Origin of the sequence: Flavobacterium sp. LC2016-23 (assembly GCF_009674775.1) — a bacterium.
Lineage (GTDB): Bacteria > Bacteroidota > Bacteroidia > Flavobacteriales > Flavobacteriaceae > Flavobacterium.
On record NZ_WKKE01000011.1, the window covers coordinates 115,343 to 171,511 of the forward strand.

Here is a 56,169-nt window from a genome sequence, read left to right on the forward strand (position 1 = left end):
CGTCAGGGATAATAAAAAGGAACCACTAAAAGCTAATAAAAGTTTTAGATTGGTTTTGCTCTTTGGTTTTAAAAACAAAGCTACAAGATAACCTAAAAGTACAGAAAATAAAGGTAATAAATAGTTCATTTGTATTTTGTTTAATCGGTGATTCGTTTCATCGTTCGATTGTTTTTTTGTCTAAGCGAATAAACGGTTAAACAACAAAACAATTTTATTTAAAAATCATGATTAATCGTTCGCTTTCGGTTTTATGGAATTTTTTGAGTTTGTAATCCCCAAAAATATCCAGCAGGAAAATACCGGCTTCGGCCATTAGGTCTTCAAAATCTTTTAGTGTCAGGGCTTTTACTTTTTCGGTGAAATGAAACTGCCTTCCCTGATCTTCAAAATCTATTTCTTTAATAATATGGCCGTCTTCCACATATCTTTTGATTTTAAAATCGATACCATCAACGGTTTTTACTTCCTCCGGCACCAGCGTTTCAATCACCTGATTTACGTTCATAAAGTCAATTACGGCAAAACCATATTCGGACAAGCTGTCTTTGATGGCTTTCAGGGTGGTAAGATTGTCTTCGTCGCTTTCGAAATAACCAAAACTGGTAAACAAATTGAATATCGCATCAAATTTTTCTTCGAACGGTTCACGCATATCGTGTACCTTAAAATGAAGTGTTTCGTTACTGTTTTTACTCGCTTCAGCAATGCTGTTCTCCGATAAATCGGCGCCCAGGACATTAAACCCCAATTGATTTAAATAAATCGAATGGCGTCCTTTTCCGCAGGCAAGATCCAGTACTTTTGCTTTTTCGGGCAAGTTCAGATAATGGGTCAGGTTATCCATAAAAATCTGGGCTTCCCTGTAGTTTCTGTCCTTATAAAGAATGTGATAATAGGGAGTGTCAAACCATGAAGTAAACCAATTTTCGGTGTTACGTTCCTGATTCGGTGTTGAGGAGTTCGATGCGTCAGACATTTATTCTATTTCAATTAATTCAAAGTCCCGCAAATTTAGTGTATTTTTGCCGAAAAATAACTATTTCGCAACGATACCTCATGAATCGTTGTGTTTAAGGGAACGTTTTTATTGCAGATTCGGTTTTGATCGGAAATCTGTTTTAATTCAAATAAGAAAATGGAAGAAAATTTTAGAATGATAGCCAAATGTTTTTTTGGTTTTGAAGAAATATTAGAGAATGAATTGCGCGCGCTGGGTGCTCAGGATGTAGAAAAAGGAGTGCGAATGGTAAGCTTTAAAGGCGATAAAGGGTTTATGTACAAAGCCAATTTATCGTTGCGTACGGCGCTTAAAGTTTTAAAACCGATTTATTCTTTCAGAGCCAACAACGAGCAGGCGCTTTACAAAGGAATTTCAGGCGTAAACTGGTCTAAATTGCTAAACGCCAATCAGACTTTCGTAATTGATGCTACCGTGCATTCGACTTATTTTAACCATTCCGAGTTTGTTTCCCAGAAATGTAAAGATGCAATTGTAGATCAGTTCAGGGAAAGAACAGGACAGCGTCCGAGTATTGATAAAGCGTTTCCGGATTTAAGGATTAACATTCATATTGATAAAGACCAGGTTTCGGTTGCTTTGGATACTTCCGGAAATTCACTGCATCAGCGTGGTTATAGGACAGCGACCAATATTGCCCCGATTAACGAAGTTCTGGCCGCAGGAATTTTATTGTTATCAGGCTGGGAAGGGCAGAGCCATTTTCTGGATCCAATGTGCGGATCAGGTACTTTTCTCGCAGAAGCAGCTATGATTGCCTGCAATATCCCGGCAAATATTAACCGTAAGGAATTTGCATTTGAGAAATGGAAAGACTGGGACAATGATTTGTTTGATCAGATTGTAAACAGCCTGATGAAAAAGACAAAGGAATTTCATTATACCATAAAAGGTTTTGATAAAGCACCAAGTGCCGTAAACAAAGCCAAAGATAATATAAAGAATGCCAATCTGGAGGATTATGTTACGGTTTCTGAAAACAACTTTTTTGAAAGCGAAAAAGCGGTAGAAGGAAAGCTGCACATGGTTTTCAATCCGCCTTATGATGAACGTCTGGACATTCACATGGAAGAGTTTTACAAAAATATTGGAGATACTTTAAAGAAAAGCTATCCGGGAACGAATGCCTGGTTTATCACGGCAAATCTTGAAGCCTTGAAATTCGTAGGTTTGAAACCTTCCAGAAAAATCAAACTTTTCAACGCAAGTTTAGAAGCCCGTCTGGTTAAATATGAGATGTACGAGGGAAGTAAGAGAACGAAGTTTCAGGTTTCTGAGTAAAGATTCTAAGTAGCTAAGATTCTAAGTTGCTTAGAAATTGGCTAAAAATAAATTATAATTTTAGGTTCAGGAAGCTAAGTTTCAAAAGGGAAAACCTCAGTAACTTAGAACCTCAGAACCTTAGCAACTTAAAAAAAAAATGACAAAACTACAAGTAAGAGGTTTTTTATATCAGTTAGGATGTTTCGCTATTTTATTTATAGCAGGAAGATATTTGGTAGCTACCTACACAGGATTAACGGGACTTTGGATTCCGATGACGGCTTTTATTGCTGCCACTTTGATTTCGCCTAAGTTTCAGGCCGTGAAAACCAAAGACGGTGAAAAACTATTTATGAAATGGATTTTTATAAAAGGGATCAGGGAAATAGGTTCTTAAGAGGTGCTAAGGTGCTGAGAGGCTAAGGCTCTAAGGTTAAAAAAACTTTTAAACAATTATAAAAATAAAAGCCACAAATTCAAAATGAACATGCCCCAAAAAGTTAGACACTATTTGGGGCATTTTTTTATGGAAAGAAAAGCAAAGTATGACTATGCATTTAAGTTAGAATGTGTAGAATTGGTTTTAAAGAAACATTATTCAGATGGATATGTTTCAAAATTAAAACAGACTGCAAGATGGAATATTCGTAAGTGGGTCAGTTTTTATAAGGCATATGGTAAAATTGGTTTATTGCCACGAATCAATCAAAACTATTCAGCCGAATTTAAACTAAAAGTACTTAATAGCATACAAAAAGAATCTCTTTCCTTGATGCAGTCTGGCATAAGATTTAATATTCCCAATATGTCCATAATTTTAAAATGGAAAAAAGATTTTGCTAACTTTGGGCTAGCAGCATTACAACCAAAACAAAGAGGCAGACCCATATCGATGAGTGATAATAAAGGCAAAAAACGCAAATCAGACAAACTCCTTACAAGAGAGCAAGAACTGCTTAAAGAAAACGAAAGACTTCGCTGTGAGAATGAATTGCTAAAAAAGCTTCAAGCCTTAATTCAAGCCAGGAAAAATCCAAAGCCATAAACGAATTAAGGCATAAATTTGGTTTGGAATTACTTCTGGACCTAGCAAATATGGCGCGCAGCAGTTTTTATTATCATCAAAAACAAAGTAAATCACCTGATAAATATAAAGAAACTAAAGAACTGATTAAAGCCATTTATCAAAAGCATAAAGGACGCTATGGCTATAGAAGGATAACCGATGAACTGCAAAACAGTGGGGTGCTTATCAATCATAAAACAGTTCTCAGATTAATGAATCTATTAGGGCTGAAAAGTGTTATTAGAGTAAAAAAATATAAATCTTACAAAGGTGAAAATGGTAAAATAGCTCCAAATATACTGGAACGAAATTTTAGGGCACAAGCTCCAAATCAAAAATGGGCAACCGATATAACAGAGTTTAACGTAGGGGGAAAAAAATTATATTTATCACCAATAATTGACTTGTTTAATCAAGAAATAATCAGCTATGAAGTTACGGAGAGACCAGTGTTCAATCAAGTGGTTATGATGCTGAGAAAAGCCTTTAGAAAAATACCAAACAATACAAATTTGATACTTCATTCTGACCAAGGCTGGCAATACCAAATGAAACATTACCAACATTTATTGGAACAAAAAGGAATCAAACAAAGTATGTCAAGAAAAGGAAACTGTTTGGATAATGCAATTATTGAAAACTTCTTTGGAATATTAAAATCTGAAATGTTTTATACTCAAAAATTCAAATCAATAGAACAATTAAAAAAAGAAATTAATAGATATATAATCTATTACAATAACGAAAGAATTAAATCAAATTTAAACAAAATGAGCCCGATAAAATATCGAGCTCATTATTATCAAACTTAATTATAAATTTGTCTAAACTTTTGGGTGCAGTCTAAAAAATGAATTTGTGGCTTTTATTTTGTTTTTTACCCAATAAGAAACCTCAGAACCTTAGCACCTTAGAGCCTCAGCAGCTTTAAAAAAAAACTACTTCTTTGGAGATACATTTTTTAGTTCAGGAACAATCACTTTTTTCTTGTAAAGCGGAATAAAGTAGGAAACAGTATAATTAAAGCCTACTCCGAAATTTCCGTCATAAGTTCTGTTGAAACCGGGAATATAAAGGTTTTCGAAATTTCCGGGTTCTTTATTGCTTACTAAAAGCTTTAACTGAACTCCGAAACCTACGAAGACGTTATTGAAAACCTTTGCCTTCAGGCCCATGACAACTTCAAGCCAGGCTGCTGTAAGACCATTGTATTTTTCTCCTGAAACAACAGGAGTCTGCTGTCCCCAGTACGGATTTGCATTATAAATTTTATAGGTATTCAATTGCTGGCTAAAAGTACTAAAACCGCCTCGTAAACCTATAGTAATAAGGTTTTCCATGTCCAGCCAGTTCTGGTAGGTATTGTAATCAAAACCTCCTTTTATGTAGGTTCCTGTTGCTGTTGAGTTTAATCGGTCATCATCTGTGGTTTTATCTTCGAAACCAAGTTCTGCAGCCAGATAGTACTTTTTCGTTAAACGAAAATCTCCCACAAATTCTACTCCTTTATAATCTTTGTCATAAAAACCGCGTGTCAGTTTGTACAAATCAACACCAACGCGAAGTCCGTACCGGTTTGTTTTGGGAAGTATCGTATCTGTGATGGCTTCCTGAGCCATTGGTTTTTGAATTTCTGCTTTTTGTTTTTCCGGAACAGTTTCTTTTGTTTTTGTCGTTTCCTGAGCGTGAACCAAAAACATTGAAAACAATAGAGGAATACTAAAAAAATACTTTAACATGTGTTTCATTTTCGTATTCAATGTTAGGGTTTATGATAAAAATATCCTGCATCCATACTCCGTCTCCGGTAGGATCTGTTCTTTGAAAAGCACTTAGGTTAAAGATGGTTTTAAAGCCACAGGCTCTGGAAACATAAGAATTTTGACGGGAATAAACGAAATTTATTTCATCAGAATTCACCAACGATGCATTAGAACTGCCATAATTGTTGATAAATGTATACGTTGTGGTATCGGCATCCGTTCTAAGAGGAATAGCAATCGAATCGCCGCTGGTTAAATATTTCGTATCATCTGTAGCGGTCTTATTAAAAACAATACTCTGTGCCTGATCCTTTCCGGTTACCCTAAGATTATTCACCCTTTTTCGTAAGGTTGAATTGTTTATATCGTAAAAAGTGATTACTAATCGTGGCGTTGTTGGGGTATCCGGATCACAAATATCATCTTTCTCACAACTGGACAGGCCAAATGCAAAAATTAATAAAAAAGAGATTATTTTTTTCATGTCAAATTTTTGTTATCGAAGTTCTAAAAGTACAACATTTTCAACATGATGCGTTTGCGGAAACATATCTACCGGACGAACGCGTGTTACTTTGTATTTTTCATCCATCAACGCAAGATCACGTGCCTGTGTAGCCGAATTACAACTTACGTAAACTACTTTTTGAGGAGCAATTTTTAAAATCTGATCAATAACCGCCGCATGCATACCATCTCTGGGCGGATCTGTAATAATTACGTCAGGTTTGCCGTGCTGAGCGATGAAGCTTTCATTAAATACAACTTTCATGTCTCCAACAAAAAACTCACAATTGGTAATATTATTGCGTTCCGCATTGGCTTTAGCATCTAAAATTGCTTCAGGAACACTTTCTACACCAATTACTTTTTTTGCTTTTTTAGAAACGAACTGTGCAATGGTTCCTGTTCCTGTATACAGGTCATAAACGGTCTCATTACCGGAAAGGCCTGCGAAATCACGTGTTATTTTATAAAGTTCATAAGCCTGATCAGAATTAGTTTGGTAAAAAGACTTTGCATTAATGCTGAATTTCAAACCTTCCATTTCTTCCAGGATGTAATCCCTTCCTTTATATAGTTTTATATTCTGATCGTAAATGGTATCGTTTTGTTTTGAATTTACGACATATTGTAACGAGGTAATCTGAGGAAATTTTTCGTACAGATGATCTAAAAGAAGCTCACGATTCTTTTTGTCATTTTCGAAAAACTGAATCAAAACCATTATTTCGCCTGTGGAAGCCGTACGAATCATAAAAGTTCGAAGTAAACCGGACTGTTCTCTCGGGTTAAAAAAGGCTAAGTTATGTTCATTTGCAAAATCCCTGATTTCGTTTCTGATTGCATTGGAAGGATCTTCCTGCAAATGACATTTGGTGATGTCCAGAATTTTATCCCACATTTTTGGAATATGAAAACCCAGGGCATTTCTGTTTCCTAAATCTTCTGTACTGTCAATTTCCTTTTCAGTTAACCATCGGCTGTTTGAAAATGAAAATTCCATTTTATTTCTGTAGAAAAACTGTTTGTCTGAACCCAAAATAGTTTCGAATTCAGGAAGTTCAACTTTTCCAATACGCTGCAAGTGGTTTTTTACTTCGTTTTGTTTGTAATACAGCTGCTGGCTGTATTTCATGTTTTGCCATTTACATCCTCCACAAACTCCAAAATGCTCGCAAATAGGTTCAATTCGGTGTTCTGAAAATTCATGAAATTTTACGGCTTTGCCTTCATAATAGGCTTTTCTCTTTTTAAAAGTTTGTACATCAACCACATCACCAGGTACTACATTCGGAATAAAGATAACTTTTCCGTCAGGAGCCTTTGCTACTGATACTCCTTTTGCTCCGGCATCAAGAACCTGAATTTGATGAAAGACAACTTTGTCTGTAATTTTTCTTCCCATAGCGCAAAAATAAGGGTTTGTAAACTTTTATAAATTTAATTTCTAAAATATTTTACCATTTTTTTTAATTTGCTAGTTTAATTGAGTTTAAAAAGTAACTTTGTTTTAGCAAAATCCCAAATGCTACATTTTTAACCTATCGTTTTGTTATTTTTTTATGAAGTTGTATCACAATCTTTCACAAATTGGCTTTTTAAAAAAAAGTTATGCCTTCAAATTTTTGTTTGTTGCTTTCATAGGTATACATATCCCGCTCATTGGAATTTTATTTTTTGTACTTTATTTTGATAGTGATATTTCGCCATCCTCGATTTTAGTTTTTTCCTTGATAATGACACTTTTAGCTACTTTAATTACTTTGGTGGTTTTAAAGCAGTTAATAGAGCCAATTGCAATTGCTTCAAAATCGTTAGACGATTACAGGAATAACAGAAGATTGTCCGTTTTACCCACCGAATACACAGATGAGGCAGGTTTGTTGATGTGCAATATCCAGGAGTCTATTTATGAAGCGGAAAGTTATATCAATGAAAAACAGGATCTGATTTATATGCTTTCACACGATTTAAAGAACTTTGCAGGAAATCCTCAGGGACTGGCCAATTTAATTATCAGTGAAAATCCATCAGACTCGGTCAAAAACCTGGCATCCTTAATTTGTGAATCAACGAATTTGCAATTCCGCTACATCGAAAATTTTATAAAATTACTGAATGAGCAGGATCAGATTGCTAAAATCAATCAGGAAGTAAGAACTATTGTATTTCCTAATATTTTGCCGTTTATCAACGAGCAGGTAGAACAACGCCTTCTGGATAAAAATATAAAACTGTCTCTGAGTTTAGAATTAAATGAAGCCAAACTAAGAATCGATGAAGGTTTATTGGTTCAGGTTTTGGTAAACCTGATTAGTAATGCGATCAAATTTTCTTATTTTGACAGTGAAATCAAGGTTCGAATTTATTTCGAAAAGGAAAAATTGATCATTACCGTTGCCGACAAAGGAATTGGTTTTAACAAAGACCAGATCGACGAATTATTTAAAAAATTCACTACCATGAGCCGATTAGGAACGGCAAAAGAAGCTTCAACCGGAATAGGCCTGTATTTGTGCAAGAAAATTATAGAAAGAAACAGAGGCGAATTAAGTGCTGCCAGCGAAGGAAAAAACAAAGGGGCAGAATTTAAGATCGTTTTTGAACTTTAATCAGGATCGTTTCTTGATAATTTCATAATTGATAATAGTAAAAAAATAAAAGCAGGAATCAGCTGTAATTTTCCCCAGTATAATTCCGAAAAAATAATTTCCGCACAAAATCGGCATCCAGTACATACAAAACGGACGAACGACCAAAAAATCTAAAAAGGCCGGATACCCGAATTCCAAAACCAAATTTTTGACTAGCGAAAGAACCTCTTTAAAGGTGGTTGCCTTGTTTTCAGTTTTATGCTGTAACGCCATCTTTCTGTAAGAAGAAATCAGGATAACCCCATAAAAAGCCAGATATTCTGCAAAAGTAATCAGATAAGCTGTTGTTAATCCGCTATAAATTTTACTGAAAAGTGAAGTCAGAAGTGCCGCTGTCGTACTCGCCAGTTCAGCATATTTATACCGGTTAAACCATTCTTTGAAATTTGATTTTGTAAGCATTTTTTTTGGAAGGGACTAAGGTTTTTTTTAAGGTTCAGAGGTACTAAGGTACAAAGTGGCAACGGTTTTTAGTAGGGAAAGTTTATAAAAGACTTTGTCTCTGCAGCTTTGTTCCTTTCTTTAGGTTCAGAGGAACAAAGCTACAAAGCTGCAAAGGTTTTTTTTTTAAGGTTCAGAGGTACTAAGGAACAAAGTGTCAAAGGTTTTTTTTAAGGCTCGGAGTTACAAAGCATAGAAAGACTTTGTCGCTCTGCACCTTTGTTCCTTTGAACCTTTTTATAAGTTCCAGAGATGCAAAGTAGCAAAGTGTCAAAGGTTTTTTTAAGGCTAAGAGTTACAAAGCTTAGAAAAACTCTGTCACTCCGCACCTTTGTCCCTTTGAACCTTTTTATAAGATCCAAAGACGCAAAGTTACAAAGTGTCAAAGATTAGAAAACCTTTGTCCCTCTGTAACTTTGTCCCTTTGAACCTTTTTAAAACCTACCAAAGATGGTGTACCGAGGATTTTATGTATTTTTCGTAAATAGCATTCATCGCTGCAATTTTATCCGGAGTCAATTGAGGTAAATCGTAGACGGATAAATTAGACAGCACATGACTGGTTTTTGATGCACCCGGAATAATACAGCTTATGTCTTCAAAACTTAAAATCCACTGTAAAGCGTAGGGAGCCAGATTGGAAGCTTCCGGAAATAAGGATTTTAATTCCTGTACCGCTTTAAGTCCTAATTCGTAATCAATTCCTGAAAAGGTCTCGCCTTTATCGAAAGCATCTCCGTTACGATTAAAGTTTCGGTGGTCCTGAGGATCAAAAGTAGTTTTTGCATCAAATAAACCGGTTAAAAGTCCGCTTGCTAAAGGAACTCTGGCAATTATTCCAATGTCTTTCTTTCTGGCTTCCGAGAAAAACAATTGCGAAGGACGCTGACGAAACAAATTGAATATAATCTGAACCGTGCTTACATTCGAAAATTCGATTGCTTTTAGGCCTTCTTCGACTTTTTCAACGCTCACACCTAAATTCAAAATCTTGCCCTGCTCTTTTAAACGGTCAAACATTTCGAAAATTTCGGGTCTGTAGAAAACCTCAGTAGGAGGGCAGTGCAGCTGAATCAGGTCAATTGTTTCCAGCCCCATTCTTTTCAGGCTGTCTTCTACAAATTTCTGAAGGACTTTAGGCTGGTATCCTTCATTGACATGCGGATTAATATGGCGTCCACATTTCGTAGCCACATAAATACGCTCGGAACGCGAACGAACCACTCTTCCGACGGCAGTTTCGCTTAGTCCATTTTCATAAACATCGGCGGTATCAATAAAATTAACGCCATGATCAATAGCAGTATGAAGAAGTTCGTCAGCAGTTTTGTTATCAAAAGGAGAGCCCCATTTCCCTCCCACCTGCCAGGTGCCAAGGGAGATTTCCGAGATATTAAAATTGGTTTTGCCTAGTTTACGGTAGTTCATTTTTTTTTTTTTTTTTTTGAGGTTCTAAGTTGCTAAGGTTCTGAGATGCTAAGTTTTTTTTTTTGAGGGTATAGGTTATTAAGATTCTGAGTTGCTAACATTTGTAATTATTGAAAAAAAACTTAGAACCTTAGCCACTCAGAACCTTAGTACCTTATTCTTAATCAAACAAATCAGAAGAAAGATAACGATCGCCGCGATCGCATACAATCGCTACAACTACTCCGGATTCGAGTTGTTCTGCAATTTTTAAGGCAACGGCAACGGAACCTCCGCTGCTCATTCCGGCAAAAACACCTTCTTCAAGGGCTAGACGTTTGGTCATTTCGCGGGCTTCTTCTTCACTGATGTCTATAATAGTATCCACTTTTGAAGCATCGAAGATTTTAGGTAAATATTCTACCGGCCATTTTCTGATTCCGGGAATCTGGGAGCCGTCGCTTGGCTGTGCACCTACGATCTGAATGTTTGGATTTTTTTCTTTTAAATAGGTCGAAGTGCCGATAATCGTTCCGGTTGTTCCCATGGCTGAAACAAAGTGCGTTACGGTTCCTTCGGTATCGTTCCAGATTTCAGGTCCTGTCGTTTTATAATGTGCTTTCCAGTTGTCCTCATTGGCAAACTGATTTAACATCAGGTAACCTCCTTCAGCGACTTTTTTGTCGGCATAGTCACGCGAGCCGATAATTCCTTCGCTGGCAGGCGTTAAAATAACGGTAGCGCCATAAGCACGCATGGTCTGGGTTCGTTCTTTTGTAGAATCTTCGGGTAAAACCAATTCTATTTCTATCTGAAACAACTGGGCAATCATGGCAAGCGCAATTCCGGTATTACCACTGGTAGCTTCTATGAGTTTATCTCCTTTTTTGATATCGCCTCTTTCGAGGGCCGATGCAATCATATTGTAAGCTGCTCTGTCTTTTACACTTCCTCCGGGATTATTTCCCTCCAGTTTCAGTAAAAGTTTTACGTTTTTGTTTTTTACCAAATGGACTGTTTCCACCAGGGGAGTATTTCCAATTAGGTTTAGCAGTTTCTGTGGGCCCATATTATTTTTTCTCTTTTATTTTAACTTCTGTAGTAGTGGTATTGAGTACAATAGAATCGTCCGGAATCGATTTGGTAATCCAGGCATTTCCGCCAACAATACTATTTTTGCCAATCACGGTCTCTCCACCCAAAATGGTAGCATTCGCATAAATACAGACATTTTTCTCGACTGTAGGATGTCGTTTTGCATTTTTCATATCCTTACTCACGCTCAAAGCCCCTAAGGTAACTCCCTGATAAATTTTCACATGTTTTTCGATTACAGCCGTTTCACCAATTACAATTCCGGTCGCGTGATCAATAAAAAACGGAGACGCTATTCTGGCACCTGCGTGAATGTCAGTTCCTGTAATTCGGTGGGCATATTCGCTCATCAATCTCGAAAAAAGCAATAAATCCAGCAGGTATAATTCGTGGCTTAGTCTGTAAATAGCAATAGCATAAAAACCCGGATAGCCTAAATAAACTTCATCAATACTGTTGGAGGCCGGATCATTTTCCAGAATATATTCGGCATCCTGATTTAGTTTTTCCAAAACAGAAGGCAGTTTTTCAAGGAACCGGTCCCAAATAGATTCGCATAAATTTTCGGGCTTTTTGCACGCCAGAACGGCAATTTCCTTAAATCGTATTTCGAGTTCATCAATGCTTTCATCTAAAGCGGCATTCGAATCAAAAAGGGTATAAAAAAGCTTTTCGGTAAAATCTTCAGTTTTAGTTTTGATTCCGTAGTTGATGTTTGAATGGCTTTTTAAAGCTTTTATATTTTGTATGATAAGATCTTTTGACACAATTGTAGAATTGAATGAATGTTTTGAAGCGTTAAAAGTAAGGTGTTTTTTGTAAATAAAGATACGATTTACTTAAAGAAATTTTGTTTTGTGAATTGTATTTGTGATAAATAAAAGAATTGTTAACAGAAATAATTTATATGATTCATAAGAAGTTAAATGCTTAAATTAGCGGGTAAAATACATTTAAAATGAAAAATAATCCGACTTTTAAAAGCGCTATTTCTAACCTGTCTTTTCCTGCAAAAGAAAAAGTTTCAGGAAAATCGATCCAGAATCCTATTTTAGGACTTATTATCGAAGAGCATCCTTCTTTTTGTGATAGTGATTATATTGGGATTAAAGAATTAAACGCCTATCGTCAGAAATACATTTCAAACTATTTATCTACAGAAATCGGGGCACTTTCAGATCTCGAAAAAGGGGTTATTGAGTCTTTGAAGGAAGATAAATCTATCGTTAGTACGCTGGAAGACGAAGGAGAGACCAGAAGTTTTGGGCAAAAGATAGCCGATCAGGTGGCTGACTTTGGCGGAAGCTGGACTTTTATAATTTCATTTTTGCTTTTTATAGTAATCTGGATTAGTGCGAATGTCCTGATTTTGGTTAATAAAGGTTTTGATCCGTATCCGTTTATTTTACTGAATTTAATACTGTCCTGCATTGCAGCCTTGCAGGCCCCGGTCATTATGATGAGTCAGAACCGCCAGGAAGAAAAAGACCGTACGCGTGCTAAGAAAGATTATATGATTAACTTAAAATCCGAATTGGAAATCAGGATGATTCACGATAAAATAGATCATTTGATTATGCACCAGCAACAGGAATTAATCGAAATTCAGAAAGTACAGATCGAAATGATGAACGATATCCTGAACCAGATTAAAAAATAATTTAGACGAACAGCTAATCCGTGTCAGAGAAAAAATCTGCACTATCTGCAAAATCTGCGTGAAAAAAAGTCAAAGATTTAAAAAAAAATCCAGCACAATCCGTGGCAAAAAAAACAGAATTGGTCGAAAATTAAAAGTGTTTGTACCAATAGCCACCAACCATAAAAAGGGCATTAACAACTCCCGAAATCCAAAGTAATTTGGTGTAATTTTTAGATTTACCGGAAAAGTATAAACCCACAAAACCCAGAAAAATTAGCGTAGAATAAAGTGCCGGATACATTTGAAAAGCAGCTGAAAACTCCCCTTGAAAAAGTAAGAATAAAGCACGCTGGAAACCACATCCGAGACACTCGATTCCAAACAAAGTTTTGAATAAACAGGGCAGCATAAATTTCTCTAAATTCACGGGTTATAATTTTTACAATTTTACGAAAAAAAGGAACAACATTTCTGGAAGTTAAGAAGTACTATTTTAAAGTTTCTTACTTTTGAATCCTTAGACTTAAAAATATGAAAGCTTTTAAAATTTTAATAATGGTACTTGCTATTGCAGTGGCGCTTTATGAGCAGGTATCGGCAGAAAAAAATATTTATATTATGGTAATTGCAATCGCAGTTTTCATGTATGGAATGATGCAGTTGAGTGCAAAAACACCGAGTAAAAATCAAGATAAAGAAGAAGAGGATGTTAAGTAAAGGTGATAAGGTTTCGGTTTTGGATGAAGCCATAAACGGCGTAGTGGTTTCTGTTAAAAACAAGGAGGTTTTAATAGAAACGGAGGACGGATTTATGATGACATTTTTTGTCAATGAATTAATTAAAATTCAGGATTCCAGTAATTTAATGAATTCTATCAAAAGAATTAATATAGATGAAATTTCAAAGGAAAAAACAGAGCCCAAGCCAAGAAGTTTTGTAAAAGAAAAAAAGGATAAGCGTGAAATTGCAGCTCCTGAGTTTGATTTGCATATCGAAAAACTGGTTCCGAATAAACGCGGAATGTCGAATTATGATATTTTGACATTACAAACCGAAACGGCAAAAAGACACATTGAATTTGCGATCCGAAATCGTATTCCAAAGATTGTTTTTATTCACGGAGTCGGGGAAGGAATTCTGAAAGCCGAACTTGATTTTTTACTGGGGCGTTATGACGGAATTGATTTTCAGGATGCCAATTATCAAAAATATGGCTTAGGAGCAACAGAAGTTTATTTCAGGCAAAATAATAAATAAAGCATTTTTGATATCTCCATTAGCTTAGATTAAAGCATAAAAAAATATCCGTTTTCAAAACTAATTTCAATTATAAATTAGAATGAAAACGGATATTTTTTTGTAGGAATAAAACGCTTTTTAATTTCTGAAAACCTGAAATTAAAGCGGTTTAATTTGTCGTTGTGGTATAGATGTCACCCAATATGTAACTGGTCCCTAAATTAACTGTATTTGTTGTTTTTTGCAGTGTAGTATTTCTAAGTCTTATGGTATGTTTAAATGTATTCGCAACATCGGTTGTGGTGGTTACTTCAATAATTCCGCTGGTATTGGCTACACCTGCAACTCCTGCCCAGGTCTCTTTTAATACTGCTGTTGTTGGTGGTGTTGCTGTACAGAAATAACTATCATTAAGAGCGCTTCCTGTATAAACCTTAAATAAAAGTTTGTTCACAGTCGTACCTATTAATCCTGTTCGTGGAGCATTTGCCGGAGTGACAACATTCTGAATTAACGTAGGGTCAATATTGTCAATGGTCATTGCTGAATTATCGTTGTATGTGAAAACTTGTCCTGCAGTACCACATTGCTTAACTGGTTTAGTGAAAGTCAGGTTCAGTTTGTCAGCCGCCGCTATGGTGGTTTTAAAATCACCAAAAATTACCTGAGGCTGCGTAACATCTAAACTTGGTATCGAATACGTAAGGTTTTTAATGATGATGTTATGGGTATATCCAGTAATCGTGATGGCGCCGGTAGTTTCGTCTGTTGTCTTTTGTGCGGTAGTTGTAATTTCAATCGTTCCGGACTTAGCATACCATTCGTTAATGATATGAGGTGTTGTTGGCGGAATCAGGCTGCAAATATTAGTTTTGGCCACAGCTCCGTCATAACTTCTGTAAACAAGTCTGAAATTACCACTATTATTAATGCTGAATTCTCTGGGATCATCAACTGGTGTTGGTTCGTTAAGCAGCGTACCCGGTGCCAGTTGCAACAGCAATGATTCCTGGCTTTTTAGTTTGAAAATTAGTTCATTGGTTGTAAGGTCACAAGCGTCAGAGGTAACATCTTTAAAGTCTACGGTCTCAACAGTTATATCACCATCATCACATCCATTTAATAAAAGGGCGAATAACAGGAGGTATGCATATTTTCTCATCATAATTTTATTTGGGTCAAAAATAGTGAAAAATTTGGCAATTGATATTTAAGAATTCACAATTGATATTTCATAACTTTGCCGTAATGAAAAAAGTATATCTCGATAACGCCTCTACCACTGCCATGCGTCCTGAAGTGATTCAGGAAATTACAAAAGTGATGACAGAGGATTTTGGTAATCCTTCTTCTACCCACAGTTTTGGACGAAACGGAAAGACTATTCTGGAACTTTCCAGAAAAAGTATTGCGAAACATTTAAATTGCACGGCGCAGGAAATTATTTTTACTTCCGGTGGAACAGAAGCTGATAACTGGATTCTTCGTTCAGCAGTAGAAGACCTGAAAATAGAACGCATTATTACGGCTAAAACAGAACATCATGCTGTTTTGTATACCGTCCTGGCTTTACAATCCGATTATAATATTCAGGTAGATTATGTGAATATACACCCTGACGGAACAATTGATTTGACACATCTGTCGAATTTGCTGGCTCAGGAGAAAAAAACAATTGTGAGTTTAATGCATGTCAATAACGAAACCGGAACCATTCTCGATCTGGACAGGGTAGCGGTTATTTGCAGACAGTATAACGCCTTATTTCACTCTGATACGGTACAATCTGTCGGGAAAACAGAAATTGACCTGCAAAAGACCTCCGTTGACTTTATTGTAGCCAGTGCGCATAAGTTTCACGGGCCAAAAGGAGTTGGTTTTGCTTTTATTCGAAAAAATACAGGTTTGCAGCCGCTTATATTTGGTGGAGAACAGGAAAAAGGACTTCGTGCAGGAACGGAAGCGGTGCATCAGATTGCCGGAATGGCAAAAGCCCTGTCGCTTTCATACGATAATCTGGATCAGGAAAGAAACTACATTTCGGATTTGAAAACCTATCTTATCGATCAGCTTGAAATTCATTTTCCGGGTTTTAGAATAAATGGTAAAAAAGAAGATTTCTATAACATCATCAATATCATTCTTCCTTTTTCTTCGGATAAGACGTCAATGCTTTTATTTAGCCTGGATATGAAAGGGATAGCGGTTTCCAGAGGAAGTGCCTGCCAGTCCGGAAGTATAAAACCTTCACATGTTCTGAAAGAAATGCTTTCCGAGGAAGATTTAAAATTACCGAATCTTCGAATTTCATTTAGCCATTACAATACCAAAGAAGACATTGACTGGCTAGTGGAAAGTTTGAAAACGGTTTAGGTTTTTTAAGGTGCAAAGGTTCAGAGTGGCAAAGGTTCAGAGTTGCAAAGGTGCTAAGTTTGAAATTCCAATTTATGCAAATTCCAAATTCCAATGGGTTAACTTCAAACCTGAAACCTGAAACTTGAAACTTCAAACCTGAAACAAAAAACTTACTTCCGAATCACTTTCACCTGGGAATCATTCGTTAATTTGATAATAGTCGATGGTTTTCCGGCGACTTTATCCTGATTTAGTTTTACGACGTAATCAACACCTTTTACAATTTCAGGATTGATATCCTTGAAAGCCATAGGAGTGGGCTGGCCTGAAATATTTGCTGAAGTGGAAACCAGTGGCTTTTTCATTCGTTCTAATAATTTGAAGCAAAAAGGTTCTTTTACCAAACGTATACCAAGTGAATTATCGGCTGCAATGATATTCGGAGCCACATTTCTGGGTTCGTCCAAAATTAATGTAGTGGGTTTTTCGGATAAATCCAAAAGCTGCCAGGCAACTTCAGGAATGTTTTTAAAGACGTTGTACATCATTTTTTCACCATTCATCAATACAATCATGCTTTGTGTTTCCGCACGTTGTTTGAGTTTGTATATTTTGGCAACCGCTTCCGGGTTTGTCGCATCACAACCAATTCCCCAAACGGTATCTGTAGGGTAAAGAATGATTCCGCCTTCCTTAATCACTTCGTAAGCGTTGATGATTTCCTGATTGATATCCTGACTCATAATAGCAAAATTTTATTTTAATAACAACTTAATGGTTTGGTGTTTTTAAGAGGTTAGTGTATTGATAATAGCAGTAATTTTTTCTAAATCAAGGGTAGAAAGCCCAACATATAAGGGCAGGCAAACTACTCTTGAAGCGATAGATTCTGATACCGGCATTTCGGCACCATGGGTGTAAGGTATGGTGTTTAAAGAAGGATAAAAATAACGCCTTGGCTGTATGTTTTCCTTTGCCAGTGCTTCCTGAACTTTTAACAAAATCGCTTCAGATTCAAAAATTACCGGGTAATAGCTGTAATTCCATTCCGTATTTTCCCTGATTTTTATGCTTTTAAGGTTTTTGAAATTCAAATTGGCATTGTAAAAATCAGTTACCTTTTTTCTTTCTGTAATAATATGCTCCATATACGGGAAAAGAGCCAGTCCCATAGCCGACTGCAGTTCTGAGATTTTAGCATTGATGCCAAGCCCGTGAAAAGCCAAGGGGCCGTTATGTCCGAAATTATGACTGTAAAATAAAGTATTTTGTGTTTCTTCATCCTTACAAAACATGGCACCGCCTTCTCCGGTATGAAATAATTTCGTGGCATGAAAGCTGCAGGTGCTTACATCTCCAAATTGAAATATCGATTCGTTATTATAAGTTACCCCAAAACAATGTGCGGCATCATAAATCACTTTCAGATTGTATTTTTCAGCGATAGCGGCGATAGCTTCAATAGCACATGGATTTCCAAAAACGTGAGTTGCCAGAATTGCCGTAGTTTTGGAAGTAATGGCCGCTTCAATTTTGGTTTCGTCTATCGTCAGGTAATCCGGATGGATATCGACAAAAACGGGAGTGCAATTTTCCCACACAATAGCAGCCGAAGTGGCCACATACGAAAAAGGGGTTGTGATGATTTCTCCGCCTTTACCAAATAGTTTTAAGGCAATTTGTAAAGGTATGGTACCGTTATTAGTAATGGTAATATGAGGAACATTCAGATAATTTTTAAGTTTATCTTCTAATTCTATGGTTAGTTCACCGCGATTTGTGAGCCAAACTTTATCCCACGCCCGTTTTACATAAGAATTGTATTCTTCTTGTGGAGGCAGAAAAGTTTTGGTTACTGGAATCATTTAATTATGTATTTAGTAAGTTTAATTAACCTTTTAAGGGTAAACTATTGTTATATTTGCGAGGTAAAAATAACAAAAGAATGGTGATTTATCAGCATAAGCGGAAATTATAAAAAACACAAGCATTATCGGGTAGGCCTGATGCTTTGAAAAACAAGTTTTTAGGAATGGTTTTCGCGGGATAAATAAATAACTTCCCTTTTGGGTTTTTATAAAAATCAGAAATAGAATAAAAACAAAATAAATTTAGGAATACTATGGAAATCAACACTTTTTTGCAAAATTTTGCAGATCTTTTAGATGATACGGATGCAACATTAATAAAACAAGAAACTGTTTTTAGAGATTTGGAAGAATGGGATTCGCTGACAGCTTTGTCACTGATTGCTATGGCTGATGAAGAATATTCAGTAAAACTTACCGGAGATGATATTAAATCTTCAAATTCATTAAATGATATCTTCGAAATAATAAAAAATAAAGGGTAATTGAAATGGCTACTTTTTCAGTAAATAATATTGCAATAAAAGGTATATCGTGTTGCGTTCCAAAAAATCTGGAGCGCAATATTGATTTAGATATATTGACAGAGGAAGAAATTCAGAGATTTATTGATGCAACCGGAGTGGAAGAAAGACGTATTGCAACCAAAGAAATCTGTACTTCTGATTTGTGCGCTGAAGCTGCTGAAAAATTAATCAAAGACCTGAACTGGCAAAAAGAGGAAATAGAGATTTTGGTTTTTGTTTCACAGACGGCCGATTATATTTTACCCGTTTCTGCAGCCATACTTCAGGACAGATTAGGATTGTCGACCAACTGTATCGCTTTTGATGTTCCTTTAGGATGTTCAGGATATGTGTACGGAATGTCGATAATAGCCGGTATGATGAAAGCAACCGGTTTAAAAAAGGGATTGCTTCTGGCCGGAGATACGAGCAGTAAACTACTTTCTAAATCAGATAAAAGCACTGTTCCGCTTTTCGGAGACGGAGGAAGTGCTACTGCATTTGAATTTGATGAAAATGCAGCGGATTTACTTTTTGACTTAGGTACTGATGGTTCCGGTTACAAAACCATAATTGTAAACGACGGAGGATCAAGAAACAGAATTAATGCGGATTCATTAACGTATCATACGATTTCACCCGGAATCGAAAGAAATGCCTGCCAGCTGATCCTGGACGGAATGGACGTTTTTAGCTTCGGAATATCACAGGCCCCGAAAACGGTCAATAAACTGATTGAAAAGTTTGAGATCGATAAGGAAACAATTGATCATTTTGTCTTTCATCAGGCCAATTTAATGATGAATAAAATGATCGTTAAAAAATTAAAATTACCTGTCGAAAAAGTACCTTATTCATTAAAAGAATTCGGAAACACCTCTTCTACAACCATTCCGTTAACCATCGTAACAGCTTTACAAGACAAGCTGAACAACGCTGCTCAGGATTTAATCCTTTGCGGATTCGGAGTAGGTTTATCCTGGGGAACAGCAAAAATAACACTGAATAATGCTGTAATTTCAGATTTAATTGAACTATGATAAAAAATTTAAATTACATAGATGAAACCGTTTTTCTAAAAGAAAAATCTTTGTTTTTTAAGGAGTCCTGGATATTAGTTGCGCATAAGAATGAACTGGCAAACAACAATGATTTTGTTACTTTAGAGTATTTTGGAAATAAGATATTTATCCAAAACTATAACGGTACTCTCAAATCTTTTCAGAATGTTTGTCTGCACAGGTTTAATACCATCCATGAGGAACCTTACGGAAACAGGGTTTCTTCCTGTTTGTACCATAACTGGACTTATGGCAAAAAGGGAAATGTAATTGGATTAATGTGCCGAAATTCATTCGAAAAAGATAATATCAGTGCATTAAGGCTAAAAGAATATGAACTTGATTATTGCGGTGATTTTGTTTTCATAAAATTAAACGATCAGCTAGACAGAAGTTTAAACGATTATTTAGGAAACGTATTTACGCCTTTAGCAGAAATCAGTCAGCATTTTGGTGCCAAAACCATCGATTATACGATTGAGCATAAAGTGAACTGGAAACTTTTGGTAGAAAATGTTTTGGAATGTTACCACTGTACTTCGGTTCACGAAAATTCATTTGCAAAAATGGGATTCGGATCGGTAGCCCCTGAAAAGTTTGACTTTTTTGAGGCACACAGCTGGTGTGAATTTCCAAAAGGAGATGATGTAAAGCCAAATAAAATCATAGAAAAATCATTAGCCGACAGAACTTTCAAAACGCAGGGTTATCTGCATTTTTACAGTTATCCCAATGCTTTTATAAGTTCGGTGGAAGGAAAAGGATTTTATTTTGGATTTATGTTTCCCGAATCACCTTCAAAAACCAATTTAAGAGTGCGTTATTTCGCTCCTAAATTCGAAAAAGAACTAAGCGAATCGCAACAGAATATTATTGATTTCATTAACAACAGTTCCAACGAATCACTGGATTTGGTTTTGAATGAAGACAAAAAAATAGTCGAAAATATTCAGACCAATCTGGAGTATTTTAAAGACAGTTCACCCATATTCGGTGATGAAGAGTTTAGGATTTTAAAATTCTATGACTATTTTAATAAAAAAGAATTAAACGATATATAATGAATCCATTTGATTTATCAGGAAAAAAAATACTAGTAACGGGAGCTTCTTCAGGCATTGGTTACGAAACCTGTCTTGCAATAGCCAGACAGGGAGGAACCTTTATAGCGATCGCAAGACGCCAGGATTTTCTCGAAAAATTAATTGAAGAATGCGGAACTGAAAATAGTTTTATCGCTGCCGACTTATCTAAAATGGAAGATATTAAGGCTATTGTAGACACGATTGAAAATATCGACGGAATTGTGCATTCGGCTGGAATTGTATCCCTGGCACCGGTTAAATTCTACACGGAAGAGTTAATGAACGAAATGAGATCGATAAATTTTGACTCGATTGTATATCTGGTAAATCTGATTTTCAAAAAGAAAAAAATAAACAAAGGAAGTTCCATTGTTTTGGTATCGTCGATCGCAGGTTTGTTCGGAATGAAAGGAAACGGAATTTATGCCGCCGGAAAAGGGGCTTTAATTGCAATTTCAAAAGTTTGGGCAAGCGAATTTGCCAACAGTAAAATCCGCGTAAATTGTGTGTCACCCGGAATGGTAAAAACAGAAATAACCGCCAGGTCTATTGAAGATTTATCTTTGGAAGTCATTCAGCAGGATGAAAAAAAATATCCTTTGGGATATGGTGACCCTGTTCAGGTGGCCAATCCGATTGTGTTTTTATTGGCGGAAGCCAGCAGCTGGATCACGGGACAAAATATAGTTTTAGACGGAGGAAGAACTTCAACGATATAAATTTACAATGAAAGCCAATATAAAAGCCATTTCGTATTATTTACCTGAATCAGTGTTGACAAATGATCTGATAAATCAGGAATTTCCGGAATGGGGTATTGAAAAGATCAGTGCAAAAACCGGAATCAATGCCCGACATATCAGTGCCAAGGATGAGTTTTCATCTGATATGGGCGTTAAAGCTGCCGAAAAATTATTCGCTGAACATAACATCGACAGATCAGAAATTGATTTTTTATTGTTCTGTACGCAAAGCCCGGATTATTTTCTGCCAACGACGGCTTGTATCATTCAGGAAAAATTAGGCCTCGAAACTACAATTGGCGCCTTGGATTTTAATTTAGGATGTTCCGGTTTTGTCTATGGCTTAAGCCTGGCCAAAGGACTGATTGCCGGAGAAATGGCAAAAAATGTATTGCTGATCACTTCAGAAACCTACTCAAAATTTATTCATCCCAAAGACAAAAGCAATAAAACTATTTTTGGTGACGCCGCCGCTGCAACTTTAATTAGCAGTGAAAAAGGATTTTGTACACTAAGCAATTTTGTTTTCGGAACGGATGGGAAAGGTGCTGAAAACCTGATTGTAAAACAAGGCGGAATGCGTTTTCCGGTTTCGGATAAAAATGAAGATATTGTGGATGAATTTGGAAATGTCCGAAATGATAAAAACCTGTTTATGAACGGAACTGAGATTTTCAATTTCACCGGTGAATTTGTTCCACAGCTGACAGAGGCCATTTTAGAAAAGTCAAATTTAATGAAAGAAGATATTGACTTATTTGTTTTTCATCAGGCGAATAAATACATGCTGAATCATTTAAGAAAAAAAATAAAAATCCCCGAAGAGAAATTCTTTATCGCTATGGAAGAGTGCGGAAATACGGTTTCTTCCACAATTCCGATCGCCTTATATGAAGCTCAGAAACAAGGAAAAGTAGCGCACTGCAGAAATTTGATACTGGCGGGATTTGGTGTCGGATATTCCTGGGCCGCCTGTAATTTAATAGTGGACTAATGAAGAATTTAATCATAATAGGAGCAAGGGGTTTTGGACGTGAAGTATACGATCTGGCCATACAATGTGCCGGATTCAATATAGAATATGTTGTTAAGGGTTTTTTGGATGATAAAACAGATGCTTTAGCAGGTTTTGAAAATTATCCTGAAATTATTGGATCAGTTGAAGATTATACAATTGTAGAAAATGACGTTTTCGTTTGTGCCTTAGGCAGTATCAAATGGAAAAAGCATTATACAGAGCTCATTTTAAATAAAGGAGCCCAGTTTATTAATTTAATTCATCCCTCAACGACTTTAAATACAAACGCTGTTGTGGGTACGGGTCTGATTGTTTTCATGAACTCTAATATCAGTAACGACTGTACTATTGGCGATTTTGTGACCATACAGGGTTATGTAGGCTTAGGACACGATACAAGGATCGATAAATGGTCGCATTTAAGCGCTTATAGCTTTACAGGCGGTTTCGTCGTATTGGAAGAGGAAGTGCTCCTAAATACCAGGGCTACTATTTTACCGCATGTAATTGTTCGTAAAGGAGCTACTGTCGGGGCATCAAGTCTGGTCATTAAAAATGTAAAAGAAGGCACTACTGTTTTTGGCGTTCCTGCTAAAAAACTGGAGTTCTAAGGTTTCTGTTACTATGAAATGTGATGTATCCAAAATAAAAAATAAAGGCTCTGTTATTGCAACAGAGCCTTTATTTTATAGTTTAGTTTTTCAAAAAACGAAGCATCCTTAGATCGGATCTTTAAGATCTGCTTGTTTAATATTTTTTGGACGTCAGCATCAAAATAGGTTTTCAGTTTCGTAAGGAAATTGATCATGATCACTCTTTGTTCGGCATCTTTTTTCGAAGACCAGTAGGAGGTGTTATGAATACGATAAACAGACATCAGTTTATCGATGTATTTTATTTTTCCATGTTGTGCATTCAGCATGTGCAGAAAGTAATCGCCTATAGGGGCTTCACTGAAGTACTGTGGCAATTCACCAAAAAGATTGTTGCGATACACAACACTTGGGGTGTGGATATAATTGTTTTTGGCAAGATCCTTAATGGTTGAAACTTCCGGAATTCTCTTTCTCGGGTTGTCTTCTTTCATTTCGGTATCTGTTAGTAAATACACGTTATGAAAGCAAATGCTAAAATCAGGATTGGCTTCTAAAAAATCAACCTGTAGACTTAATTTTTGATCGTCGCACCAGTAATCATCCCCTTCGCATAAAGCGATATATTTTCCTGAAGCTTTCTCAAGGGCAGCAACAGAATTAGGCATCATTCCGAGATTAGTCTCGTTATTATAATACTTTACCTTATGTCCGTTAGGATTGCTGGCAATTGTTTCTTTAATAATGGCATCTGTATCATCCGTTGACTTGTCATTAGAAATCACAAGTTCAAATTCAAAATCAGTTTTCTGAGACAAGATACTTTCTATGGCCTGCTTAATATACGCCGAGTGATTATAGGTAATCATTACAACACTTACAAACATAGTATTTAAGTTAGTTTTTATTAAAAAGTTGTTTTACATCTTCAATCATCCTGCTTTTTTCATTCATCACAAACGTTCTGAAAACTGAAAATTCCTGAAAGACTTCTTCATAATTATTCATAGTATGATTAATTAATTCGGTTACTTTTTTAGCCTGCCTGTCATCGGCATGTAATTTGTATTTTTCGGGTATTCCCAGATCTTCTTTAAATGCTGAGGTTCCATCACGTCCTGTCAATAGGCAAACGCCTGAAACAAGTCCTTCCCTTGGGATTTTATCGCGGCCGGGAAAATAACCAAAATCAATATGCAGTTTGGTTTTTCGTAGCGTATCTCTCATTTCCTCTCTCGTCATACCGGATAAGGGGATCCATTGGTATTGCGGAAGAAGTTCCATGTATTTTTCGATTTTGTCCAGTCCTTTTTTAGGATTGTAGGTAATGATATTTTCTTTCGTAAACGTCTCAGGAAGATCGTCAAAGAAAAGTTCCGTAACATAGTCGCATAAGTAAGCGATTTCATTGTCCAGTTTTTTGGTCAGTAAAAACTCTTTGGTTCTCTGGGACTGGTACCAGTGTGTAACTGTTTTGTTAGGCTCAAAACGATATTCGGTATGTTTGTAAGGAACAAAAATCTTTCTGATCCAGTTTTTCTTCTTTTCTCTGCTGTTCATCAGAACTTCATAAAAATCAAGGCTTAACCACCATACTTTTTTCTCCGACAAAGGATATTTAGCAATAAGATTGGTCATTGATTCCGGTATGATGATCACATTATCCGCGCTGTCTTTTATTCTTCTTACATAAGGAACATTGTAATTTTTGTAAAAAGGGTGAACAGGATCTTTTTTATATTTGGTGTATAACATTTTTGCGTCATATCCCAGTGTATTCAGAATATAACCCAACTGATGCAATGCTTCCGGTCCTCCGGTAGCTTTTTTGGGAGGACAGATGATATATATATTTTGTGACATAGTTATTTGGAGATATTATTATAAACTACATTTTCAATCCAGCCCTCTAAAGTGTATTTATTAAAAATTTCTTCAGGTATTTTTTGATATTCTTTTTCGAAAAAGGAAACGGGAATATCCGGATTTTTTTCATCAATTACCAAAATGTTATTCGGATTGTAAAAATCGTAATTTACAATATCTGAATTGGTAGTAATTAACTTTTTCTGAAGCCCTATACTTTCAAATACCCTGAATGTTAATCCAATTTGTTTTTTTCGGTTGATATCAAGTAAAACCTGGGAGCGGTTGATGTATTCGTTTATTTCTGATAATGGAATATGATTGGTAATAAATTCAATCGTTGAGGTCCTTCTCTGAAACTTCTTGTTATACACAAAAAATTTGTGACTAATATTTTTTGCTTTTAAATCGCGTGCAATTTTGGAAAGTATAGAAAGCCTTTTATCCTGTGATATAATATTAAAAACCTGATATTCAAATGGCTTGTCGTTTTTGACACAGGTCGAGTTGTAAATCCAGTTGGTTCCGAATTTTAAATTGTATTTTTTGCAGTCCTCTTTTTCAAAAGAATAAACTTCATCAAAATGTGGAATCACACGAATTATTTTCGGACATCGATTGGTGTTGTCATTAAAATAAGCGATTGTTTTTTTTCCGTAATTCTTTAATTCTGCTACACTTTTAGGATCAATAAAATCTCCTTTGATAACGACGATTACATCCTGTATTTTATCAATTTCTTTTAGGTTTTCGATTATTTTTTTACCGAAATATATGGTTTTAAGATTTTTCTTAAGGAATGTTTTCAGGAAAAAATTGTAAACTCTGTAAAGTATACTGGAATATTTATACTCGTATTTGTTAAAATTAATGTGATGTACATTATGGCCCTGTTTTTTTAAGGCAGTAGCGATATGATTATTGAATCCCCAATTATCAAGGCTTATTAAGGTTATGTGCATAATGTAGATTTGTTGAAACGACGACGCGAAATTAAGAAAAATTTAACAATAAAAGGTGGATTGTGATTTTGTTTGAACTTTTATTTTGCTTCTTTTTTCGAAACGCAAAAATCGCACCAGTATTGCAAAAATCTTAGTATAATATTTTTTTGTAAATATTAAAATATTCGGCAGCAGCTGTTTCCCAGTTAAAACTTGCAGCTCTTTTTTTGATTAGAGTTTCTTTTTCAGCTTTATTGTTTTCATGCTCTTCTAAACCTGTAAACAAAATGTTTTTCATGTATTCCGGATCAAAATTGGTCCAGTAATTAGATTCGCTTCCGCCAATTTCGGGAAGAGAGGTGCGGTCTGACAAAAATGTAGGCTTTCCAAAACTCATGGCTTCAATAGGAGGAAGGCCAAAACCTTCGCGAATGGATGGAAAAAGAAAAGCAGTACAGTTTTTCATGTAAAATTGCTTGCCTTCATCAGATACTTTTCCCGTTAAAAATACCTGATTCGATAAGCCATTAGCGACAATCATTTTTTTAATTTCTTCGCCGTATTTTTTATTGTTGTTTCCGGATATGATTAAATTGAAATCTTTAATCAATTTCATCATGGTGATAATGGATTCATAATTTTTTCGCTCTATAAAATCCCCAATGGTATAGAAAAAAGGTTTGTCTACAGGAACATTGGGTACATACATATCCGTATTTAAAAGCGCGGAAATTGGATTACCATTATAAATAACACATTCGGAAACATTGGGCACATCAAAAAACTCATGCGTTTGTTTTTTTGCAAATTCAGAGATATACGTAATTGCAGATGCCTTTTTTAATTTAGCTTCAAAAAGTTTACTTAATTGCTGATTGTAATCGCTAGACCCTTCTTCTATAAAATGGATATCGTGAACCGTAAGCAGGTATTTATTACAATGAAAAGGTTCAACCTTTGTATTTTGATTTACAGAATGCCATAAATCATATTTTGTACGCGTTCTGAAGAAGCCTAATCTGGATAAACTCGTATATTTGTTATAATTGAATTTTTCGCCAAATTCACGTTCAAGAAGTTTTACATCTTTCGCATTGAGTGTTAACTTCATATTTTCAAAATTCAATGCTGACAAACCCTTGATTAACTCGTAGTTAAAAGTTCCTAAACCGCCCGCTCTGTTATTGATATTATGAGTTTCTAAAAAAACACTCTTGTGATGTGGCATTATTTTTTTTTTACGAAAATACAATATTAATTTGAAGAATTAAATTGTATACGTACTTTTGTTCGTTTATAACCAGACCTAATGAATTTTAAAATAAATCCGATTTTTGCTGACGAAACTACATCGATACTTGCTATTATTGAAGCATTTAATACCTCAGGAACGATCTTTGGTAATGGACAACGTAATATTATAAAACTATTTGAATTCAATCATAAAACGATCAATATAAAGTCGTTTAAAATTCCAAATCTAATCAATAAAGTAGCGTATAAGTATTTTAGAAAATCAAAAGCAAGACGCTCTTTTGAATATGCTACGATTTTGCTCGAAAAGGGCATCGGAACTCCGCAGCCTATCGCATTTCTTGAAAATTTCAACTGGCTTGGGCTTAGAGACAGTTATTATGTGAGTGAACATTTAGTAACAGAATTAACCTATCGCGAACTGGTTGAAATTCCGGATTATCCGGATCATGAAAATATATTAAGGCAATTTACCCGATTTAGTTTTCATCTTCATGAAAAAGGAATTGAGTTCCTGGATCATTCACCCGGAAATACCTTAATTAAAAAAATCACAGAAGACACCTATGATTTTTTTCTGGTTGATCTGAACAGAATGGAGTTTCATGATACTATGAGCTTTGAAATGCGAATGAAAAATCTCTGCCGTCTGACCCCCGTAAAAGAAATGGTGGCTGTCATGAGTAATGAATATGCTAAATTGTACGGAGAATCGGAGCAAAAAACATTTGATACGTTATGGAAATATACAGCTGATTTTCAGGAACAATTCTACAGAAAAAAGCGCTTGAAAAAGAAACTTAAATTCTGGAAGAAGTAGTGAGTTTTTGTAATTCCTTGTAACGAATAAAAATACTATAAGCATTTAAATAGCAGATGGTAACTCCTTTCAGACCGTCTAAAAATCCAAGACGAATTAAAAACTGATACAGGAATGTATAAACAGGATGGAAAATCATCAGTAAACGGGATGATTGCTGTCCTTTTTTTAGCTTTTCACTGGCCTTCAAAATGCCGTATTGATACATTTTCTTTTTATAATCCTCGTAATTCGAATACGAAAAATGAATCAATTTGTTTTTTAAAATAGAAATCGGGCCATCTACAATCAGCTTCTCATGAACCATTCTGTCCTCGGTATAACGGCATTTGGTTTTGTTAAAAAGCCTGAAAATTTTATCGGTCTGCCAGCCACTAAAGCGCAATTTCCTGTTTTTGAACATAAAAGTACGATAGATTAAATAAGCATTGTCCGGACTTTTAGTATTGATTGTAGCGATAATTTCAGTTTTCAGATCGGGTGTTAAACGCTCATCGGCATCAATAAATAATATCCATTCGTTACTGGCCTGATCTAATGCAAAATTGCGCTGTGAAGTGTAATTAATGAATTGATGCTGAATTAAACGGACGTTTTTAAAAGAGGCAATTATAGGCACGGTCTGATCAGTACTATATGAGTCTACTACAATTATTTCGTCAGCAAAATCGATATCCTCCAGTAGTGATTTTATATGCAATTCTTCGTTGAGAGTAATAATCAAAACGGATAACTTTTGCTTTTCAGTAGTATTCATCTAATGATTTTTACTGTTCTCCATTTTTATATTCCTGAAAATAAGTCTCCAGTTTTTCAAGCATAAGCGCTAAAGGATATTCAGCATAATATTCAAAAGTATGCTCTTTGATGTATTGCTCGGTATGCTGCTCGTATATTTCCGGTTTTAAATCTTTAAGGTGAATAGAAGCGTGTTTGGCTTCGTTTTCAAATAATTGCCATGTTTCTTTTCGTACGGATGGCGTAAAAATAGAAAAGGTAGGAATGTCAAGGGCCTTCGCCATATTTACGGCACCGCCTTCATTTCCGATCAGCATATCACATTGTGAAAGTAACGACAGAAACGGACGTAATTCAGTACAGTACAAATCAAAAATGATGTGTTTTTTGGTCGCTTCACTACAATAATTATAGACTTCCAGGGCCAGGTCTTTCTGATCCGGAATATAATTAAAGATAATTTTGGCATTGGTTTTGGCCACCGTAAAATCAATGATTTTTGCCATTCCTTCCAAAGGATACGTTTTGTAGACTTCGCTTCCTAAAATTCCAAACATAATCAGCGGATTCTCTTCGGTATGGATGTTGTATTTATTCAGAAGTTTTTTGGCTTCTTCAATTTCGGAGTCTTTCAGGAAAATCTTTGGTTTTACATCTGTGATTTTTTCAGAAATAAAAGGTTTAAGAAGTAGTAATCTGTTTTCAATGGCCAGCCCGTGCTCGGATTCGATAGCATCAAAACGTTCGTATGTATAGTTATAGAATATTTTAGTATACCATTTACGATACGAAACTTTATACTTTGCTCCGGAAAATAAGGTGATCAGATTGGTCTCTAATTTAGAGTATACATCAATAACAGCATCGTATTTTTTTCTTCGAATCTGAAAAATAAATTTAAATAAAGAAGGAATAGATTTTCTGACCTTATTCGTCAATGGAATAATAGTGTCAATATTTGGATTTTCTTTTAGTACATCAACAGAATTGGGATAGCACATATAATCAATTGCGGCTTCCGGAAACTTTGTTTTAAGGTTGTTACAGATTATCGTACTGGTTAATACATCTCCAATTCTTTTTTGCTGAATGACTAATATTCTCATTTAATTTAAAATTCAATTTGCAGGCTAAATTACAAACTATTTTATAAAGTGTGCAACCGTATCACGACAATAAGGCCAAACTAAATTAAAAAAGTTCTATTTTTGTAGCTCATAAATTAAAATTTACAATGAAGATTAGCGGTTTGGTTATTACTTTTAATGAAGAGAAAAACATTGGTAAATGCATTGATGCTTTGCAAAAAGTTTGCGATGAAGTGATTATCGTAGATTCGTTCAGTAAAGACCGCACGGTTGAGATTGCCAGGGAAAAAGGCGCTATAGTGGTACAACAATCTTTTTTGGGAGACGGACCACAGCGTACCCACGGGTTGCCTTATTGTAAAAATGACTGGATTCTAAATCTTGATGCCGATGAATTTCTGGATAAAGATGCCGAGGAATTCATACTGAAACAAAAACATTTAGAAGGCAATTATGATGCTTTCAGCTTTAGGGTTAAAAACTTCTTAGGAAATAAACTTATTGATTTTTCGGGTTGGTATCCGGACCATAAAGTTCGTTTTTTTAATAAACAAACCGCAAGGCCTTCAGATTCTATAGTGCATCAGAAAATCATAACGCAAAACGAGAAAAAAGTAGCGGTACATATTTTGCACTATGGCTGGGATTCTTTAGATCAGATTATTGCCAAGAAAAATCAATATTCAGGCTGGCATGCGCAACAATTGTTCGATCAGGGAAAAAGGATAAACGCCTTCAAACCGGTTCTTAACGGTACAGTAGCCTTTATTCGCTGTTACTTTTTTAAGAAAGGAATATTCAATGGCATCGACGGATTGTCCATTGCCATGATCCAGAGTTTCTTTTCGTATATGAAATATGCGAAGCTTCTGAAGCTCCAAAAAAAGCAATAAAAGCAAATAAATTCCAATAAAAAAAATCCAAATTCCAATTGATACTGATTGGAATTTGGATTTTTTTTATTGGAATTTTTAAAACCTATACCGCTACATCGTATTCACGAAGCGCATTGTTTAATGACGTTTTTAAATCAGTAGAAGGTTTGCGTGTACCAATAATTAATGCACAAGGAACCTGAAATTCTCCGGCAGCAAATTTCTTAGTATAACTTCCCGGAATTACAACAGAACGTGCCGGAACATACCCTTTCATTTCAACAGGCTCGTCACCCGTAACATCTATAATTTTAGTAGAGGCTGTAAGACACACATTGGCTCCAAGAACGGCTTCTTTACCAACGTGAACACCTTCAACAACAATACAACGGGAACCCACAAAAGCACCGTCTTCAATAATTACCGGAGCAGCCTGTAAAGGTTCTAAAACCCCGCCAATACCAACACCGCCACTTAAGTGAACATTTTTACCAATTTGTGCACAACTACCTACAGTAGCCCAGGTATCTACCATCGTTCCTTCATCAACATAAGCTCCGATGTTTACATAACTTGGCATTAAAATAACACCGCTTGAAATGTAAGCTCCGTAACGTGCCACGGCATTGGGTACTACACGAATTCCTTTTTCAGCGTAACCTCTTTTTAGTAACATTTTATCGTGATATTCGAAAATACCGGATTCCAACGTTTCCATTTTTTGAATTGGGAAATACATGACAACTGCTTTTTTTACCCATTCGTTTACCTGCCATCCTTCACCAACCGGCTCAGCAACACGTAATTTTCCTGCGTCTAATAATTCTATAACTTCTCTGATGGCATCAGTGGTAGTAGTTTCCTGTAATAAAGCTCTGTTTTCCCAAGCTTGTTCAATTATCGTCTGTAAAGAATTCATAAGTTTTAATTTTTTGCAAAGATATAGTATTTGGCTAAAAGCAAAAAAGTAAAACCATTTGAAAATGTTACAGACATAACATTTTGTTTTTAATTTGATAAATAAAAATTTCGGCAGCAAAAACAACAAGGACGTATATGTACTGTAAATATATTTTTGCTCCCATAATATGATAAAAGTCAGATTTTGAGTTTTTACTTCTCATTAGTTTTGCGCCATAATTAGGAAGTCTTACAATCGGAATTATCAAGTACCAGTCCAAAATAAACAAATTAATCTGCTAAGATATGAATCAGGAAAATCAGCTTCAGGGTCGAACCATTATTGATAAAGAAGTTTCGTGGGATAAAACCCAGGTTATTATGAGTAAAACAAATGCCTTTGGTATTATCGAATATGCAAACGAGGTCTTTATAGATGTTTGCGGATATGAAGATTACGAACTTATGGGACAGCCCCATAATATTATCAGGCATCCCGATATGCCGAAAGTAATCTTTAAGGTGCTTTGGGAAAATCTGAAGGCAGGTAAAAACTTTCATGCCATTGTAAAAAATCTGGCGAAATCAGGGAGATACTATTGGGTAATTACGGATTTTGAAATTGCCAAAGATGAAAATGGTGTGATCGTAAATTATTTCGGAAGAAGGCAGGCTGTTCCTCAGGAGGTGGTTGCCATGCATATTGAGCCCCTTTATAAAAAACTATTACAGATTGAAGCCGCAAGCGGAGTAGAATTTAGTGAAAAATACCTGATTGGTTTCTTAGAAGAAAAGAAAAGAACATATACTGAATATATCAAAGAATTGATCTTAGAGCATGAAAAAGCACAATCAAAATCTGCTCAACACCACGAAGTGGAAGAGGAAGACGAGAGAGGTTTTTTTGGTCGTTTGTTTGGTAGATAATCCCACTTTTTTTAGGTTTTAAATATTGGAAAATTCCGTTTTGAGAAATCAAAACGGATTTTTTTTGTAAAATGAAATATTTCTTTCCACGTTTGTACATTTTCCTTTCTATCTTTGATAAAAATTACAAAATGCCAAGAATCCTCTCCATAGATTACGGACAAAAGCGCACCGGAATTGCCGTTACCGATGAAATGCAGATTATAGCTTCGGGGTTGACAACAGTTCCGACAAACACTTTAATAGACTTTCTGAAAGACTATTTTGCTAAAGAAAAAGTGGAAGCCGTATTAATTGGCGAACCTAAGCAAATGAACGGACTTCCGTCGGAAAGCGCCTCGATAGTCAAAGGTTTTGTGACGCATTTCTCGAATATTTTTCCGGAGATGAAAGTCGTTCGTGTCGATGAAAGATTTACCTCAAAAATGGCATTTCAGACCATGATCGATAGTGGATTAAGTAAAAAGCAACGTCAGAATAAAGGACTGATTGATGAAATTTCGGCCACCATTATGCTTCAGGACTATCTCTCTTCTAAACGTTTTTAAGTATAATTCCCTTCAATTTTACTTTTTAGGAAAAAATTATAATTTTCTAACTTTTATCATGTAAAAATTAGTTTTTTTTTGCGTTTGAAAAAAGTACCTTTGCACTTTAAAAACAAATTACTGTTATGCCTGACAATACAATACGTTCCAATAGTGAAGTAGTGCTTATTGGAGCTGGAATTATGAGTGCAACTCTCGGATTAATTTTGAAAGAGTTACAACCCGATATTAAAATTGAAATTTACGAAAGATTAGATGTTGCAGCAGCCGAAAGCTCTGATGCCTGGAACAATGCAGGAACCGGACACTCTGCCTTTTGTGAATTAAATTACACTCCCGAAAAGGCTGACGGAAGTATTGATCCTAAAAAAGCAATCAGTATAGCAGAATCATTTGAAGTTTCCCGTCAGTTTTGGTCGTACTTAGTGCAGCAAAATAAAGTTCCGTCTCCGGAAAATTTCATTAAAAGCGTTCCCCACATGAGTTTTGTCTGGGGAGATAAAAACGTCGAATATCTTAAAACCCGTTTCGAAGCTTTACAAAGCAATCCAATTTTTGCTCAAATGGCTTTCAGTACAGATTTTGAACAATTAAAACAATGGATGCCCCTAGTGATGGAAGGCAGGGAAAATAACGAAAAATTAGCAGCCACGCATATGGCCATCGGTACCGATGTAAATTTCGGAGCACTGACCAGAAGCATGTTTAATTACCTGGAAAAACTGGATGGAGTGTCTTTATATTTTAACCACGAGGTTAAAAAATTAAATCAGCGCGAAGATAAATCATGGAGAATTAAAATTACCGATTTGTCTACAGGCCAAAAAAGAAAAGCCTATACCAAGTTCGTCTTTATCGGAGCAGGAGGTGGTTCACTGCCATTACTGGAAAAAGCAAATGTTCCGGAAGGAAATGGATACGGCGGTTTCCCGGTAAGCGGACAATGGTTAAAATGTACCAATCCGGAAGTAATTGCAAAACATCAGGCAAAAGTGTACGGAAAAGCAAGTGTTGGTGCACCTCCAATGTCTGTTCCTCACATCGATACCCGTGTAATTGATGGCGAAAAAGCACTTCTTTTCGGGCCTTTCGCAGGATTTTCGACACGTTTCCTGAAAAACGGATCGTATCTGGATTTGCCGTTATCCATAAAAGCAAATAATTTAATTCCGATGTTATCAGCGGGATACCACAATATACCCCTGACCAAATATTTAATTGAGCAGGTGCGTCAGTCTCCAAAAGACAGAATGAAAGCACTTCGTGAATATTTGCCGACTGCACGTTCTAAAGACTGGAAACTGGAAAGAGCCGGACAACGTGTCCAAGTGATCAAAAAAGACGAAAAAGAGGGCGGAATATTAGAATTTGGAACGGAAGTAATTAATACCCATGACGGAACTTTAGCAGTTTTGTTAGGAGCTTCTCCGGGAGCCTCAACGGCGGTTTCTATTATGATAGATTTAGTGAGCAGATGTTTTACAAATCAAATGAAAACACCGGAGTGGGAACAGAAAATGAAAAATATGGTTCCTTCTTACGGTAAAACACTTAACGACAATCCGGAGCTTTTAGCAGCAACCAGAAAACATACTGCCGAAGTTTTAAAACTAAATAATTAGATTCACATCTTTACTAATATAAATAAACAAATCCAGATGAATTAATCTGGATTTGTTGCTTTTAGTTCTTTCGTTATTTTTAGTATTTTTTCTGCCAGGTTACTCATCCAGATCAGTTGCTCAATAACCATCTGGGCTTCCTGCATCTTCGCCTGACGGGTTTCCTTATCCAGTTCATCATCTGTTGCCAGACGAGTGAAATTAACACGTTTCAGTTCTTCAAATTGCAGCGTGACATCTTCCTTATCAAAAAAAGTATCGGTTAAAATCGTTTCATTTTTCAAAACTGAAATCGAATGGTCTAAATTCAATAAGATCGTTTTTATAATATAATTAAAGGATTCCGACGCTGATGTGGTCTGATGCGACTGAATATAAGTCGATAAGGAAGCCAGGGCAGAAAGCAGCGAATGATTCAGTACCACCAGTTTATTGACCAGAGGAAGGGTTTTCTGTTTGGATTTCGGTTCTTGCATCATACGCTGAAAAGAGGTCATCAGATTGCCAATTTCCACAAAAGCATTCTTTCTCGATAATCGGTAAGAAGTAGGTGTTTCTCCTTTTTTATTATAAAAATCGGCAATTTCCTTTAGATAATTCCTATTGGCGCGAATCGAATTTTCAATATGTATCGGCGTATTTATAAACTCCCAGGCAGGCCATAAAAACTGGTTGGCAAGAAAAGCCAGAATGGCTCCTGTAAGCGAATCCAGTATTCTGAACTGAATCACTTCTACAATATCCGGAGTCAGGATTCCGTAAATAAAAACCACATACATCGTTACAAAAGTGGCACTTATTTTATAATTGATCTGTGTAAAAGAGATACCCAGCAGCATGCAGACAATGGAAAAGATACTCAGGGCAACATGGTTCTGAACCAGCGATACAATTCCAAATGCCAGTAAGCCACCTAATATAGTTCCGAAGATTCTGTTATAAGAACGTTCTTTTGTCAATCCGTATCCCGGTCGCATGATGACAACAATAGTTAGTAGAATCCAGTACACATTCTGAAAAGGCAGAAATTTTCCAATAAAAAAACCAATCAGAATAGTAATCGTCAATCGGAGGGAATGCCTGAAAATAGAAGATGAAAAACTCATGTTCTCCGTAAGTGTGCGCAACGGATAATATTGCGGAGTTAAAAATTTCTCCAGCTCTTTATCCTGATCCTTTAGTTTATAAGACTGCATGGCAAGCGAAAAGGCTCTTTGGATAATCTTAATTTTTCCGACTTGATTTTTGGCGTATTTCAGCATATTGGTCAACATCAGAACACCTTCTCCGGCTTCTTCTTTCCCTAATTTTTTTTCATAATCAAAAATGGCAAATTCAAGAGCATCGATTTCATTTTTCAGATCATTTTTGTCTACATAAGCAGCAATATGATGGACGTTTTTAGAAAGCTTTTTTAACGTTGAAGCCAGTTTATAAGCAACATTCTGATACGTTCGCAAAACTTCGGGATGTTTGTCAAATTTTTCAAGCAGTTTGTTATGATCAAATGACGTATATAAGGCCAGTTCCTGGATTTCGATCAAAGTAATAAAGACAAGCAGCATTTTTCGATTCTGGCTTGTGGCGGCAGAAGTATTCTGATTTCCAATTAATACCTTTCTCAGATCTTCATTGATTAAATTTAGCTCCACCTGAAGGGCCAGTTGTTTCTGCGTTATCTTTTCACGATTGGCTTCAGGATTCCATAAATCGCCTCTTAATTTTAAATATCTGGACGTTAACTTTATGCCGTCGGCAATCTGTAATTCAACATATTTATAAGGTTGTACAAAATGAAAAACAAGAGATACAATCAAATACAGGATACCGCCAATAAAAATAAAACCGGAATATTCGACAGCATCCATACCTTCATGTAAATGTCCAAAAGAGAGCGAAATAGAAAGCAGGGCAGAAAATGATACTAAAGTAGCACGCTGGCCGTAAACGGAAATCATACAGCATAAAAACAGCAATAATCCTAAAAAAGGATAAAACAACAGCGGAAAAGGATAGGCAAGATTGACCAGTAAATTAACTCCCGAAACAATAAGTGAAGCCACAATGAGACCTTTAATTTTATGCACCAAAGTGCTCGGAATATCACTGGGATATGTATAAAAAGCACCTAAAGCAATAGTGAAACCGATTTCAAAATGTCCCAGGAAATTTAAAATTAAAACCGGAACAACCGAAGCAATCGTTACTTTTGAAGCATTTAGAAAAGAGGTGCTGTTGGTGAATTTCGCGATACGATCAAACATATATGGAGGTTTACCAGCAAAGGTAAGAATTGTACGAATTATTTTGGCACAATTATAGATGAGTTTTTAATAAGCATGCAAAATTGAGATTAATATGTGGTTTACAATTATTCATTGACTATTTTTTACTATTTTTGCCAGCTGAATTATGAGAATAAAATTCAGTGTTTTCAGTAGATAATACATAAAATAATACAAATGATTTTACCAATTGTAGGATACGGTGATCCTGTTTTAAGAAAAGTAGGTGAGGCAATTACGCCAGATTATCCAAACTTAAAAGAGATATTAGCAAACATGTATGAAACCATGTACAACGCTTACGGTGTTGGTCTTGCTGCGCCACAGGTAGGGATGGCAATTCGTTTGTTCGTAATTGATACAAATCCTTTTAGTGATGATGAAGATTTATCAGCAGAAGAACAAGAAAAATTAAAAGGTTTCAAAAAAACTTTTATTAATGCTAAAATCGTAAAAGAAGAAGGCGAAGAGTGGAGTTTTAACGAAGGCTGTCTTAGTATTCCAGATGTTCGCGAAGATGTTTATAGAAAACCAACTGTTACAATTGAATATTGTGAAGAGGACTTCGTAATGAAAACAGAAGTTTTTGACGGTTTAATAGCAAGAGTTATTCAGCACGAATACGATCATATAGAAGGCGTTTTATTTACAGATAAAATATCTTCCTTAAAAAAGCGTTTGATTCAAAAGAAATTAAAAAATATTACCGAAGGCAAAACGTTTCAGGATTACAAAATGAAATTTGCAGCGGCTAAAAAAGGGAGATAATACTTTTGATAAAATAAGTCCTAAAAAATAAACGAAATTCTTAATACAAATTATAATAAACATGAATTTAGAAAAAATATTAGCTGTTTCCGGGAAACCAGGTTTATATGCTTTAAAAGTACAGACTCGTACAGGATTTGTAGCTGAATCATTAACAGATGGAAAAAAAATCACGGTAAGCTTAAAAAGCAATGTAAGCTTATTGTCTGAAATTTCAATTTATACCCAGGATGGTGAAAAACCACTGACTGAAGTAATGCAGCGTATTGCTGCTAAAGAAAATAAAGGTCAGGCAATTTCGCATAAAGAAGATAATGCAACTCTGGCTGCTTATTTTAAAGAAGTTTTACCTGATTATGATGAAGAAAGAGTATATCCGTCTGATATTAAAAAAGTATTAAACTGGTATAATACACTTCAGGCAAAAGGATTAGTGACGGATCTTGCCCCGGCTCCGGCTGAAGAGAAAGAAGAAGCTCCGGTTGCAGAAGAAAAGCCAAAAAAAGCTCCTGCAGCTAAAAAAGCTCCTGCAAAAAAAGCAGCCACTAAAAAAGAAGAATAGTAAATTGTACCTTCAAAATATAATAATCCTGTTAAGATGTTTTCTTAGCAGGATTTTTTACTTTTACAGCATTCGGTCATACCACCAAAAAATATTTCAAAAATGAGTAAAGAACTTCAACTTCAGGCTTTCGAAAGATTATTAATTATCATGGATGAACTCCGTGAGCAATGTCCGTGGGATAAAAAACAGACCTTGCAAACGCTGAGACATCTTACTATTGAAGAAACCTATGAATTAGGAGATGCCATTCTGGACAATGATCTGAATGAAGTTAAAAAAGAACTCGGGGATTTGTTATTGCATATCGTTTTTTATGCTAAAATAGGCAGCGAAACCAATGATTTTGATATTGCTGATGTCTGTAATGAAATTTGCGAAAAACTGATTCATCGTCATCCTCATATCTACAGTGATACAGTCGTGAAAGATGAAGAAGAAGTAAAGCAAAACTGGGAAAAACTGAAACTTAAAGAAGGAAAAAAATCTGTTTTGGAAGGAGTTCCGAGAAGTTTACCGGCTTTGGTAAAAGCGAGCAGAATTCAGGATAAAGTAAAAGGCGTAGGTTTTGACTGGGAAGAGCCACATCAGGTTTGGGATAAAGTACAGGAAGAATTACTGGAATTGCAGGAAGAAGTAAAAGCAGGTGATCAGGATAAGATTGAAGCTGAATTTGGAGATGTATTGTTCTCTATGATTAATTATGCCCGTTTTTTAAATGTAAATCCTGAGGATGCCTTAGAGCGCACCAATAAAAAGTTTATCAAACGTTTTCAATACCTGGAAAGCAAAGCCGGTGAACTGGGAAAACCCCTTATGGATATGACCTTAGCTGAAATGGATGTATTTTGGAACGAAGCAAAAAAACTATGATTATTCAGCTAGTTTCTTTAAGGCCTTTTCATTTTTAATAATAATCTTTTTGCCAACTAACTCAATTAGTTCCAGTTTATTGAAATCAGATAATAATCGGATGCAGCTTTCGGTAGCAGTACCAATCATTCCGGCTAATTCTTCTCTTGTAAGCTGAACCTTTAAAGTTTTGTCTGTATTCTCGCCAAAAGTGGCATGCAGGTACAATAAGGTTTCGGCCAGCCTTTGTTTTACAGTTTTTTGTGCCAGTGCAATTTTATCGTTTTCAGATTCTTTCAGGTCCTCACAGACCGTTTGCATCAGGTTCATTGAAAACTGATTATTGTTATTGAAAAAATTGATGATTTCTGCTTTTGGAATAAAACAAACTTCCATATCAGCAACGGCTTTTGCTGATAAATTGGCAGGTTCATTACTAATCATGGAACGCTGACCTAAAAGCTCTCCCGACTTAACAAGTTTTACAATCTGATCTTTTCCGTTGGCACTTAATTTAGAAAGTTTTCCAATACCGTCTTTGACGCAAAAGACACCATTGGTAATTTCGCCTTCTTCAAAAATAGCCTCCCCTTTTTTTATGCTGTACGTTGTTTTGCTGTTAGCCAGTTTAATAACTTCTTCTTTATTCAAAGCTTTCAGAGAGGTTAGCTGTCTTACGATACATTGATCACATTTGTTCATAGCATAAAAGTATTTATTGCAAAATTAACCATTATTCGCCTTCCAAGACCTAATTATTGCAGAAAATGCAGGAAAAAATTTATCGCTGAATTTTATCTTTTTTATTTTAGTAAATTTAAAATTATAATTTATTGGAGTATGATAAATGTCATATTTAAAATCTTTTGCAATTTATAAACTTTGCATAAGTTAAAAAAAACAAATTATGAGCGAGCAAGGTTGCTTTCATTGCGGGTTAATCATTGCCAAAAATGAAGAAATCAATTTTGATGAAAAAAAGTTTTGCTGTAAAGGCTGCAAAACAGTTTACGAAATTTTCAGCCTTCATGATTTAACCTCCTATTATGATTTTGAAAAATCACCCGGTGCTACTCCACAGGATATTCAGGGTAAATATGATTTTCTGGAAAATGAAACGATACTATCTAAAGTGTTGGAATTTCAGGAAGGAAATACTGCTATTGTTTCGTTAAATATCCCGCACATTCATTGTAGTTCCTGTATTTGGATTTTAGAAAACCTGAATAAAATTCAAACCGGAATAAGTATTTCTCAGGTTAATTTTCCGGAGAAGAGAGTCAGAATTACTTTTAACTCTGAGATTGTTTCCCTTAAGTCAATTGTTTATCTGTTAAGTTCTATAGGTTATGAACCTTATATTAGCCTGGAAAATTATGAGACAGGGAAAAATAATGTAGACCGAAGCCTTACCTACAGATTAGGAGTTGCATTTTTCTGTTTTGGAAATATCATGTTACTATCATTCCCGGAATATTTTGAAATTAAGGAGTTCTGGCTCGATAATTATAAACCATTCTTCAGGGCCTTGATTTTTATGTTGTCGCTGCCTAGTTTTTTATATTCCGCAAGTGGTTATTATGTTTCGGCTTACAAGAGCATAAAGGCCGGAATGCTCAATATTGATATTCCGATTGCCTTGGGAATTATTGTGATGTTTATCCGAAGTACTTTCGATATTGCCATGAATTATGGTCCCGGCTTTTTTGATAGTCTGACTGGTCTTGTTTTCTTTATGCTGCTAGGGAAAATGTTTCAAATTAAAACCTATAGTTTTTTAAGTTTTGAAAGAGATTTTAAATCGTATTTTCCTATTGCAGTTACACGTATTAATTCAAATGCGTCCGAAGAAAGTGTCCCGGTGTACGATATCATAAAAGGAGACAGGTTAATCATCAGAAATCAGGAATTAATTCCCGTTGATGGTATTTTAATGAGTGAAAAAGCCGAAATCGATTACAGTTTTGTGACAGGAGAAGCTGTTCCGATTACCAAAAAATCCGGCGATAAAGTTTTTGCCGGAGGAAAACAAATAGGTAAAGTGATCGAAATGGAAGTTTTACATTCTGTTTCACAAAGTTACCTGACACAATTATGGAGTAATGAGATTTTTCAAAAAAATGTGCAGCAGAAACATAAAACGATTACAGATGCTATTAGCCGTTATTTCACTCCCATATTATTACTAATCGCATTTGCCGGATTGGGATACTGGATTTTTATTGATGCCAATATCGCTTTTAATGTCTTTACTGCCGTACTTATTGTAGCCTGTCCCTGTGCGTTGGCATTGACAGCACCTTTTACCTTTGGGAATATCCTCAGGATTTTAGGAAAACAGAAATTATACCTGAAGAATGCTTTAGTTATTGAACAATTAGCAAAAGTAGATACTATAGTTTTTGATAAAACGGGAACCATTACCACCAATAAAAAAGCCAATATCACGTATGAAGGAAATGTAATTTCTACTGAAAATTATATCCTTGTAAAAAATGTACTTCGTGCCTCAAATCATCCCTTAAGCAGAATGTTATATGACTTTTTGCCTGAAACCGGAAAAATAAAAATAGATGATTTTCAGGAAATAACAGGAAAAGGAATTCAGGCTACTTTTGATGATAAAGCAATCCGTATTGGCTCTTCAGAATTTGTTGATGCACCGGTTTTTGAAACATCAGAAGCAGAAAAAACCTCATTACACATTCAGATAGATGGTGTTTATTACGGAAGGTTCATTTTTCAGAATCAATACAGGGAGGGCCTGGAAAAGCTCTTTTTATCTTTAAGTAAAAAGTATCAGATAAAAGTACTTTCAGGCGATAATGACGGGGAAAGAGCCAATCTGGAAGCCATACTTCCTGAAAATACAGAACTAATCTTCAACCAAAAACCGGAACAAAAACTGGAGTTTATCAGAAGCCTTCAGGAAAAAGGCTGTAATGTGATGATGGTAGGAGATGGACTGAATGATGCAGGAGCTTTAGCGCAAAGTAATGTCGGGATTTCTATCTCCGAAAATGTCAACGTTTTCTCGCCGGCCTGTGATGCCATCTTAGATGCGACCGAGTTTTCCCGATTAGACTATTTCTTAAAACTTTCGCATAAATCAATCCTTATCATCAAAATGAGTTTTGCCTTGTCTTTACTCTATAATATTGTTGGATTATCCTTTGCTGTAACAGGCAATCTTCTTCCTTTGGTAGCGGCTATTATCATGCCGTTAAGTACAATCACGATTGTTAGTTTTGTGACGGTAATGTCTAACTACTTCAGCAATAGTAATTTATAATAATTATTAGTAAAAGAAAAGGTTATTTTTGTTTAATTTAACATTTATTTTCTGTTATGATAATTATCATATTTTATCTGCCTGTAACCCAATAATTTTGTTAATATAAATTTAAGGTATGAGTGTCATTTATCTATTAATTACAGTAAGTATTTTCGTAGCAATCGGGTTCTTTATTGCTTTTATTATCGCTGTCAAATCCGGACAGTATGATGATGATTATACACCTTCGGTCAGAATGCTTTTTGACGACGAAACCAAAATTACTCCCAAAAAAAATAAATCAATAAACGAAGAAAAACAAATCTAATTATGGAAATGGAACAGTTTTATTATGACAACAAAATTGTAAAAAAATTCATTTACGCTACGATCCTTTTTGGAGTCGTCGGAATGCTGGTGGGGCTTACTTTAGCAGTTATGTATCTTTTTCCTAACATGACCGACGGGATTTCGTGGTTAAGTTATGGACGATTGAGACCTTTGCACACCAATGCAGTAATTTTTGCTTTTGTAGGGAATGCCTTTTTTGCAGGTTTGTACTATTCGCTTCAACGTTTGCTAAAAGCCAGAATGTTTAGCGATTTTCTAAGTAATCTTCATTTTTGGGGATGGCAGCTTATTATAGTCGCCGCTGCAGTTACGCTGCCTCTTGGATATACATCTTCTAAAGAATATGCTGAACTTGAATGGCCGATTGATATTGCAATCGCGCTGATCTGGGTGGTAATGGGGATTAATATGATTGGTACCATGTTGCGTCGACGCGAGCGCCATTTGTATGTAGCGATCTGGTTTTATCTTGCCACATTTGTTACCGTTGCTGTTTTGCATATCTTTAATAATATCGAATTGCCGGTTTCAGCCTTAAAAAGCTACTCTGTTTACGCCGGAGTTCAGGATGCTTTAGTACAGTGGTGGTACGGCCATAATGCTGTTGCTTTTTTCCTTACCACACCATTTTTAGGTCTGATGTATTATTTTGTTCCGAAGGTAGCCAACAGACCTGTTTATTCTTATCGCTTATCGATTATACATTTCTGGTCCTTAATTTTTATATACATCTGGGCAGGACCACATCACTTATTGTATTCTGCTTTGCCCAATTGGGCCCAGAATTTAGGAGTAGCATTTTCTGTAATGCTTATCGCGCCATCGTGGGGAGGTATGATTAATGGTCTTTTAACATTGAGAGGTGCCTGGGATAAAGTTCGTGAAGAACCGGTTTTAAAATTCTTTGTAGTAGCTATTACAGGATACGGAATGGCCACCTTTGAAGGACCAATGCTTTCTTTAAAAAATGTAAATGCTATTGCCCATTATACCGATTGGATTATTGCTCACGTACACGTTGGAGCATTAGCCTGGAACGGATTCATGTCATTCGGTATTATTTATTGGTTGGTTCCCAGAATGACCAAAAGTACATTGTTCTCGAATAAACTGGCCAATTTTCATTTCTGGATCGGAACTTTAGGAATTATCCTTTATGCCTTACCCATGTATGTAGCTGGTTTTCTTCAGGCATCCATGTGGAAACAATTTAATCCCGATGGTACTTTAACTTATGGAAATTTCCTTGAAACAGTAACTCAGATTATGCCAATGTACTGGATGAGAGCTATTGGTGGTACTTTGTATTTGGTTGGTATGCTTGTATTGGTTTATAATATCATAATGACAGTAAGAGCGGGTGAGCCGGTAGAAGATGAATTAGCTCAGGCTCCTGCTTTACAACGAATCAGCACTAACAGACTTAATGGAGAAAAATTCCATTCCTGGTTAGAAAGAAGACCAATTCAGTTAACCATTTTAGCAACAGTTGCTATTTTAATTGGAGGAATAATTCAGATTGTACCAACAATTATGGTCAAATCAAATATTCCGACCATTTCAAGTGTAAAACCGTATACACCATTAGAGCTCGAAGGACGTGATTTATACATCCGTGAAGGCTGCGTGGGCTGTCACTCACAATCAGTTCGTCCGTTTAGAAGCGAGGTAGAACGTTATGGCCCACAATCGAAAGCAGGTGAGTTTGTTTACGATCATCCATTCCTTTGGGGATCAAAACGTACAGGTCCCGATTTGTTAAGAGTTGGAGGAAAATATAATGATAACTGGCATTTTAATCACTTTTGGAATCCGCAAAGTATTTCAGCAGGTTCAATTATGCCGGGTTACAAATGGTTGTTTGATAATAAACCAATGGATATTTCATTAACTCAAAGAAAAATGAAAGCAATGGTTTCACTTGGAGTTCCTTATACAGATAATGAAGTAGCAAATGCGCAGCAGCTATTAAGAACTCAGGCAATCGCTATAGAGAAAAACTTGGAAAATGATCCTGATTTTGTAAAAAGTTATGAGGACAGTAAGAAAAAAGCAGCTGCTAAAGGCGAAAAATTTACCCCGATGAACGAAAGGGAGATTGTAGCGCTAATTGCCTATATACAAAGGCTTGGTACAGATATAAAAGTAAAAGAAACCGCTAAAAAATAAGGGTTATGTTCGAACAAATAAAACACAATATGGAGAATATCAAGGGTATAGAAATTTACCCGATTCTCTCCCTTCTGATATTCTTTTTCTTTTTCGTAGGCTTAGCCTTTTGGGTGTTCTCTTATAAAAAAGAAAAGATACAGGAAATGAGTGAAATTCCTTTAGATGAAGGATTAGTTTAATTTCAAAAGATAATAAAAATGAAAAAATATTTCCCGGTATATGTAAGAGTCCCTGTAATTTTCTTCATCGTCTTTGCTTTGATGGAATATTTTATAGACTCCGGTGACAGACCTGCATTTATAAAATATCCAATGGTTTCGGTCTTCTTATTTGTATTCCTGTTTATTCTGATTGCTATAGAAATTACATTAAGTGCCGTTAATCGCGTGATGTATCAATTGATGACACCAGAAGAAAAGGCAAAAGCAGCCTACGAAAATAGTTTGCCTTTTAAGGAAAGCGACTGGTATAAAAACCTGATGCAAAAACTTACGAGAACACAACCAATTGAAAGAGAAGGTGATTTATTAATGGATCATGATTATGATGGAATTAAAGAATTGGATAATAATTTGCCACCCTGGTGGGTCTATTTATTCTACATCTGTATTGTTTTTGGAGTGGTTTATGTGGCTCGTTATGAGGTCTTCGGAGGAGATGATCAGGAAACAGAACTCAAAAAAGAAATGGCGCAGGCAAAAATTGATGTTGAAGATTATTTAAAGACAGCTCCGGATTTAATGGATGAAAAAACGGTTGTTTTATTAACGGATGCACCAAGTTTAGGAGCGGGGAAAGAAATTTTTACTACCAATTGTGCCGCTTGTCACCGTGCCGATGCAGGTGGGCAAATTGGACCCAATCTGACAGATGATCACTGGATATTAGGTGGCGGAATTAAGAATTTATTCCATACTATAACCAATGGTGGGCGTGATGGAAAAGGAATGATTTCCTGGAAAGGAACTTTAAAACCTAAAGAAATTCAAAAAGTGGCAAGTTATATTTTGTCTCTGCAGGGAAGTAATCCGAAAGATCCGAAAGAACCTCAGGGTGAAATCTGGGTGGATAAAAATGCTTCAAAAAAAGATACAGCAGAAAACAAAAAGGTTGATAGTACCCAAGTTAAATAATAAAAATCATGTCAAATTTACCAGACGAAGCATTTAGAGATACCATTGGAACAATTGATGAAGGTGGTAAGCGAAAATTTATTTTTCCCAAAAAACCGTCTGGTAAGTTTTATGAATACAGAAAATGGGTTAGCTATGTATTACTTGCCATTTTAATTGCTAATCCATTTATAAAAGTAAATGGTAATCAGTTTATGATGTTCAACGTTCTCGAACGTCGGTTTAATATTTTTGGTTTCCCGTTTTGGCCTCAGGATTTTTATCTTTTTGTGATATCAATGCTTGTGGGAGTGGTTTTTGTCATCTTGTTTACTGTTGTTTTTGGAAGAATTTTTTGTGGATGGATTTGTCCTCAAACGATCTTTTTGGAAATGGTTTTTCGAAGAATTGAGTATTGGATTGACGGAGATCGTGGTGCACAATTGCGTTTATCCAGACAAAAATGGGACGGTGAAAAAATTCGCAAAAGAGTATTAAAATGGTTTGTGTTTTTTTTAATTTCTTTTGGAATTGCCAATGTATTTCTGGCTTATCTGGTCGGAAGTGATACATTGTTCCTAATGATGGAGCAGGGACCTGTTGTGCAAGCGAGTAATTTTAGTGCACTACTTATTTTTACAGCTGTTTTCTATTTTGTTTTTGTATGGTTTCGGGAGCAGGTTTGTATTATTGCCTGCCCTTATGGTCGTTTACAAGGTGTGCTTTTAGACAATAAATCAATAAATGTTGCCTACGATTTTGTTCGGGGTGAAAAAGAAACCGGTCGTTCAAAATTCAATAAAAAGGAAGACAGAGCTTCAACAGGAAAAGGCGATTGTATAGATTGCCACCAATGTGTTCATGTTTGTCCGATGGGAATTGATATTAGAAACGGAACACAGCTGGAATGTACCAACTGTACTGCTTGTATTGATGAATGTGATGCTATCATGGAAAATATCGGTTTGCCCAAAGGCCTTATCCGATATGCTTCTGAAGATGAAATCGAGAAAAAAGAACCTTTTAAATTCACTGCCAGAATGAAAGGCTATACAGCAGTCTTGCTTATTTTGCTAAGCGTGTTTGTTGGAATGTTGTTTTTAAGAACAGATGTTCAGGCCATTATTTTACGTTTACCGGGACAACTTTTCCAACACAAAGGAGCAAAAATAAGCAATGTGTATACCTATAAGATTGTGAATAAAACAATGAAAGACTACCACGATATTCATTTTGAATTAATAGAACAGAAAGGGGATATTAAAAACGTAGGAAATCAACATTTTAAAGTGCTGAAAGAAGGAATTTCGCAGGGAACACTATTTATAGAAATTGATCAGGCACTTTTAGAAAGTGATAAGACCAAAGTGAAAATTGGAGTTTATAACGGAAATCAGTTGTTGGAAACTTCCACAACAAACTTTTTGGGGCCAAGGAGTTTTAATTAAAATATACTACCATGAAAATTAGCTGGGGAACAGGAATCGTAATCGCTTTTGGATTATTTATGACCTTTATTCTGTATTTTGTTTTTGAAGTGCAATCGAATAGTAAATATGATAACGACCTCGTTGTTGAAGAATATTACAAACATGATTCGCATTTTCAGGATGAAATGACACGAATTCAAAATGCGCACGATCTAAAGGAGAAGCCTTCTCTGGTTTATACGAATGAAGGTTTGAAAATAACATTTCCCAATACATTTTCAAGTGAAAAAATAAAAGGGAATGTATTATTATATCGTCCATCAAACAAAAAATTTGATTTTAATACCTCAATTGCATTGATTGGTAATTCTTTGGTAATTCCTCAGAAAAAATTAATTAAAGGACGTTGGGATGTCAATATGGAATGGCAGTACAATGGGATGAAATATTTGTCTAAGGAAGTCATTTATGTAAATTAATAAACAGCAAAATGTTGTATTCGGCTTTTATATTTGGACTGATTAGTAGTTTTCACTGCATTGGAATGTGTGGGCCAATTGCTATGATGTTACCGGTCGATCGCCAGAACGAGGCAAAAAAAGTAACTCAAATTGTAACCTATCATTTGGGAAGATTAACAGCTTATTCGGCGATTGGATTAATTTTTGGTTTGTTGGGAAGAGTTTTTTTTCTGGCAGGATTACAACAAAAACTTTCCATTTTTATTGGTTTGGCCATGATACTTGTGGTTTTAACCCCGGAAAAGATATTCTCAAAATACAACTTTTCAAAACCCGTGTATAAAATCATTTCAAAAATAAAATCAGGTTTAGGAGCTCATTTTAAAAACAGAAGCTACAAATCACTTTTTATAATTGGCTTGCTAAACGGATTTCTCCCTTGTGGAATGGTTTATGTAGCTTTATTCGGGGCTATAGCAATGCAAAGTGCCGGCTTTGGAGTTTTGTATATGCTTTTGTTCGGATTAGGAACCGTGCCTTTAATGACAATTGTCTTATACATCAATTCTGTAATAAAAGCATCTTTTCGAAATAGGATTCAAAAAGTAATTCCTTATGTAGCTGTGGTCATTGGAGTGCTGTTTATATTAAGAGGTTTAGGATTGGGAATTCCTTATATATCTCCGTCAAATATGAGTTTATTTGTACAGCAGACTCCAAATTGCCATTAAAAATAATTGTATTAAATAGTCATCGAAAACAAATTGGTTTCCGGTGATTTTCTTTTTAAATGCAGATCAAAAGCCATACATACATTACGGACAAAAGGTCTTCCGGCTTCCGTAATTTTGATTTTAGTTTCTTCAATACAAATCAAATTATCCTTTTCCATTTCTTGCAAATTCAGCAAAACGTCCGGAAGTTCATCAAAATAAAGGTTTTCAGTATTCCAGGAGGTCTCAAATTCACAAGTTAAATTTAAGATGTGTTTTCTAATAATCAGATCTTCAGTAGTAAGGATATGGCCTTTCACGACGGGCAATTTATCCCATTCCAGTAATTGATAATAATCTTCGATATTTTTAGTGTTTTGCGCAAAACTGTACCAGCTGTCACTAATAGAAGAAACTCCTAATCCGATCATAAGCTTAGTTTTAGAAGCACTATAACCCATGAAATTTCTATGCAGTTTATTGTTTTGTGAGGCTTTGTATAAACTATCAGAAGTTAAGGCAAAATGATCCATTCCAATTTCGTGATAACCGTTTTTCGAAAGCAATTGTTTGCCAATTTCATACAGTTTTCGTTTTTCGGCATCTTTCGGAAGGTTTTCTTCATTAAAGCCACGTTGGCCGTTTCCTTTTATCCAGGGTACATGAGCATAGCTGTAAAAAGCCAGTCGGTCCGGTTTTAGGGAATTTGTTTTCTCCACGGTATCCACTATATTTTCGATATTCTGAAAAGGCAAACCAAAGATCAGATCGTGACCGATAGAAGTATAGCCAATTTCTTTAGCCCAAAAGGTTACTTTCGCCACATTGTGAAAAGGCTGTATTCTATGAATTGCTTTCTGAACTTTTTCGGCATAATCCTGAACACCAAAACTTACCCTTCGAAAACCCAGCTCATATAATTTTTTAAGCTGTTCATAGGTTGTATTATTTGGATGGCCTTCAAAACTAAATTCATAATGCTCCGCTTTATTAGCAAAGCAAAAAATACCATTTATCAGATGCTCTAAATTATTAGTGGAAAAAAAGGTAGGTGTGCCCCCGCCTAAATGAATTTCTTTTATAAGTGGTCTTTCCGGCAGTAATTTGCAATATAAACTCCATTCTTTTAAAAGGGCTTTTATATAGGTTTCCTCAACTGAATGGTTTTTCGTAATTCGTTTATTGCAGCCACAAAAGGTACACATGCTTTCGCAAAAAGGCAAGTGTATGTACAGACTAATTCCGTTTTCAGAATTGCTTTCTGAAAATGCCTTCTGAAAGGATTCTATCCATTTTTGCTCTGTAAAATTGCTTTCATCCCAATACGGAACTGTTGGATAACTGGTATATCTCGGACCAGGAACGTTGTATTTTTGAGTGAGGGAAATTTTCATAAAAGTGTATTTTGGATTTATCAAAAATACGGAGTAGGACTAAGAGATAAAATGATAATTGTCATATTAGGGCTATAAAAAAAGAGACCCATAATTGGGTCTCCCGGGTGAATTAAATAACTAACATTAAATAGAATCCTGAATGATTTTAAGCCATTTTTTTGCAAACATATGATCTTGATAGGCACTTATTTGTTTGATACGGTCGTCATCGAAATCATAGAAAGGAATTACGATTTTCCTTGAGGTTTCCTTTTCCTGAAATTCAAAATCAATTTTCAGTATGGTATCTGAGTGTGAGTCAGAAGTTAAAACCAGCTTGCAGGATGAAACCGTTTTTAAGTCAACATATATTGATTCCTGTTGATTTGGATTGAAATTCATCAGAATGAACTTTCTGTTTTTCTGATCTATGGTAAGCGTTTTGTTGCTTTGAGATTCTGTTAAATCAAAATCCTGAGGGCGATTTGGATTAAATCTTTTTTTGATATCTAAAATTTTTGCTTTGTTGACTGCACTTGTCCTGGCAGAGAAATATACGGGGATGGCTACTATGATCGCGATCACAATACCAATTATAGTTACACTTGTATCCATTTTTTTTGTATTAATTGAATGAAATGATAAACGGTCTTCGTTTTGAAAACAGTTTAATGATCTGGAAAGAAACGATTCTTCCGATTAAGGATTCAAAAAATCAATTACCAAAAATAATGAAAGGGGAATAGCAGCAGTAATACTTTTTTACTCTGGTTTAAATGTTGATTGGCAAAGTTTGTTACTGATTTTACAGCCTGATGAGCTGGAATAATCATCAATATAGCGTCAAACCATTTTGCTACGACTGTGTAGTTTGTTTTGACATTTGCAGCAAAATGATAACTTGCCTGAGGTTGTATAAACGCTGAAGAATCGGGTATTTCAATAGAGAACGTTGAATCCGTTTTTTGGGTTTCTGTTTTTTCCACAACAATAGTGTTCGCCTGAGAAGCGAAGAAAGCTATAATCAAAAGTGAAACAAAAATAACGGTTTTACGAATCCGGTTCATAGCGGCGAAATTAACGCATAAAACACAATTAAAGAAATTTTACAGGATTAATTAACGCTCAAATGATACTTTATTATCTTATCCTCAATGGTTTTTTGATACTATTGAGGATAAAACAATGTTATTGTTGCATTTTGAAGTAATAATCAGCGGAGTGTTTTCCTCCTCCGTAAAACAAAAAGAAAACACAGACCAGCAATACTATTACTGCCAGGATTAAGCTTTCAGAGTGCATGTGTCCTAAAGAGTTGACCAAAACAGCTCCAAATAATATTGGTAATTGTGCTGCTATTGCCCAGCGCGTAAGTAATCCGAAGAAAATCATAATTCCTCCAATCATGTGGGCCGGCGCAATGTAATGCAAGAGGAACATTCCGCCTCCGAATTGGTCTATCGGAGAAATTAAATCATGCAGATACTGAACGTTGGTTACAAATGAAATTCCTTTCATAAATAAAAAAACACCCAATACAATACGTACTAAATCAACTGGTAAATAAGTGTGCGCATTTGCCCATTTATTTAAGCTTTTTACATTTTCCATGATACTACGTGATTAAAAATTACAGACTAAGTTACTAATTTTTAATCATATATTTATTTTTAAGTACCTGAAAATAAGTTTTTTACTTTTTATTTAACGCATTTTAAGAATGCCTTAAAAGTTATACCTGGATTACGCCCAGGTTAAATGGTTTTTGAATAGGAGCATGGTTGGCTGCTTCTATACCCATAGAAATCCAGGTTCTGGTGTCTAACGGATCAATGATGGCATCTGTCCATAATCTTGAAGCTGCGTAATATGGAGAAGTCTGCTCATCGTAGCGTGCTTTTATTTTTGCAAATAATTCTGCTTCTTTGGCTTCATCTACGATTTCACCTTTTGCTTTAAGCGAAGAAGCTTCAATCTGAGCCAGTACTTTTGCAGCCTGAGTTCCTCCCATAACAGCAAGTTCTGCACTTGGCCAGGCGAAAATTAATCGCGGATCATATGCTTTTCCGCACATTGCATAATTTCCGGCTCCATAAGAGTTACCCACAATTACGGTGAATTTAGGCACTACCGAGTTGCTTACCGCATTTACCATTTTAGCACCATCTTTGATAATTCCGCCATGTTCTGATTTTGATCCGACCATAAAACCGGTAACATCCTGTAAAAAAACGAGCGGAATTTTCTTTTGGTTGCAATTCGCAATAAAACGGGTGGCTTTATCGGCACTATCCGAATAGATAACACCGCCAAATTGCATTTCGCCCTTTTTGGTTTTCACTACTTTTCTTTGGTTGGCTACTATACCTACAGCCCAGCCATCAATCCTGGCATAACCGGTAATGAGTGATTGCCCGTATCCTTCTTTATAGGCTTCAAATTCAGAATTGTCAACCAGACGATTGATGATTTCCATCATGTCGTACTGCTCGTTTCTGGCCTTTGGTAAAATTCCGTAAATATCCTTTGGGTCCAAAGCAGGTTTTTCGGCTTTGATTCTGCTGTAACCGGCTTTATCGAAATCGCCTATTTTATCTACGATGTTTTTTATTTTATCTAAAGCATCTGCATCATCTTTTGCCTTATAATCGGTGACACCCGAAATTTCGCAATGCGTTGTTGCACCGCCTAAAGTTTCATTATCAATTGTTTCCCCAATGGCTGCTTTTACCAGATAGCTTCCGGCAAGAAAGATACTTCCGGTTTTGTCAACGATTAAGGCTTCATCGCTCATAATTGGCAGATAGGCTCCGCCGGCAACACAACTGCCCATTACAGCAGCTATTTGGGTGATTCCCATACTGCTCATTTGAGCATTGTTTCTAAAAATACGCCCGAAATGTTCTTTGTCCGGGAAAATCTCATCCTGAAGCGGCAGATAAACTCCTGCACTGTCTACTAAATAGATAATCGGCAATCTGTTTTCCATTGCTATTTCCTGGGCACGCAGGTTTTTCTTTCCCGTGATAGGAAACCATGCTCCGGCTTTTACAGTAGCGTCATTAGCTACAACAATGCATTGTTTTCCTTTAATATATCCTATTTTTATAACAACTCCTCCGGAAGGACATCCACCGTGCTCGGCATACATTCCATCTCCGACAAATCCTCCAATTTCGATACTTTTGGCGTTATCGTCCAATAAATAATCAATGCGTTCGCGGGCAGTCATTTTACCCTCTGCATGAAGTTTTGCAATTCGTTTTTCGCCTCCGCCTAATTTGACTTTAGCAAATCTTTGTTTTAAATCTGAAAGTAATAGTTTATTGTGATCTTCGTTTTTATTGAAGTTTAAATCCATAAGATATTGATGTTTTTACAAAATAGTGTGTGCTAATTTACAAAATCAATTGAAATAAATATAATAAACTGAATTGTTTACAATTGAAATTTTGCCGGTTTTTAAAATTTGGGGCAAAAAAAAACAGAAGCGAACTTCTGTTTGGTATGTTTTTCAGGTATTTGAATTATTTTTTAGAATCGCAAACCATTCTTTTTAGTATGGCCCATTGTTTTAAGGCATCACGAGCTTCTACAGCAGGATATCCCAACATGGTTTTTCCGGCAGGAATATCTCCAACCACTCCTGATCCGGCACCAACAATGGCTCCGTCACCTATAGTCGTATGATCTTTGATAGAGGCACTGCCGCCAATTATTACCCCGTTTCCAAGAGTTACAGAACCAGCAAGACCACTGTTTCCTGCCATGATACAAAATTTACCTAATTTACTGTTATGTCCGATCTGAACTAAATTATCAATTTTACAGCCATCTCCAAGAATGGTAGAACTGAATTTTCCGCGGTCAACGCAAGTGTTTGCACCAATTTCAACTCCGTTTCCTATGATTACATTTCCGATTTGTGGAATTTTTACCAGACCTTTTTCACTACATGGACGGAATCCGAAGCCATCTGCACCGATTGTTGCATTTGGATGGATAATACAATCGTTTCCAATATGACAACGCTCACGAATTACTGCTCCTGACCAAATTACTGTATTTTTGCCAATAGTACATTCGTCTAAAATAGTAACGTTTGGATAAATAGTAACATTTGCTGCAATTTCTACTTTTGGTCCGATATAACATCCGGCACCAATTCTGCTTCCTTCACCAATAATAGCTGTTTCGTCTATAACCGCAGTTCTGTGAATCTCATTGTGAAATATTGGAGTGGGTGGGGCGAAAAGAGCAAGAATCTGTGACATCGCAAGATCGGCGTTCTTTACTTTAATAAAAGCACGATTATCGCCCGGTTCAATTGAAATATCTTCGTTCACAACTGCTATTGAAGCTTTTGATGCTTCCCATAATTTTTCGTATTTTTTATTTCCTATAAAAGAAATTTCAGAAGTTGTCGCTTTTTCTAATTGCTCAGTTGCTGTTACGCTTTGAGATGTAGTGCCATAAATTACACCTTGAATTACTTCGTTAATCTCTTGAATTGAATAGGATTTCATAGAATAAATTAATTGATTATGGGGGTTAATTTTCGCCAAATAAAATCAATTAGATTTGAATTACCTAATCTTATTTTGAACTTTTTTATTGTACTCTTTAAATAATAGTTTAAATATTACAAATTTAACATAATAACTACTAAATTTTTGACTCTTATGTAATTTATTGAATGCCAATATTTTTGAATTTGACGTAAGTTTATATTCACTGCCTAAAGTTTTATTGGAGTAAAAGGATTTAGAATAAGTTCTTACTAGTTGATTATCATGATTGTATCTTTAAAATTTTTAGAGCTTTGTGATACCTCAGACGTGTTAGTTGTTTGTTTTTTATAAAATATCGTAAAAAGTAAAAAATATTGATTTCGGATTTTAATTAAAAAAATAAAATTGGAGCAGTTTCTTATAATCCTTTGATTGTAAGGAGCCAACAAAAAATAGTGGCCTAAGTACTTTTTTTTAACAGCAGCAAATTTATTTTAAAAATAGTAGTATTAATAGGATAATTAAAAAAACAACTATTCTGTTTTTAAATCAATGGCAGGAAGATTGGTAACTGAAAATTGCTGATAGATTTCTAAGGATAGCATTACAACGAAAAAAGCGATTCACTTTGTAAAAGGAATCGCTTTTCAGAATTTTAAATTTATAATTACTCTTTAATTTTAGAAAGAGAAATTGCATTGATACAATAACGCAATCCACTTGGTTCAGGACCATCAGGGAAAACGTGACCTAAATGTGCATCACAGCTATTGCATGTTACTTCAACACGAATCATTCCGTATGATTTGTCTGCATGATAGCCAATTGCATTTTCTTTGATTGGCTGCGTAAATGATGGCCAGCCTGTTCCTGACTCAAATTTTTCACTGGCATCAAAAAGTAAAGTACCACAGCATTTACATTCGTAGATTCCGGGATCGAATAAACTGCATAATTCAGAACTAAACGACCTTTCGGTTCCTTTTAAGCGGGTTACCTGATATTCTTCAGGAGTTAAAAGCTGTTTCCATTCTTCTTCCGTTTTCTCCACTTTTTTTTCAGGAGCGGGATTTCCCTTATTTGTAAAACGAATTACATCTGCCCATTTTATCATAACTTTATTTTTAGTTTCAAGTTTCAAGTTTGAGGTTTCAGGTCTCAGTTTACGCTTATGGCACTGCGACTGATCCCGATAGCTATCGGGAGCTACTGCACGATTATTCCTCCTCTCTCTGTCCCATCATCATTAAAAATGCTTTCAGGAAAGGATCGATATTTCCGTTCATAACGCCATCAACATCGCTGGTTTCATATCCTGTACGGACATCTTTTACCAATTTATAAGGCTGCATAACATAATTTCGTATTTGCGAACCCCATTCAATTTTCATTTTT

General features: G+C 35.6%; 61 protein-coding genes (2 of these 61 only partly in view). 31 read left to right on the forward strand and 30 right to left on the reverse strand.

Features of this window, described 5'->3' with window-relative positions; genetic code table 11:
* Both GJU43_RS11200 and GJU43_RS11205 read right to left on the reverse strand, forming a co-directional pair.
* Window positions 1-129: the start of a ZIP family metal transporter gene (locus GJU43_RS11200; protein ID WP_154340846.1), read on the reverse strand. 540 nt of this gene lie to the left of the window's left edge; the window shows 129 of its 669 coding nt (coding positions 1-129); the start codon lies at window positions 127-129; its stop codon lies off the left edge, out of view.
* Window positions 130-214: 85 nt separating this feature from the next.
* Complete coding sequence (locus GJU43_RS11205; RefSeq protein ID WP_154340847.1) at window positions 215-979, reverse strand: bifunctional 2-polyprenyl-6-hydroxyphenol methylase/3-demethylubiquinol 3-O-methyltransferase UbiG; 765 nt, start codon at window positions 977-979, stop codon at window positions 215-217.
* A 159-nt stretch (window positions 980-1,138) separates the two neighbouring features.
* On the opposite strand from GJU43_RS11205, the gene GJU43_RS11210 reads away from it, so the two are divergent.
* The 4 genes from GJU43_RS11210 to GJU43_RS23090 all read left to right on the forward strand — a co-directional run bounded on the left by GJU43_RS11210 (window position 1,139) and on the right by GJU43_RS23090 (window position 4,162).
* Entirely contained in the window at window positions 1,139-2,302 is a 1,164-nt protein-coding gene (locus GJU43_RS11210) for a class I SAM-dependent RNA methyltransferase (protein ID WP_154340848.1), read from the forward strand.
* Between the two features lie 139 nt (window positions 2,303-2,441).
* Window positions 2,442-2,681 (forward strand): hypothetical protein, encoded by a 240-nt coding sequence (locus GJU43_RS11215; RefSeq protein ID WP_154340849.1) that lies wholly within the window; start codon window positions 2,442-2,444, stop codon window positions 2,679-2,681.
* An 84-nt stretch (window positions 2,682-2,765) separates the two neighbouring features.
* Window positions 2,766-3,329: a helix-turn-helix domain-containing protein gene (locus GJU43_RS23085; protein WP_229655045.1), complete on the forward strand. Its 564-nt coding sequence runs from the start codon at window positions 2,766-2,768 to the stop codon at window positions 3,327-3,329.
* A complete protein-coding gene (locus GJU43_RS23090) occupies window positions 3,326-4,162 on the forward strand; it encodes an IS3 family transposase (protein ID WP_370455598.1) in 837 nt (278 codons plus the stop codon). Before GJU43_RS23085 ends, GJU43_RS23090 begins: the two co-directional genes overlap by 4 nt.
* A 126-nt stretch (window positions 4,163-4,288) precedes the next feature.
* Here GJU43_RS23090 and GJU43_RS11225 read toward each other — a convergent pair whose 3' ends face one another.
* The 3 genes from GJU43_RS11225 to rlmD are packed head-to-tail and all read right to left on the reverse strand — an operon-like array spanning window position 4,289 to window position 7,022.
* On the reverse strand, window positions 4,289-5,098 hold the full coding sequence (locus GJU43_RS11225) for a DUF6048 family protein (RefSeq protein ID WP_154340850.1): 810 nt from the start codon (window positions 5,096-5,098) through the stop codon (window positions 4,289-4,291).
* Window positions 5,070-5,597 (reverse strand): DUF6452 family protein, encoded by a 528-nt coding sequence (locus tag GJU43_RS11230; RefSeq protein WP_154340851.1) that lies wholly within the window; start codon window positions 5,595-5,597, stop codon window positions 5,070-5,072. Before GJU43_RS11230 ends, GJU43_RS11225 begins: the two co-directional genes overlap by 29 nt.
* 12 nt (window positions 5,598-5,609) lie before the next feature.
* Entirely contained in the window at window positions 5,610-7,022 is a 1,413-nt protein-coding gene (gene rlmD / locus GJU43_RS11235; RefSeq protein ID WP_154340852.1) for a 23S rRNA (uracil(1939)-C(5))-methyltransferase RlmD, read from the reverse strand.
* Window positions 7,023-7,353: 331 nt separating this feature from the next.
* Between rlmD and GJU43_RS11240 the strand changes: the two genes are divergently transcribed.
* Window positions 7,354-8,229 carry a sensor histidine kinase KdpD gene (locus tag GJU43_RS11240; RefSeq protein ID WP_229655046.1) on the forward strand — a complete coding sequence of 292 codons (876 nt, stop codon included), beginning with the start codon at window positions 7,354-7,356 and terminating at the stop codon, window positions 8,227-8,229.
* On the opposite strand, the gene GJU43_RS11245 is transcribed toward GJU43_RS11240, so the two are convergent.
* The 4 genes from GJU43_RS11245 to GJU43_RS11260 form a co-directional block, all read right to left on the reverse strand.
* Window positions 8,230-8,673 (reverse strand): hypothetical protein, encoded by a 444-nt coding sequence (locus tag GJU43_RS11245; protein ID WP_154340854.1) that lies wholly within the window; start codon window positions 8,671-8,673, stop codon window positions 8,230-8,232.
* A gap of 480 nt (window positions 8,674-9,153) precedes the next feature.
* Complete coding sequence (locus tag GJU43_RS11250; protein ID WP_154340855.1) at window positions 9,154-10,140, reverse strand: aldo/keto reductase; 987 nt, start codon at window positions 10,138-10,140, stop codon at window positions 9,154-9,156.
* A gap of 160 nt (window positions 10,141-10,300) precedes the next feature.
* Window positions 10,301-11,188: a cysteine synthase CysM gene (gene cysM / locus GJU43_RS11255; RefSeq protein ID WP_154340856.1), complete on the reverse strand. Its 888-nt coding sequence runs from the start codon at window positions 11,186-11,188 to the stop codon at window positions 10,301-10,303.
* A 1-nt stretch (window position 11,189) separates the two neighbouring features.
* On the reverse strand, window positions 11,190-11,981 hold the full coding sequence (locus GJU43_RS11260) for a serine O-acetyltransferase (RefSeq protein WP_370455591.1): 792 nt from the start codon (window positions 11,979-11,981) through the stop codon (window positions 11,190-11,192).
* 191 nt (window positions 11,982-12,172) lie between these two features.
* Here GJU43_RS11260 and GJU43_RS11265 point away from each other — a divergent pair, with 191 nt between their 5' ends.
* Window positions 12,173-12,874 carry a DUF1003 domain-containing protein gene (locus GJU43_RS11265; protein ID WP_154340857.1) on the forward strand — a complete coding sequence of 234 codons (702 nt, stop codon included), beginning with the start codon at window positions 12,173-12,175 and terminating at the stop codon, window positions 12,872-12,874.
* Between the two features lie 130 nt (window positions 12,875-13,004).
* On the opposite strand, the gene GJU43_RS11270 is transcribed toward GJU43_RS11265, so the two are convergent.
* Entirely contained in the window at window positions 13,005-13,283 is a 279-nt protein-coding gene (locus tag GJU43_RS11270; protein WP_370455592.1) for a DUF2752 domain-containing protein, read from the reverse strand.
* A gap of 104 nt (window positions 13,284-13,387) precedes the next feature.
* Between GJU43_RS11270 and GJU43_RS11275 the strand changes: the two genes are divergently transcribed.
* Both GJU43_RS11275 and GJU43_RS11280 read left to right on the forward strand, forming a co-directional pair.
* Window positions 13,388-13,573 carry a hypothetical protein gene (locus GJU43_RS11275; RefSeq protein ID WP_154340858.1) on the forward strand — a complete coding sequence of 62 codons (186 nt, stop codon included), beginning with the start codon at window positions 13,388-13,390 and terminating at the stop codon, window positions 13,571-13,573.
* Window positions 13,563-14,114 (forward strand): Smr/MutS family protein, encoded by a 552-nt coding sequence (locus GJU43_RS11280; protein WP_154340859.1) that lies wholly within the window; start codon window positions 13,563-13,565, stop codon window positions 14,112-14,114. Before GJU43_RS11275 ends, GJU43_RS11280 begins: the two co-directional genes overlap by 11 nt.
* A 151-nt stretch (window positions 14,115-14,265) precedes the next feature.
* On the opposite strand, the gene GJU43_RS11285 is transcribed toward GJU43_RS11280, so the two are convergent.
* Window positions 14,266-15,261, reverse strand: coding sequence for a hypothetical protein (locus GJU43_RS11285; protein ID WP_154340860.1), 996 nt, complete (start codon window positions 15,259-15,261; stop codon window positions 14,266-14,268).
* Window positions 15,262-15,344: 83 nt separating this feature from the next.
* Here GJU43_RS11285 and GJU43_RS11290 point away from each other — a divergent pair, with 83 nt between their 5' ends.
* Window positions 15,345-16,469, forward strand: coding sequence for a cysteine desulfurase family protein (locus tag GJU43_RS11290; RefSeq protein ID WP_154340861.1), 1,125 nt, complete (start codon window positions 15,345-15,347; stop codon window positions 16,467-16,469).
* A gap of 152 nt (window positions 16,470-16,621) precedes the next feature.
* On the opposite strand, the gene GJU43_RS11295 is transcribed toward GJU43_RS11290, so the two are convergent.
* Both GJU43_RS11295 and GJU43_RS11300 read right to left on the reverse strand, forming a co-directional pair.
* Entirely contained in the window at window positions 16,622-17,194 is a 573-nt protein-coding gene (locus GJU43_RS11295; RefSeq protein WP_154340862.1) for an L-threonylcarbamoyladenylate synthase, read from the reverse strand.
* A 45-nt stretch (window positions 17,195-17,239) separates the two neighbouring features.
* On the reverse strand, window positions 17,240-18,316 hold the full coding sequence (locus tag GJU43_RS11300; RefSeq protein ID WP_154340863.1) for a DegT/DnrJ/EryC1/StrS aminotransferase family protein: 1,077 nt from the start codon (window positions 18,314-18,316) through the stop codon (window positions 17,240-17,242).
* Window positions 18,317-18,573: 257 nt separating this feature from the next.
* Between GJU43_RS11300 and GJU43_RS11305 the strand changes: the two genes are divergently transcribed.
* The 6 genes from GJU43_RS11305 to GJU43_RS11330 are packed head-to-tail and all read left to right on the forward strand — an operon-like array spanning window position 18,574 to window position 23,343.
* The gene (locus GJU43_RS11305; protein ID WP_127337161.1) at window positions 18,574-18,804 is read left to right on the forward strand and encodes a phosphopantetheine-binding protein; all 231 of its coding nucleotides are present in this window, start codon (window positions 18,574-18,576) and stop codon (window positions 18,802-18,804) included.
* A gap of 5 nt (window positions 18,805-18,809) precedes the next feature.
* Complete coding sequence (locus GJU43_RS11310) at window positions 18,810-19,865, forward strand: 3-oxoacyl-ACP synthase III family protein (protein WP_154340864.1); 1,056 nt, start codon at window positions 18,810-18,812, stop codon at window positions 19,863-19,865.
* Window positions 19,862-20,947: an aromatic ring-hydroxylating dioxygenase subunit alpha gene (locus tag GJU43_RS11315; protein WP_154340865.1), complete on the forward strand. Its 1,086-nt coding sequence runs from the start codon at window positions 19,862-19,864 to the stop codon at window positions 20,945-20,947. Before GJU43_RS11310 ends, GJU43_RS11315 begins: the two co-directional genes overlap by 4 nt.
* Window positions 20,947-21,690 carry an SDR family NAD(P)-dependent oxidoreductase gene (locus tag GJU43_RS11320; RefSeq protein ID WP_154340866.1) on the forward strand — a complete coding sequence of 248 codons (744 nt, stop codon included), beginning with the start codon at window positions 20,947-20,949 and terminating at the stop codon, window positions 21,688-21,690. The genes GJU43_RS11315 and GJU43_RS11320 overlap by 1 nt, the downstream gene beginning before the upstream one ends.
* Before the next feature lie 7 nt (window positions 21,691-21,697).
* Window positions 21,698-22,708, forward strand: a complete 1,011-nt coding sequence (locus tag GJU43_RS11325) for a ketoacyl-ACP synthase III (protein WP_154340867.1) — start codon at window positions 21,698-21,700, stop codon at window positions 22,706-22,708.
* Window positions 22,708-23,343 (forward strand): sialic acid O-acetyltransferase, encoded by a 636-nt coding sequence (locus GJU43_RS11330; RefSeq protein ID WP_154340868.1) that lies wholly within the window; start codon window positions 22,708-22,710, stop codon window positions 23,341-23,343. Before GJU43_RS11325 ends, GJU43_RS11330 begins: the two co-directional genes overlap by 1 nt.
* Before the next feature lie 53 nt (window positions 23,344-23,396).
* Here the strand turns inward: GJU43_RS11330 and GJU43_RS11335 are convergent, their stop codons facing one another.
* The 4 genes from GJU43_RS11335 to GJU43_RS11350 all read right to left on the reverse strand — a co-directional run bounded on the left by GJU43_RS11335 (window position 23,397) and on the right by GJU43_RS11350 (window position 27,363).
* Window positions 23,397-24,212: a glycosyltransferase gene (locus GJU43_RS11335; protein WP_154340869.1), complete on the reverse strand. Its 816-nt coding sequence runs from the start codon at window positions 24,210-24,212 to the stop codon at window positions 23,397-23,399.
* A 10-nt stretch (window positions 24,213-24,222) separates the two neighbouring features.
* A complete protein-coding gene (locus GJU43_RS11340) occupies window positions 24,223-25,188 on the reverse strand; it encodes a hypothetical protein (RefSeq protein WP_154340870.1) in 966 nt (321 codons plus the stop codon).
* 2 nt (window positions 25,189-25,190) lie between these two features.
* Window positions 25,191-26,153, reverse strand: a complete 963-nt coding sequence (locus GJU43_RS11345; RefSeq protein ID WP_154340871.1) for a hypothetical protein — start codon at window positions 26,151-26,153, stop codon at window positions 25,191-25,193.
* A gap of 133 nt (window positions 26,154-26,286) precedes the next feature.
* A complete protein-coding gene (locus GJU43_RS11350; RefSeq protein WP_154340872.1) occupies window positions 26,287-27,363 on the reverse strand; it encodes a glycosyltransferase family 1 protein in 1,077 nt (358 codons plus the stop codon).
* Between the two features lie 81 nt (window positions 27,364-27,444).
* On the opposite strand from GJU43_RS11350, the gene GJU43_RS11355 reads away from it, so the two are divergent.
* The gene (locus tag GJU43_RS11355; RefSeq protein ID WP_154340873.1) at window positions 27,445-28,209 is read left to right on the forward strand and encodes a lipopolysaccharide kinase InaA family protein; all 765 of its coding nucleotides are present in this window, start codon (window positions 27,445-27,447) and stop codon (window positions 28,207-28,209) included.
* Here GJU43_RS11355 and GJU43_RS11360 read toward each other — a convergent pair.
* Both GJU43_RS11360 and GJU43_RS11365 read right to left on the reverse strand, forming a co-directional pair.
* On the reverse strand, window positions 28,190-28,966 hold the full coding sequence (locus GJU43_RS11360) for a glycosyltransferase family 2 protein (RefSeq protein ID WP_154340874.1): 777 nt from the start codon (window positions 28,964-28,966) through the stop codon (window positions 28,190-28,192). The two genes, GJU43_RS11355 and GJU43_RS11360, sit on opposite strands and share 20 nt — an antisense overlap.
* A 10-nt stretch (window positions 28,967-28,976) precedes the next feature.
* Entirely contained in the window at window positions 28,977-30,053 is a 1,077-nt protein-coding gene (locus tag GJU43_RS11365) for a glycosyltransferase family 9 protein (RefSeq protein WP_154340875.1), read from the reverse strand.
* A gap of 128 nt (window positions 30,054-30,181) precedes the next feature.
* Here GJU43_RS11365 and GJU43_RS11370 point away from each other — a divergent pair, with 128 nt between their 5' ends.
* A complete protein-coding gene (locus tag GJU43_RS11370) occupies window positions 30,182-30,928 on the forward strand; it encodes a glycosyltransferase family 2 protein (protein ID WP_154340876.1) in 747 nt (248 codons plus the stop codon).
* Between the two features lie 85 nt (window positions 30,929-31,013).
* Here GJU43_RS11370 and GJU43_RS11375 read toward each other — a convergent pair whose 3' ends face one another.
* Complete coding sequence (locus GJU43_RS11375; RefSeq protein ID WP_127337175.1) at window positions 31,014-31,829, reverse strand: 2,3,4,5-tetrahydropyridine-2,6-dicarboxylate N-succinyltransferase; 816 nt, start codon at window positions 31,827-31,829, stop codon at window positions 31,014-31,016.
* A 287-nt stretch (window positions 31,830-32,116) separates the two neighbouring features.
* Here GJU43_RS11375 and GJU43_RS11380 point away from each other — a divergent pair, with 287 nt between their 5' ends.
* The 3 genes from GJU43_RS11380 (at window position 32,117) to GJU43_RS11390 (ending at window position 34,907) form a co-directional block, all read left to right on the forward strand.
* Window positions 32,117-32,737: a PAS domain-containing protein gene (locus GJU43_RS11380; protein WP_154340877.1), complete on the forward strand. Its 621-nt coding sequence runs from the start codon at window positions 32,117-32,119 to the stop codon at window positions 32,735-32,737.
* 131 nt (window positions 32,738-32,868) lie between these two features.
* On the forward strand, window positions 32,869-33,285 hold the full coding sequence (ruvX, locus tag GJU43_RS11385) for a Holliday junction resolvase RuvX (RefSeq protein ID WP_154340878.1): 417 nt from the start codon (window positions 32,869-32,871) through the stop codon (window positions 33,283-33,285).
* A 125-nt stretch (window positions 33,286-33,410) separates the two neighbouring features.
* Window positions 33,411-34,907, forward strand: a complete 1,497-nt coding sequence (locus GJU43_RS11390; protein WP_154340879.1) for a malate:quinone oxidoreductase — start codon at window positions 33,411-33,413, stop codon at window positions 34,905-34,907.
* Between the two features lie 41 nt (window positions 34,908-34,948).
* On the opposite strand, the gene GJU43_RS11395 is transcribed toward GJU43_RS11390, so the two are convergent.
* Window positions 34,949-37,171 (reverse strand): FUSC family membrane protein, encoded by a 2,223-nt coding sequence (locus GJU43_RS11395; protein WP_154340880.1) that lies wholly within the window; start codon window positions 37,169-37,171, stop codon window positions 34,949-34,951.
* Between the two features lie 198 nt (window positions 37,172-37,369).
* On the opposite strand from GJU43_RS11395, the gene def reads away from it, so the two are divergent.
* The 3 genes from def (at window position 37,370) to mazG (ending at window position 39,395) form a co-directional block, all read left to right on the forward strand.
* Entirely contained in the window at window positions 37,370-37,960 is a 591-nt protein-coding gene (gene def, locus GJU43_RS11400; protein WP_154340881.1) for a peptide deformylase, read from the forward strand.
* Between the two features lie 61 nt (window positions 37,961-38,021).
* On the forward strand, window positions 38,022-38,522 hold the full coding sequence (locus GJU43_RS11405) for a DUF5606 domain-containing protein (RefSeq protein ID WP_154340882.1): 501 nt from the start codon (window positions 38,022-38,024) through the stop codon (window positions 38,520-38,522).
* 102 nt (window positions 38,523-38,624) lie between these two features.
* Window positions 38,625-39,395 carry a nucleoside triphosphate pyrophosphohydrolase gene (mazG, locus tag GJU43_RS11410; RefSeq protein WP_154340883.1) on the forward strand — a complete coding sequence of 257 codons (771 nt, stop codon included), beginning with the start codon at window positions 38,625-38,627 and terminating at the stop codon, window positions 39,393-39,395.
* Here the strand turns inward: mazG and GJU43_RS11415 are convergent, their stop codons facing one another.
* Window positions 39,396-40,076: a Crp/Fnr family transcriptional regulator gene (locus GJU43_RS11415; RefSeq protein WP_154340884.1), complete on the reverse strand. Its 681-nt coding sequence runs from the start codon at window positions 40,074-40,076 to the stop codon at window positions 39,396-39,398. It abuts the gene before it with no gap.
* 205 nt (window positions 40,077-40,281) lie between these two features.
* Here GJU43_RS11415 and GJU43_RS11420 point away from each other — a divergent pair, with 205 nt between their 5' ends.
* From GJU43_RS11420 to GJU43_RS11455, 8 genes are all read left to right on the forward strand, one after another.
* Window positions 40,282-42,666 (forward strand): heavy metal translocating P-type ATPase metal-binding domain-containing protein, encoded by a 2,385-nt coding sequence (locus GJU43_RS11420; protein WP_154340885.1) that lies wholly within the window; start codon window positions 40,282-40,284, stop codon window positions 42,664-42,666.
* Between the two features lie 118 nt (window positions 42,667-42,784).
* Window positions 42,785-42,976 carry a cbb3-type cytochrome oxidase assembly protein CcoS gene (gene ccoS / locus GJU43_RS11425; RefSeq protein ID WP_154340886.1) on the forward strand — a complete coding sequence of 64 codons (192 nt, stop codon included), beginning with the start codon at window positions 42,785-42,787 and terminating at the stop codon, window positions 42,974-42,976.
* 2 nt (window positions 42,977-42,978) lie between these two features.
* Window positions 42,979-45,168 carry a cytochrome-c oxidase, cbb3-type subunit I gene (gene ccoN, locus GJU43_RS11430; protein ID WP_154340887.1) on the forward strand — a complete coding sequence of 730 codons (2,190 nt, stop codon included), beginning with the start codon at window positions 42,979-42,981 and terminating at the stop codon, window positions 45,166-45,168.
* 5 nt (window positions 45,169-45,173) lie between these two features.
* A complete protein-coding gene (locus GJU43_RS11435) occupies window positions 45,174-45,350 on the forward strand; it encodes a CcoQ/FixQ family Cbb3-type cytochrome c oxidase assembly chaperone (RefSeq protein ID WP_127337187.1) in 177 nt (58 codons plus the stop codon).
* 18 nt (window positions 45,351-45,368) lie between these two features.
* Window positions 45,369-46,304, forward strand: a complete 936-nt coding sequence (locus GJU43_RS11440) for a cbb3-type cytochrome c oxidase N-terminal domain-containing protein (RefSeq protein WP_154340888.1) — start codon at window positions 45,369-45,371, stop codon at window positions 46,302-46,304.
* Window positions 46,305-46,312: 8 nt separating this feature from the next.
* Window positions 46,313-47,731, forward strand: coding sequence for a cytochrome c oxidase accessory protein CcoG (gene ccoG / locus GJU43_RS11445; RefSeq protein ID WP_154340889.1), 1,419 nt, complete (start codon window positions 46,313-46,315; stop codon window positions 47,729-47,731).
* Between the two features lie 11 nt (window positions 47,732-47,742).
* On the forward strand, window positions 47,743-48,192 hold the full coding sequence (locus tag GJU43_RS11450) for a FixH family protein (protein ID WP_154340890.1): 450 nt from the start codon (window positions 47,743-47,745) through the stop codon (window positions 48,190-48,192).
* An 11-nt stretch (window positions 48,193-48,203) separates the two neighbouring features.
* Entirely contained in the window at window positions 48,204-48,905 is a 702-nt protein-coding gene (locus GJU43_RS11455) for a sulfite exporter TauE/SafE family protein (RefSeq protein ID WP_154340891.1), read from the forward strand.
* A gap of 11 nt (window positions 48,906-48,916) precedes the next feature.
* Here GJU43_RS11455 and hemN read toward each other — a convergent pair whose 3' ends face one another.
* The 8 genes from hemN to prfB all read right to left on the reverse strand — a co-directional run.
* Window positions 48,917-50,281: an oxygen-independent coproporphyrinogen III oxidase gene (hemN, locus tag GJU43_RS11460; RefSeq protein ID WP_154340892.1), complete on the reverse strand. Its 1,365-nt coding sequence runs from the start codon at window positions 50,279-50,281 to the stop codon at window positions 48,917-48,919.
* Between the two features lie 126 nt (window positions 50,282-50,407).
* Window positions 50,408-50,878 carry a hypothetical protein gene (locus tag GJU43_RS11465; protein ID WP_154340893.1) on the reverse strand — a complete coding sequence of 157 codons (471 nt, stop codon included), beginning with the start codon at window positions 50,876-50,878 and terminating at the stop codon, window positions 50,408-50,410.
* A gap of 104 nt (window positions 50,879-50,982) precedes the next feature.
* Entirely contained in the window at window positions 50,983-51,330 is a 348-nt protein-coding gene (locus GJU43_RS11470; protein WP_154340894.1) for a hypothetical protein, read from the reverse strand.
* 121 nt (window positions 51,331-51,451) lie between these two features.
* Window positions 51,452-51,874: a DoxX family protein gene (locus GJU43_RS11475; protein ID WP_154340895.1), complete on the reverse strand. Its 423-nt coding sequence runs from the start codon at window positions 51,872-51,874 to the stop codon at window positions 51,452-51,454.
* 121 nt (window positions 51,875-51,995) lie between these two features.
* Window positions 51,996-53,624 (reverse strand): acyl-CoA carboxylase subunit beta, encoded by a 1,629-nt coding sequence (locus tag GJU43_RS11480; RefSeq protein ID WP_154340896.1) that lies wholly within the window; start codon window positions 53,622-53,624, stop codon window positions 51,996-51,998.
* Window positions 53,625-53,790: 166 nt separating this feature from the next.
* Window positions 53,791-54,789, reverse strand: a complete 999-nt coding sequence (gene lpxD, locus GJU43_RS11485; protein ID WP_154340897.1) for a UDP-3-O-(3-hydroxymyristoyl)glucosamine N-acyltransferase — start codon at window positions 54,787-54,789, stop codon at window positions 53,791-53,793.
* Between the two features lie 652 nt (window positions 54,790-55,441).
* On the reverse strand, window positions 55,442-55,888 hold the full coding sequence (msrB, locus tag GJU43_RS11490; RefSeq protein WP_154340898.1) for a peptide-methionine (R)-S-oxide reductase MsrB: 447 nt from the start codon (window positions 55,886-55,888) through the stop codon (window positions 55,442-55,444).
* A gap of 103 nt (window positions 55,889-55,991) precedes the next feature.
* Window positions 55,992-56,169, reverse strand: a protein-coding gene (gene prfB, locus GJU43_RS11495) for a peptide chain release factor 2 (RefSeq protein WP_132037926.1) (it continues 921 nt past the right edge of the window). Within the gene, window positions 55,992-56,169 belong to an annotated coding region that runs on past the window's edge; the region does not span the whole gene.

What these genes read in the sequence shown, in the direction of transcription:
- GJU43_RS11205 (WP_154340847.1), bottom strand. Translation starts at nt 979, where the DNA reads ATGTCTGACGCATCGAACTCCTCAACACCGAATCAGGAACGTAACACC.
- GJU43_RS11210 (WP_154340848.1), top strand. Translation starts at nt 1,139, where the DNA reads ATGGAAGAAAATTTTAGAATGATAGCCAAATGTTTTTTTGGTTTTGAA.
- GJU43_RS11215 (WP_154340849.1), top strand. Translation starts at nt 2,442, where the DNA reads ATGACAAAACTACAAGTAAGAGGTTTTTTATATCAGTTAGGATGTTTC.
- GJU43_RS23085 (WP_229655045.1), top strand. Translation starts at nt 2,766, where the DNA reads ATGAACATGCCCCAAAAAGTTAGACACTATTTGGGGCATTTTTTTATG.
- GJU43_RS11225 (WP_154340850.1), bottom strand. Translation starts at nt 5,098, where the DNA reads ATGAAACACATGTTAAAGTATTTTTTTAGTATTCCTCTATTGTTTTCA.
- GJU43_RS11230 (WP_154340851.1), bottom strand. Translation starts at nt 5,597, where the DNA reads ATGAAAAAAATAATCTCTTTTTTATTAATTTTTGCATTTGGCCTGTCC.
- rlmD (WP_154340852.1), bottom strand. Translation starts at nt 7,022, where the DNA reads ATGGGAAGAAAAATTACAGACAAAGTTGTCTTTCATCAAATTCAGGTT.
- GJU43_RS11240 (WP_229655046.1), top strand. Translation starts at nt 7,354, where the DNA reads ATGACACTTTTAGCTACTTTAATTACTTTGGTGGTTTTAAAGCAGTTA.
- GJU43_RS11245 (WP_154340854.1), bottom strand. Translation starts at nt 8,673, where the DNA reads ATGCTTACAAAATCAAATTTCAAAGAATGGTTTAACCGGTATAAATAT.
- GJU43_RS11250 (WP_154340855.1), bottom strand. Translation starts at nt 10,140, where the DNA reads ATGAACTACCGTAAACTAGGCAAAACCAATTTTAATATCTCGGAAATC.
- cysM (WP_154340856.1), bottom strand. Translation starts at nt 11,188, where the DNA reads ATGGGCCCACAGAAACTGCTAAACCTAATTGGAAATACTCCCCTGGTG.
- GJU43_RS11265 (WP_154340857.1), top strand. Translation starts at nt 12,173, where the DNA reads ATGAAAAATAATCCGACTTTTAAAAGCGCTATTTCTAACCTGTCTTTT.
- GJU43_RS11275 (WP_154340858.1), top strand. Translation starts at nt 13,388, where the DNA reads ATGAAAGCTTTTAAAATTTTAATAATGGTACTTGCTATTGCAGTGGCG.
- GJU43_RS11280 (WP_154340859.1), top strand. Translation starts at nt 13,563, where the DNA reads ATGTTAAGTAAAGGTGATAAGGTTTCGGTTTTGGATGAAGCCATAAAC.
- GJU43_RS11285 (WP_154340860.1), bottom strand. Translation starts at nt 15,261, where the DNA reads ATGATGAGAAAATATGCATACCTCCTGTTATTCGCCCTTTTATTAAAT.
- GJU43_RS11290 (WP_154340861.1), top strand. Translation starts at nt 15,345, where the DNA reads ATGAAAAAAGTATATCTCGATAACGCCTCTACCACTGCCATGCGTCCT.
- GJU43_RS11295 (WP_154340862.1), bottom strand. Translation starts at nt 17,194, where the DNA reads ATGAGTCAGGATATCAATCAGGAAATCATCAACGCTTACGAAGTGATT.
- GJU43_RS11300 (WP_154340863.1), bottom strand. Translation starts at nt 18,316, where the DNA reads ATGATTCCAGTAACCAAAACTTTTCTGCCTCCACAAGAAGAATACAAT.
- GJU43_RS11305 (WP_127337161.1), top strand. Translation starts at nt 18,574, where the DNA reads ATGGAAATCAACACTTTTTTGCAAAATTTTGCAGATCTTTTAGATGAT.
- GJU43_RS11310 (WP_154340864.1), top strand. Translation starts at nt 18,810, where the DNA reads ATGGCTACTTTTTCAGTAAATAATATTGCAATAAAAGGTATATCGTGT.
- GJU43_RS11315 (WP_154340865.1), top strand. Translation starts at nt 19,862, where the DNA reads ATGATAAAAAATTTAAATTACATAGATGAAACCGTTTTTCTAAAAGAA.
- GJU43_RS11320 (WP_154340866.1), top strand. Translation starts at nt 20,947, where the DNA reads ATGAATCCATTTGATTTATCAGGAAAAAAAATACTAGTAACGGGAGCT.
- GJU43_RS11325 (WP_154340867.1), top strand. Translation starts at nt 21,698, where the DNA reads ATGAAAGCCAATATAAAAGCCATTTCGTATTATTTACCTGAATCAGTG.
- GJU43_RS11330 (WP_154340868.1), top strand. Translation starts at nt 22,708, where the DNA reads ATGAAGAATTTAATCATAATAGGAGCAAGGGGTTTTGGACGTGAAGTA.
- GJU43_RS11335 (WP_154340869.1), bottom strand. Translation starts at nt 24,212, where the DNA reads ATGTTTGTAAGTGTTGTAATGATTACCTATAATCACTCGGCGTATATT.
- GJU43_RS11340 (WP_154340870.1), bottom strand. Translation starts at nt 25,188, where the DNA reads ATGTCACAAAATATATATATCATCTGTCCTCCCAAAAAAGCTACCGGA.
- GJU43_RS11345 (WP_154340871.1), bottom strand. Translation starts at nt 26,153, where the DNA reads ATGCACATAACCTTAATAAGCCTTGATAATTGGGGATTCAATAATCAT.
- GJU43_RS11350 (WP_154340872.1), bottom strand. Translation starts at nt 27,363, where the DNA reads ATGCCACATCACAAGAGTGTTTTTTTAGAAACTCATAATATCAATAAC.
- GJU43_RS11355 (WP_154340873.1), top strand. Translation starts at nt 27,445, where the DNA reads ATGAATTTTAAAATAAATCCGATTTTTGCTGACGAAACTACATCGATA.
- GJU43_RS11360 (WP_154340874.1), bottom strand. Translation starts at nt 28,966, where the DNA reads ATGAATACTACTGAAAAGCAAAAGTTATCCGTTTTGATTATTACTCTC.
- GJU43_RS11365 (WP_154340875.1), bottom strand. Translation starts at nt 30,053, where the DNA reads ATGAGAATATTAGTCATTCAGCAAAAAAGAATTGGAGATGTATTAACC.
- GJU43_RS11370 (WP_154340876.1), top strand. Translation starts at nt 30,182, where the DNA reads ATGAAGATTAGCGGTTTGGTTATTACTTTTAATGAAGAGAAAAACATT.
- GJU43_RS11375 (WP_127337175.1), bottom strand. Translation starts at nt 31,829, where the DNA reads ATGAATTCTTTACAGACGATAATTGAACAAGCTTGGGAAAACAGAGCT.
- GJU43_RS11380 (WP_154340877.1), top strand. Translation starts at nt 32,117, where the DNA reads ATGAATCAGGAAAATCAGCTTCAGGGTCGAACCATTATTGATAAAGAA.
- ruvX (WP_154340878.1), top strand. Translation starts at nt 32,869, where the DNA reads ATGCCAAGAATCCTCTCCATAGATTACGGACAAAAGCGCACCGGAATT.
- GJU43_RS11390 (WP_154340879.1), top strand. Translation starts at nt 33,411, where the DNA reads ATGCCTGACAATACAATACGTTCCAATAGTGAAGTAGTGCTTATTGGA.
- GJU43_RS11395 (WP_154340880.1), bottom strand. Translation starts at nt 37,171, where the DNA reads ATGTTTGATCGTATCGCGAAATTCACCAACAGCACCTCTTTTCTAAAT.
- def (WP_154340881.1), top strand. Translation starts at nt 37,370, where the DNA reads ATGATTTTACCAATTGTAGGATACGGTGATCCTGTTTTAAGAAAAGTA.
- GJU43_RS11405 (WP_154340882.1), top strand. Translation starts at nt 38,022, where the DNA reads ATGAATTTAGAAAAAATATTAGCTGTTTCCGGGAAACCAGGTTTATAT.
- mazG (WP_154340883.1), top strand. Translation starts at nt 38,625, where the DNA reads ATGAGTAAAGAACTTCAACTTCAGGCTTTCGAAAGATTATTAATTATC.
- GJU43_RS11415 (WP_154340884.1), bottom strand. Translation starts at nt 40,076, where the DNA reads ATGAACAAATGTGATCAATGTATCGTAAGACAGCTAACCTCTCTGAAA.
- GJU43_RS11420 (WP_154340885.1), top strand. Translation starts at nt 40,282, where the DNA reads ATGAGCGAGCAAGGTTGCTTTCATTGCGGGTTAATCATTGCCAAAAAT.
- ccoS (WP_154340886.1), top strand. Translation starts at nt 42,785, where the DNA reads ATGAGTGTCATTTATCTATTAATTACAGTAAGTATTTTCGTAGCAATC.
- ccoN (WP_154340887.1), top strand. Translation starts at nt 42,979, where the DNA reads ATGGAAATGGAACAGTTTTATTATGACAACAAAATTGTAAAAAAATTC.
- GJU43_RS11435 (WP_127337187.1), top strand. Translation starts at nt 45,174, where the DNA reads ATGTTCGAACAAATAAAACACAATATGGAGAATATCAAGGGTATAGAA.
- GJU43_RS11440 (WP_154340888.1), top strand. Translation starts at nt 45,369, where the DNA reads ATGAAAAAATATTTCCCGGTATATGTAAGAGTCCCTGTAATTTTCTTC.
- ccoG (WP_154340889.1), top strand. Translation starts at nt 46,313, where the DNA reads ATGTCAAATTTACCAGACGAAGCATTTAGAGATACCATTGGAACAATT.
- GJU43_RS11450 (WP_154340890.1), top strand. Translation starts at nt 47,743, where the DNA reads ATGAAAATTAGCTGGGGAACAGGAATCGTAATCGCTTTTGGATTATTT.
- GJU43_RS11455 (WP_154340891.1), top strand. Translation starts at nt 48,204, where the DNA reads ATGTTGTATTCGGCTTTTATATTTGGACTGATTAGTAGTTTTCACTGC.
- hemN (WP_154340892.1), bottom strand. Translation starts at nt 50,281, where the DNA reads ATGAAAATTTCCCTCACTCAAAAATACAACGTTCCTGGTCCGAGATAT.
- GJU43_RS11465 (WP_154340893.1), bottom strand. Translation starts at nt 50,878, where the DNA reads ATGGATACAAGTGTAACTATAATTGGTATTGTGATCGCGATCATAGTA.
- GJU43_RS11470 (WP_154340894.1), bottom strand. Translation starts at nt 51,330, where the DNA reads ATGAACCGGATTCGTAAAACCGTTATTTTTGTTTCACTTTTGATTATA.
- GJU43_RS11475 (WP_154340895.1), bottom strand. Translation starts at nt 51,874, where the DNA reads ATGGAAAATGTAAAAAGCTTAAATAAATGGGCAAATGCGCACACTTAT.
- GJU43_RS11480 (WP_154340896.1), bottom strand. Translation starts at nt 53,624, where the DNA reads ATGGATTTAAACTTCAATAAAAACGAAGATCACAATAAACTATTACTT.
- lpxD (WP_154340897.1), bottom strand. Translation starts at nt 54,789, where the DNA reads ATGAAATCCTATTCAATTCAAGAGATTAACGAAGTAATTCAAGGTGTA.
- msrB (WP_154340898.1), bottom strand. Translation starts at nt 55,888, where the DNA reads ATGATAAAATGGGCAGATGTAATTCGTTTTACAAATAAGGGAAATCCC.